General features: G+C 64.9%; 36 protein-coding genes and 1 tRNA gene (2 of these 37 cut by a window edge). 25 read left to right on the forward strand and 12 right to left on the reverse strand.

The genetic code is table 11. The annotated features are described in order from the left end of the window. The 8 genes from ACYVKQ_RS06425 to ACYVKQ_RS06460 all read left to right on the forward strand — a co-directional run. Nucleotides 1-270 carry the end of a head GIN domain-containing protein gene (locus ACYVKQ_RS06425; protein ID WP_460576814.1) on the forward strand. Its footprint begins 459 nt before the window's first position, so only the last 270 of its 729 coding nucleotides appear in the window; the start codon falls outside the window, past its left edge; it ends in the stop codon at nucleotides 268-270. A 252-nt stretch (nucleotides 271-522) separates the two neighbouring features. Beyond that, a complete protein-coding gene (locus tag ACYVKQ_RS06430; protein ID WP_460576816.1) occupies nucleotides 523-1,254 on the forward strand; it encodes a head GIN domain-containing protein in 732 nt (243 codons plus the stop codon). Between the two features lie 367 nt (nucleotides 1,255-1,621). Then, entirely contained in the window at nucleotides 1,622-2,356 is a 735-nt protein-coding gene (locus ACYVKQ_RS06435) for a head GIN domain-containing protein (protein ID WP_460576818.1), read from the forward strand. Nucleotides 2,357-2,578: 222 nt separating this feature from the next. After that, a complete protein-coding gene (locus tag ACYVKQ_RS06440; protein WP_460576820.1) occupies nucleotides 2,579-4,948 on the forward strand; it encodes a TonB-dependent receptor in 2,370 nt (789 codons plus the stop codon). Nucleotides 4,949-5,010: 62 nt separating this feature from the next. Next, complete coding sequence (locus ACYVKQ_RS06445; protein WP_460576822.1) at nucleotides 5,011-5,214, forward strand: hypothetical protein; 204 nt, start codon at nucleotides 5,011-5,013, stop codon at nucleotides 5,212-5,214. Then, nucleotides 5,211-6,035, forward strand: a complete 825-nt coding sequence (locus ACYVKQ_RS06450; protein WP_460576824.1) for a DUF4249 domain-containing protein — start codon at nucleotides 5,211-5,213, stop codon at nucleotides 6,033-6,035. Before ACYVKQ_RS06445 ends, ACYVKQ_RS06450 begins: the two co-directional genes overlap by 4 nt. Before the next feature lie 142 nt (nucleotides 6,036-6,177). Further along, nucleotides 6,178-7,257 (forward strand): FecR family protein, encoded by a 1,080-nt coding sequence (locus tag ACYVKQ_RS06455; protein WP_460576826.1) that lies wholly within the window; start codon nucleotides 6,178-6,180, stop codon nucleotides 7,255-7,257. 33 nt (nucleotides 7,258-7,290) lie between these two features. Next, nucleotides 7,291-9,291, forward strand: coding sequence for a DUF4974 domain-containing protein (locus tag ACYVKQ_RS06460; RefSeq protein WP_460576828.1), 2,001 nt, complete (start codon nucleotides 7,291-7,293; stop codon nucleotides 9,289-9,291). Between the two features lie 86 nt (nucleotides 9,292-9,377). Here the strand turns inward: ACYVKQ_RS06460 and ACYVKQ_RS06465 are convergent, their stop codons facing one another. Both ACYVKQ_RS06465 and ACYVKQ_RS06470 read right to left on the reverse strand, forming a co-directional pair. Continuing rightward, nucleotides 9,378-10,778, reverse strand: coding sequence for an alpha/beta hydrolase family protein (locus ACYVKQ_RS06465; RefSeq protein WP_460576830.1), 1,401 nt, complete (start codon nucleotides 10,776-10,778; stop codon nucleotides 9,378-9,380). 125 nt (nucleotides 10,779-10,903) lie between these two features. Beyond that, complete coding sequence (locus ACYVKQ_RS06470; protein WP_460576832.1) at nucleotides 10,904-12,403, reverse strand: alpha/beta hydrolase family protein; 1,500 nt, start codon at nucleotides 12,401-12,403, stop codon at nucleotides 10,904-10,906. Between the two features lie 501 nt (nucleotides 12,404-12,904). Here ACYVKQ_RS06470 and ACYVKQ_RS06475 point away from each other — a divergent pair. Together ACYVKQ_RS06475 and yiaK are read left to right on the forward strand one after the other, a co-directional pair. After that, the gene (locus ACYVKQ_RS06475; protein WP_460576834.1) at nucleotides 12,905-27,196 is read left to right on the forward strand and encodes a fibronectin type III domain-containing protein; all 14,292 of its coding nucleotides are present in this window, start codon (nucleotides 12,905-12,907) and stop codon (nucleotides 27,194-27,196) included. 199 nt (nucleotides 27,197-27,395) lie between these two features. Continuing rightward, entirely contained in the window at nucleotides 27,396-28,376 is a 981-nt protein-coding gene (gene yiaK, locus ACYVKQ_RS06480) for a 3-dehydro-L-gulonate 2-dehydrogenase (protein WP_460576836.1), read from the forward strand. Between the two features lie 241 nt (nucleotides 28,377-28,617). Here the strand turns inward: yiaK and ACYVKQ_RS06485 are convergent, their stop codons facing one another. After that, a complete protein-coding gene (locus ACYVKQ_RS06485) occupies nucleotides 28,618-29,847 on the reverse strand; it encodes a hypothetical protein (RefSeq protein WP_460576838.1) in 1,230 nt (409 codons plus the stop codon). Between the two features lie 2 nt (nucleotides 29,848-29,849). Then, on the reverse strand, nucleotides 29,850-30,245 hold the full coding sequence (locus ACYVKQ_RS06490) for a hypothetical protein (RefSeq protein WP_460576840.1): 396 nt from the start codon (nucleotides 30,243-30,245) through the stop codon (nucleotides 29,850-29,852). 230 nt (nucleotides 30,246-30,475) lie between these two features. Here ACYVKQ_RS06490 and uvrA point away from each other — a divergent pair, with 230 nt between their 5' ends. From uvrA to ACYVKQ_RS06540, 10 genes are all read left to right on the forward strand, one after another. Then, the gene (uvrA, locus tag ACYVKQ_RS06495; protein WP_460576842.1) at nucleotides 30,476-33,310 is read left to right on the forward strand and encodes an excinuclease ABC subunit UvrA; all 2,835 of its coding nucleotides are present in this window, start codon (nucleotides 30,476-30,478) and stop codon (nucleotides 33,308-33,310) included. Between the two features lie 66 nt (nucleotides 33,311-33,376). Next, on the forward strand, nucleotides 33,377-33,790 hold the full coding sequence (locus ACYVKQ_RS06500) for a DUF2251 domain-containing protein (protein WP_460576844.1): 414 nt from the start codon (nucleotides 33,377-33,379) through the stop codon (nucleotides 33,788-33,790). 54 nt (nucleotides 33,791-33,844) lie between these two features. Then, the gene (locus ACYVKQ_RS06505) at nucleotides 33,845-34,633 is read left to right on the forward strand and encodes a hypothetical protein (protein ID WP_460576846.1); all 789 of its coding nucleotides are present in this window, start codon (nucleotides 33,845-33,847) and stop codon (nucleotides 34,631-34,633) included. A gap of 56 nt (nucleotides 34,634-34,689) precedes the next feature. Then, nucleotides 34,690-35,454, forward strand: a complete 765-nt coding sequence (gene tpiA, locus ACYVKQ_RS06510; RefSeq protein ID WP_460576848.1) for a triose-phosphate isomerase family protein — start codon at nucleotides 34,690-34,692, stop codon at nucleotides 35,452-35,454. A 238-nt stretch (nucleotides 35,455-35,692) separates the two neighbouring features. Next, the gene (locus ACYVKQ_RS06515) at nucleotides 35,693-36,076 is read left to right on the forward strand and encodes a DUF6150 family protein (protein WP_460576850.1); all 384 of its coding nucleotides are present in this window, start codon (nucleotides 35,693-35,695) and stop codon (nucleotides 36,074-36,076) included. A gap of 158 nt (nucleotides 36,077-36,234) precedes the next feature. Further along, nucleotides 36,235-37,074, forward strand: a complete 840-nt coding sequence (gene prmA, locus ACYVKQ_RS06520) for a 50S ribosomal protein L11 methyltransferase (protein WP_460576852.1) — start codon at nucleotides 36,235-36,237, stop codon at nucleotides 37,072-37,074. Nucleotides 37,075-37,347: 273 nt separating this feature from the next. Beyond that, nucleotides 37,348-42,855 (forward strand): hypothetical protein, encoded by a 5,508-nt coding sequence (locus ACYVKQ_RS06525; protein WP_460576854.1) that lies wholly within the window; start codon nucleotides 37,348-37,350, stop codon nucleotides 42,853-42,855. Between the two features lie 128 nt (nucleotides 42,856-42,983). Continuing rightward, a complete protein-coding gene (plsY, locus tag ACYVKQ_RS06530; RefSeq protein ID WP_460576856.1) occupies nucleotides 42,984-43,625 on the forward strand; it encodes a glycerol-3-phosphate acyltransferase in 642 nt (213 codons plus the stop codon). Nucleotides 43,626-43,637: 12 nt separating this feature from the next. Further along, complete coding sequence (locus ACYVKQ_RS06535) at nucleotides 43,638-44,243, forward strand: hypothetical protein (RefSeq protein ID WP_460576858.1); 606 nt, start codon at nucleotides 43,638-43,640, stop codon at nucleotides 44,241-44,243. Nucleotides 44,244-44,337: 94 nt separating this feature from the next. Beyond that, entirely contained in the window at nucleotides 44,338-45,711 is a 1,374-nt protein-coding gene (locus tag ACYVKQ_RS06540; RefSeq protein WP_460576860.1) for a M20 family dipeptidase, read from the forward strand. An 80-nt stretch (nucleotides 45,712-45,791) separates the two neighbouring features. Here ACYVKQ_RS06540 and ACYVKQ_RS06545 read toward each other — a convergent pair whose 3' ends face one another. The 4 genes from ACYVKQ_RS06545 to ACYVKQ_RS06560 all read right to left on the reverse strand — a co-directional run bounded on the left by ACYVKQ_RS06545 (nucleotide 45,792) and on the right by ACYVKQ_RS06560 (nucleotide 48,919). After that, nucleotides 45,792-46,373 (reverse strand): porin family protein, encoded by a 582-nt coding sequence (locus ACYVKQ_RS06545; RefSeq protein WP_460576862.1) that lies wholly within the window; start codon nucleotides 46,371-46,373, stop codon nucleotides 45,792-45,794. A gap of 136 nt (nucleotides 46,374-46,509) precedes the next feature. After that, nucleotides 46,510-47,082, reverse strand: a complete 573-nt coding sequence (locus ACYVKQ_RS06550; RefSeq protein ID WP_460576864.1) for a porin family protein — start codon at nucleotides 47,080-47,082, stop codon at nucleotides 46,510-46,512. 89 nt (nucleotides 47,083-47,171) lie between these two features. After that, a complete protein-coding gene (locus ACYVKQ_RS06555; RefSeq protein WP_460576866.1) occupies nucleotides 47,172-47,843 on the reverse strand; it encodes a porin family protein in 672 nt (223 codons plus the stop codon). 326 nt (nucleotides 47,844-48,169) lie between these two features. After that, complete coding sequence (locus ACYVKQ_RS06560) at nucleotides 48,170-48,919, reverse strand: porin family protein (RefSeq protein ID WP_460576868.1); 750 nt, start codon at nucleotides 48,917-48,919, stop codon at nucleotides 48,170-48,172. Nucleotides 48,920-49,174: 255 nt separating this feature from the next. Here ACYVKQ_RS06560 and ACYVKQ_RS06565 point away from each other — a divergent pair, with 255 nt between their 5' ends. Beyond that, nucleotides 49,175-50,287 (forward strand): acyloxyacyl hydrolase, encoded by a 1,113-nt coding sequence (locus ACYVKQ_RS06565; protein WP_460576870.1) that lies wholly within the window; start codon nucleotides 49,175-49,177, stop codon nucleotides 50,285-50,287. Between the two features lie 522 nt (nucleotides 50,288-50,809). Here ACYVKQ_RS06565 and ACYVKQ_RS06570 read toward each other — a convergent pair. Genes ACYVKQ_RS06570 through ACYVKQ_RS06580 form a run of 3 tightly spaced genes read right to left on the reverse strand, consistent with a single transcriptional unit; the run spans nucleotide 50,810 to nucleotide 51,424 of the window. Continuing rightward, nucleotides 50,810-50,932, reverse strand: a complete 123-nt coding sequence (locus ACYVKQ_RS06570; RefSeq protein WP_460576873.1) for a 30S ribosomal protein THX — start codon at nucleotides 50,930-50,932, stop codon at nucleotides 50,810-50,812. 59 nt (nucleotides 50,933-50,991) lie between these two features. Next, complete coding sequence (locus tag ACYVKQ_RS06575; protein WP_460576876.1) at nucleotides 50,992-51,126, reverse strand: hypothetical protein; 135 nt, start codon at nucleotides 51,124-51,126, stop codon at nucleotides 50,992-50,994. Then, a complete protein-coding gene (locus ACYVKQ_RS06580) occupies nucleotides 51,071-51,424 on the reverse strand; it encodes a dihydroorotate dehydrogenase (RefSeq protein WP_460576878.1) in 354 nt (117 codons plus the stop codon). The genes ACYVKQ_RS06575 and ACYVKQ_RS06580 overlap by 56 nt, the downstream gene beginning before the upstream one ends. A gap of 237 nt (nucleotides 51,425-51,661) precedes the next feature. On the opposite strand from ACYVKQ_RS06580, the gene ACYVKQ_RS06585 reads away from it, so the two are divergent. Then, nucleotides 51,662-51,734 (forward strand) — tRNA-Lys (locus tag ACYVKQ_RS06585). A 283-nt stretch (nucleotides 51,735-52,017) separates the two neighbouring features. Here the strand turns inward: ACYVKQ_RS06585 and ACYVKQ_RS06590 are convergent. Beyond that, nucleotides 52,018-52,806: an MBL fold metallo-hydrolase gene (locus tag ACYVKQ_RS06590; protein ID WP_460576880.1), complete on the reverse strand. Its 789-nt coding sequence runs from the start codon at nucleotides 52,804-52,806 to the stop codon at nucleotides 52,018-52,020. A 446-nt stretch (nucleotides 52,807-53,252) separates the two neighbouring features. Between ACYVKQ_RS06590 and ACYVKQ_RS06595 the strand changes: the two genes are divergently transcribed. The 3 genes from ACYVKQ_RS06595 to ACYVKQ_RS06605 form a co-directional block, all read left to right on the forward strand. Beyond that, nucleotides 53,253-55,694, forward strand: a complete 2,442-nt coding sequence (locus ACYVKQ_RS06595) for a TonB-dependent siderophore receptor (RefSeq protein WP_460576881.1) — start codon at nucleotides 53,253-53,255, stop codon at nucleotides 55,692-55,694. Between the two features lie 12 nt (nucleotides 55,695-55,706). Beyond that, nucleotides 55,707-56,825 carry a PepSY-associated TM helix domain-containing protein gene (locus ACYVKQ_RS06600; protein ID WP_460576883.1) on the forward strand — a complete coding sequence of 373 codons (1,119 nt, stop codon included), beginning with the start codon at nucleotides 55,707-55,709 and terminating at the stop codon, nucleotides 56,823-56,825. 215 nt (nucleotides 56,826-57,040) lie between these two features. Beyond that, a protein-coding gene (locus ACYVKQ_RS06605) for a HelD family protein (protein ID WP_460576885.1) crosses the window boundary here: on the forward strand, nucleotides 57,041-57,671 show its start. Its footprint extends 1,424 nt past the window's final position; the window shows 631 of its 2,055 coding nt (coding positions 1-631); its start codon is at nucleotides 57,041-57,043; the stop codon falls past the right edge of the window.

Genomic DNA, 57,671 nt, shown 5'->3' on the forward strand with positions numbered 1-57,671 from the left:
CTGACCACCGTGAAGGACCACGCCAGCGCGAAGCTCAGCGGCACCGCCCAACGCCACGAGCTGAACGGCGGCGGCCACGCTTCGGTGCAGGCCTTCGATCTGAGCACCCAGACCGCGCAGGTGAGCGTCGATGACCACGCCTCGGCCAGCGTGCGGGTGAGCGGCCAGCTGCAGGCCGAAGCCCGGGACCACGGCCGCGTGGCCTACCGCGGCCAACCCGCCCTGACGGTGCGCACCTCGGGCCACGGCCGCGTCGGCGCGGCGGAGTAAGCGCCGCTTGCCGCATGCTTGGGGTGGGGCTGCGGCGCGGCGGCCACATGTACGTGTGATGCACCGCAACAACCCCTGAAATACCTTTGGTGCAGCTCTGGTGGCCCGGCGCCGACGAGCAATGGCCGGGTCCTCCGCCGGCGGTGCAGAGCCGGCTTGTTTCTCCCCGTTTTTTCTGGTGTTGTCTGCCCCGGTTTTAACCGGGCCTGGCCGCGCCTTGCCCTTTCCGATTTCAACCATTCTCAACCCGCTATGAAAACGAACTCCCTCCTGACCCTGCTGGCCCTGACCAGCCCCCTGCTGCTGGGCAGCTGCGGCAAAGACGGTCTGAACCCCACCGTGCGCGGCGAAGGCCCCAGCGTCAGTGAAACCCGCGCCGTGGCCAACTTCAGCCGCGTGGAAGTCGCCACCGATGCCGAATTGGTCATCACCCAGGGCGCGCAGCAGGAAGTGCGCGTGGAAGGCCAGCGCAACATCCTCGACGTGCTCGATACGGACGTGAGCGGCGGCAAGTTGCGCATCGAAACCGGCCGCTACAACCTGCGCAGCCACGAGCCCATCCGCGTGGTGGTGACCGTGCCCACGCTGACCGGCGCCCGCCTGAGCTCCAACGGCAGCATCCGCAGCACCGTCGCCTGGAACGCCTCGGACTTCGAGGTGGAGGACACCGGCTCGGGCAACGTGGACCTGGCCCTGGGCCAGGTGCAGGACCTGCGTACCAGCATCACCGGCTCGGGCTCGGTGACGCTGCACGGCAGCGCCGACCAGCACGACGCCCGCCTCACCGGCTCGGGCGAGCTGCAGGCCTACGACCTGAGCAGCCAGGAGCTGGACCTGACCGCCACCGGCTCGGGCCGCAGCTACGCCCGCGTGAGCAGCCGCCTCGACGCAAAGCTGACCGGCAGCGGCTCCTTGTACTACAAAGGCACCCCCCGCGTGACGGTGCGCACCACCGGCTCGGGCCGGGTGGTCGACGCCAACTAAACGGCGGCACTGCTTCTACTGTCCGTTAGTCAACAGCGCCTGCGCAGCTTGCTTTTTCCGCTGACCCGATGGTGTATTCGGCCCCGCCTGCTGCCTGGCAGCAGCCAGCCGCTCTACCACGAAACAGAAGAGGCTGAAATGCTCGGGCAGTTGGCACACCAGTGCTCCGCGTGCTGGCCGGAGGTTACCATATCTGCCGCCCGGCCTGCGTAGGTCGGGCGGTTTGTTTTAGCGCTGCTAACTAAATTTTGTGCTGATAGTCAGCGGGGTAAGCATCCAGTGAAAATATTTTTTGCCCGGGCGTAGGGGTAGGGCCGGGGCTGCGGGTCTTACCACCAGAAACCGATAACCCAACCACACAACTGCTATGAAAACCAACTGGCTTCCCGCATTGCTCTTTCCCGCCCTGCTGCTCACCGCCGGCTGCTCGCACGAGGGCGACTCCTTCGGCCCGCGGGTGCGCGGCACCGGCCCCACCCAAACCGAGAAGCGCGCCGTGGCCAACTTCAACCGCGTGGAGCTGAAAATCGACGCCGAAGTCATCCTGACCCAGGGCCCGCAGCGCGAGGTGCACATCGAAGCCCAGCGCAACATCCTCGACGTGCTCGAAACCGAGCTGAGCGGCGACGAGCTGCAGATCGAGTACGGCCACGCCCGCGTGGTGGGCCACGACCCCATCAAGGTGTACATCACCACGCCTTCGCTTTCCGAGGTGGAAGTGTCCGGCTCGGGGAAGATGCGCACGGCCACGCCCTGGTCGGCCGCTTCGTTCCGCGTAGCCGTGTCGGGCTCCGGCGAGGCCGACATAAACGTGACGGCCGTCGACGGGCTGCGCACCAACGTGTCGGGCTCGGGCGAAGTAAAGCTCGGCGGCACAGCCGCCAGCAACACCATCAACATCTCCGGCTCGGGCAAGGTGTCGGCCTACGACCTGAGCACCCAGGATACCTACGCCAGCATTTCGGGCTCGGGCAAAGCCTACGTGCGGGCCGCCCGCACGCTCTCGGCCGAAATCAGCGGCTCGGGCACGGTGTACTACCGCGGCACGCCCACGGTGACTACCCGCATCAGCGGCTCGGGCAAAGTGCTGACGGGCAACTAACAACAGGCTAAGAGTTCAGAAGGTCAGGTTGGCAACGATTTGATAACACCCCGCGGGCCAACCGTAGCGGGGCCTATGGCCCCTCCCTCCAGCCGGACGGCGTCTCTGCTGAACGCAAAAGCTGCTTAACGCACACACAGCCTCCGCTCCTTATTCCAACCACCGTCCGGGCGCGGCCGGCTTCTGCTCGTCGGCCGCGCCCGGACTGCTCTGAAAACAAACATGAAAAACCTGATTCACCGGACGCTGGCGGCGAGCCTGCTGCTGGCGGCCGGGCCGGCCTGGGCGCAGACTACCCCGGCTGGCCAGGCCACGCTCAGCGGCACCCTGCGCGACGCGACCACCGGCGAGGCCCTCATCGGGGCCAGCGTGTTCGTCAAGGCTCTGGGCCTGGGCACCAGCACCGACGAGAACGGCCACTACGCGCTGCCGCTGCCCAAGGGCACCCACACCGTCACGTACCAGATTCTCGGCTACGAGCCCCAGCAAGTGACGCTGACGCTGGAGGGGAATACGACCCGCGGCGTGACCCTCAAGGCGCAGACGCACCAGACCCAGGAGGTCGTCGTGTCGGGCCTGCGGGCCGAAGACAACGTGAAGAAGCCCGAAATGAGCGTCAACCGCCTCGACATGAAAACCGTGAAGCTGATGCCCGCCCTGCTGGGCGAGGTGGACGTGGTGCGCAGCATTCAGCTGCTGCCCGGCGTGACGACGGTGGGGGAGGGCGCCTCCGGCTTCAACGTGCGCGGCGGCGGCGTCGACCAGAACCTGGTGCTGATGGACGAGATGCCCGTCTACAACGTGTCGCACCTGTTCGGCTTCTTCTCGGCCTTCAACCCCGACGCGGTGCAGGACATGACGCTCTACAAGGGCGGCATCCCGGCCCGCTACGGCGGGCGCCTCGCCTCCTTGCTCGACGTGCGGATGCGCGACGGGCGCCAGGCCGAGCGGCTGCGCGTGAACGGCGGCGTGGGCCTAATTTCCTCGCGCCTCGCCGTGGAGGCCCCGCTGATCAAGGACCGTACTTCGGTGGCCCTGGCCGCGCGCCGCTCCTACGGCGACCTGTTTCTGAAGCTGGTGCCCGAGCAGCGCAAAAACCAGGCGTACTTCTACGACCTGAACCTGAAGCTCAGCCACCGCCTGAGCGCCCGCGACCAGCTCACCGTCACCGGCTACCGCGGCCGCGACGTGTTCAACTTCGCCGACGTGTTCAAGAACGACTGGGGCAACATGGGCGCCACCGCCCGCTGGACGCACCAGTTCTCGCCGCGGCTGTTCGGCTCCTTTGCCGGCGTGGTGGCCCAGTACGACTACGGCCTGGGCGTGCCCAACGGGACGCAGGCCTTCGAGTGGACGTCCAACATCCGTAACTACACCGGCAAGGCCGACTTCACCTACCAGCTCAACGAGCACAACACGCTCTCGGCCGGCCTCACCGGCACGCGCTACCGCTTTCGGCCCGGCACGGTGAAGCCGCTCAACCCCGAGTCCATCTTCGTGGACCTGAAGGTGGACGAGCAGCAGGCCGGCGAGTACGCCGCCTACCTCGACAACGAGCAGACCCTGGGCCCGCGCCTGCAGCTGCAGTACGGCCTGCGCGTGTCGGTCTTCGACTTCCTGGGCTCGGGCACGGCCATTTCCGATTACCAGGGCGCCGTGGGCCAACGCAAGCTGCCGGTCAACACCCGCGTGTATAAGGATGGGGAGTTGATCAAGCGCTACGCCAACCTGGAGCCGCGCGCCTCGCTGCGCTACACGCTGAACCTGAGCAGCTCGCTGAAAGCCAGCTACAACCGCACGGCCCAGTACGTGCACCTGATTTCAAACACGACCGCCGCCTCGCCGCTGGACGTGTGGACGCCCACCACCAATAACATCCGCCCCGAGCGCGGCGACCAGGTGGCCCTGGGCTACTTCCGCAACTTCCGCGACAACGCCTACGAGGCCTCGGTGGAAGTATTCGGCAAGACCATGGACAACCAGATTGACTACGTGAACGGGGCCAACACCCTGCTCAACAAGAACCTGGAGGGCGAGCTGCTCTACGGCAAGGGCCGGGCCTACGGCGCCGAGTTCTTCGTGAAGCGCAGCCAGGGCAAGCTCACCGGCTGGGTGAGCTACACGCTGAGCCGCTCGGAGCGGCAGATTGAGGGCATCAACCGGGACAAGTGGTACCCGAACAAGTACGACAAGACCCACAGCCTGAACCTGGTGGGCATGTACCAGCTGGGGCCCCGCCTCACTGCCTCGGCCAACTTCGCCTACGGCACCGGCGTGGCCACCACCTTCCCCAACGCCCGCTTCGTGTACGACGGGCTGGTGGTGCCCGTGGTGGGCGGCGACGCGCGCAACAACTACCGCGTGCCCGCCTACCACCGCCTCGATCTGGGCGCCACGCTCAAGAACCGCGTGAAGCCCGACCGCCGCTGGCAGAGCGAGTGGGTGTTCTCGGTGTACAACGTGTACAACCGCCGCAACCCCTACGGCATCTACTTCCGCCAGAACGAGGACAACCCGCGCCGGACCGAGGCCGTGCGCCTCTCCGTGTTCGGCTCGGTCATCCCTTCCGTCTCCTACAACTTCAACTTCTGATGGCCCGCTCTGCTGCCAGGCGCTCCGGGTGCGAAGCCAAACCGGCGCCCGTCCTGCGTCCGATGGAAACCTACTACCCCACGATTGAAACGCGGCTGCACGTTGCGGCCACGGAAGCCGGGTTGGCGCTTTTCTACGAGGCCGGGGGGCGCCTGCAGCCGGAGTCCCTGCGCTTTGCCTTTGCGCAGGCCCCCGCCCCCGGCCGCCGCGTGCTGACCATCGAAATCGAGTATTCCCAAGAACAGCCTTGCCCTTCTGCGCTATGAAACGACTTACTTACCTGCTGTCCGCGTTGTGGCTCGGCCTGCTGAGCAGCTGCACCGACGTGGTGCCCATCGACCTGCCCGAACCCGAGCCGCAGCTGGCCGTGGAAGGCACCATTACCGACCAGCCCGGCCCCTACACCATCCGGCTGACGCGCACCGGCGCCTACTTCACCGACCAGGAGCTGCCCGCCGTGCGCGGCGCCGAGCTGACCCTGGCCGACAACGAGGGCCACACCGAAACGCTGCGCGAAACCGCCCCCGGCGTGTACCAGACCAGCAGCCTGCAAGGAAAAATAGGCAACCACTACGTGCTGACCATCAAGGCCGAAGGGGAGGAGTACCGCGCCGAAACCGAAATCAAGCGCACTCCCCGCATCGACGGGCTAGTGCAGCAGCGCAAGACCGGCGAGCCGGGCTGGGACGACGGCTACTACGCCCTCTACAACGGCCCTGAGCTGTCCGGCGTGGGCGACTACTACCGCTTCAAGGTCTTCCTCAACGGCGAGCTGCAGAACAAGCCCGACGACCTGATCGTGCAGTCCGACGAGATGGTGGACGGCAAGTACATCGGCAACATCGAGCTGCACGGCGACCCGCTGCAGCCCGGCGACTCGGTGCGCGTGCAGCTGCTGGCCATTCCGCAGGATTACTACTACTTCCTCAGCGAGATGTACACCCAGATCAACAACGTAGGCCTGTTCTCCGCGCCCCCGGCCAACGTGCGCTCCAATGTGGTGAACCAGAACCCCACCGGCCGCAAAGCCGTCGGTTACTTCGCCGGCACGGCCGTGCGCTCGGCCCGCCTCACCATTCAGCCATAGGCCGGGGCCCGCCCGGCAGCCGCCCGAACACCAACGGAAGGACGGCTGCCGGGCGGGTCCCGGCCACGCTGCCACGAGATGTGCCGCGCCGCTGTGCGCTACATCCGTCGAAATTCCGCAATTTGAAGCCTCAACCACCGCCATGCTGCACCTCTCCTCCGAACCCGACGCCCCCTGGGACTTGCTGGCCAAGCACTTGGCGGGCGAAGCGTCGGCGGCGGAGCAGGCGGAGCTGCACCACTGGCTGATGGCCGCGCCCAGCCGGCTGCGCCTGCTGACCGACGCGACCCGGGCCTGGGAGCGGGGCGGCAACGTGGCCGACGTGTTTACCGAGGCCGATGTGGACCGGGCCTGGCAGCGCTTTAGCACTGCCGCCGGCCTGAAGACGACCACGGGCGGTACGCCGGCCGCGCCCCCCACGGCCGAACCCGGCGGCCGGGTGGTGCCTATGTGGAGCCAAAGCCAGACGTGGCTGCGCGTGGCCGCGGCCCTGCTGCTGCTGCTGGGCTTCTGGGCGGTGGCCCGCACCTTCCTGCGGCCCCGGGCCGTGGAGGCCGTCACCGTGGCAGCCGGGGCGCAGCGCCAGCTCACCACCCTGCCCGACGGCAGCCGCGTGTGGGTCAACCGCAACTCCACGCTTAGCTACGCCGCCGACTTCAACGGCGACAGTCGCGTGGTGCAGCTGCGGGGCGAGGCCTTCTTTGAGGTAAAGAAAGACCACGGCCGGCCCTTCACGGTGCTGGCCGGGGATACCCGGACGCGGGTGCTCGGCACCTCGTTCAACGTGCGCGCCTATGCCACCGAAGATTCGGTGGAGGTGGCGGTAGTGACGGGCCGCGTGGCCTTCAGCCCCGACCGGCACAAAGTGGCCGTGCAGGACTCGGTGCTGCTCACGCCCGGCCTGCGCGGGGTGATTCGCCGCGCCGCCCCCGCCGTGGCCGTGCAGCGCCGCATCACCGACCCGAACTTCCGCGCCTGGCAGCAGGGCGAGCTGGTGTTCGACAACCAGCCGCTGGGCCAGGTCGCCGCGACGCTCTCGCGCTACTACGGCACGCCCGTAGCTCTCAGCCGCCCCGAGCTAGGCAACTGCCGCTTCACCGGCACCTTCCACCAGGCCGAACTGCCCCAGGTGCTGCGCGTGGTGAGCCTCTCGGCCAACCTGTCGGTAACCCAGTCGACCGACGGCTATGCCCTTGACGGACCGGGCTGCCCCAGCCTGTAACTTCCTTCTTTTGCCTTTCTTTTCCTGACCGCTATGCGCAACCGCATATGCCTGGCCGCCGCCGTGCTCTGCGCATTGGCCGGTGAGCCCGCCGCCGCTCAGGTCCGCACCGGTTCGGTGCTAGACCGCAAAGTGACGGTGACCTTCAATCAGGCGCCGCTCGAATCGGTGCTGCGGACGCTGCGGCGCCAATACGGCGTGCGCATCTCCTACAGCAACACGGCCCTGAACCTGCGCCAGCCCGTGACGCTCAGCGTGCAGAACCAGCCGCTGCGCGCCGTGCTCGGCGAAGTGCTGGAAGGTAAGAACATTGGCTACGAGCTGGTGGGCGACCAGCTGGTGCTGCACCCGGCGGCGCCCAAAGCCGCCCCGAAGCTCGCCGGCCCTGCCCCGGCCGCCACCACGACCACGGTAAGCAAGGCGTCCATCGAAAAGCCCGCGGAGCCAGCGCCCGAGGCGCGTGCTACCCCGCCGGCCGAAGCCGACCGGCCCGCCGCCAAAGAAGTGCCAGCCAAGGCAAAACCCCAGCCGCCCGCTAAAAAGGCCCCGGCCAAGCCCGCGGCCACCGCGCCAGCCGGCAAGACGAGTTCGGCGGCCGGTAAGGCGTCCAAAGCCGGCGTAGTCACCACGGCAGCTACCCACAGCGCAAAAGCCAAGCCCGCTACAACCGGCGGAACCACGGCCGTCCTGGCAAACACCGCTACGCCTGCCCCGGCCGAGGATGCCGGCGCCACCGCCTCCACGACGCCGCCGATAGCTCCCCCGCCGGCGGCTGGCTCCGAAGCGGCGGCCGGCCCGGTGCCCGCGCTGCCCGGCGCAGCCGCAGTGCCAGCTGATTCGGCTCAGCAAGCGGCCACACCGCCTGCTGAGCCGGAGGAAGAACCGGCCCGGCCTACCTACACCAAGCCGGCGCAGATATCCTTCCTGGGTCCTTTAGGCTCCAACGGTTTGCGCAGCGGGCAGACGGTCAACAAGGTCTCCATCAACGTGCTGGGCGGCTACGCGGCTGGGGTGGAGGGCTTTGAGGCGGCCGGGTTGTTCAACATCGACCGCGACACGGTATCGGGGGTGCAGGTAGCCGGCCTGGCCAACATCGTGGGGCGCAACCTGGAAGGCTTTCAGGCGGCCGGGCTGGCCAACGTGCTCGGCGGCACCGGCACGGGTTGGCAGGCGGCCGGGCTGCTGAACGTGGCTACCCGCCCCGTGGCCGGCGCCCAGACGGCGGGCCTGTTCAACTTCGTGGGGCCGCGCAAGAAGAACGTAATGGCGGAGGCCACGGCCAGCACCGCCAGCGGCGGGCTCGCCGAAGCCCCGGCACCCGGCGGCAAGCCGGCCGTGCAGGCCGCAGGCCTGTTCAACGTGTCGCTGGCGGAGATGCGCGGCGGCCAGGCGGCGGGGCTGTTCAACGTGGCTAACGTCACCAACGGTGTGCAAGCTGCCGGCCTCTTCAACGTGGCGGGCACGGTGCGCGGCGTGCAGGTGGCCGGCTTGCTCAATATTGCCGATTCGGTGCAGGGCGTGAGCCTGGCTCCCCTGAACTTCGTGGTGCACGGCTACCACCGGCTCGAAGTAACCCATTCCGAAACCTGGCCCGTGTCGGCGACCCTGAAACTAGGCGGCTCGGCGGCGTTCTACACGTTCTTCACCGGCGCCTACGACGGCTTTGGCAGCGGCCCGCGGCGCTGGGGCGTGGGCTACGGCATCGGCACGGATATGTGGGCGCGGCGACGCCTGAGCCTGAGCCTCGACGCGGTGGGCATGCACGTGAACGAAGAGCAGCGGGGCATTACCCGCGCCCTGAATCTGCATAACCAGCTGCGCGTGCTGGCCGGCTTCGCCCCGTTCCGGCGCGACGGGCACCTGCGCTTGGTGGCCGGCCCCACGGTGAGCGTGCTGGTGACCCAGCGCTACGATACGGCCGAAGGGCGGGTGTACTCCAACCTGAGCCAGGGCCGCAAGCTGTGGCTGAACGAAGGCAACGCCGTAACGAAAGTGCTGGGCTGGTACGGCTACAGTGTGGGCCTGCGCTTCTGAACCAGGACCGGTAGCCCCCGCCACGCCAACCGGCGCCCCGGAGGAGGTCCAGGGCGCCGGTTGGCGTGGCGGGTTTGGGCAAGGCGTTACCGCCGGGTGTGGCGCGCCAGCCAGTCGCCGATGACGGCCAGCGCCGCCGGGGCGAAGGTTTCCTCGATGCGCCCGTATTCGTCGCTCAGGCCGGTTTGGGCGGTTTGGAACAGGTGATTAAGCCCGGGCAGCTCCTGGGTGGTTACGTCCTGATTGCCGCCGGCGCGCACGCCTTTTTCCCAGGCCGGCAGGTTCACGGCAGCGGCTACCTGCAGGTCTTTGGCCCCGTTCAGGGCCAGCACCGGGCACTGCACTTTCGCCAGCAGCGGCTGCGGATCGAAGGCGAGCAGCTGCCGGTACCACGCGGAGGTGAGGGACGCCGCCTGCTGCTGGGCCTGGGCGGCCGTCAGCCCGGCTTGCTGGAGCAGGCCCACCACGTGGGTACGGGCCTGCTGGTCGTCGGGCGTTTGGAGCACCGTCATGTACACCTGCTGGTTCAGCGCTTTGTTGGCCACTACCTGTGCGGTGGGCAGGCCGGCGGCGCGGGCCAGGTCCTCGTTCTGGCGAATCAGCACTTCCAGACCGCGCACGGCCGGCCCGGCCAGCGAAATCAGAAAGGCCGGCGGCTGCGGCTGCGTGGCGGCCAGCAGCCCGATCATGGCACCCTCGCTGTGGCCCAGCAGGCCCACCGGCCGGCCCTGCACCTCGGCGCGGCTGCGCAGGTACGCCAGGGCCGCCTGCGCATCGGTTAACCCGTCGGCGGTGGTGTAGGTGGCCGCGCTGCCGCCCGACTGGCCCACGCCGCGGTCGTCGTAGCGGAGCACCACGAAGCCGCGGCGGGTAAGAAAGTCGGCCAGCACGCGGAAAGGGTGATGCCCGAAGATGGTTTCGTCGCGGTCCTGGGGGCCCGAGCCGGTCACGAGCACTACGGCCGGAAACGGGCCCTTGCCGGGCGGCACCGTGACGGTGCCGGCCAGCCGGATGCCGGCGGCGCCGTTGGCGAAGGTTACGTCTTCGGCGCGGTAGGGCAGGGGCGGCTTGGGGTCCTGCGGGCGCCGCAGGGCCGGGGCCGCGCTGCCCGCGGCTTGGCGCACGAGGGTGAGCGGGGCCGACTGGCCGTTCTGCTGCCAGCTGCCGCTGAGCTGCTGGCCATCGGCGGAAAGGCGGGCCGCGAACCGGGCGGCCGGCTGGCTCAGGCGCAGCGTCACGCTGTCGGCGCGCACCGTCACGCCCGCCAGGGGCAAACCGAATGCCTGCTGCCGGGGGCTGTCGAGGGTGCCGGTGTAGCCGCCGTCCGGCTGCTGGCGCAGGTGAACAATCAGGGGAACCTCGGTGCCGCCGGCGCGTAGCGCGCCCTGCCAGTCGCCACTCAGGGACGGGGCCGCTGCCGCCGGCAACGCGAGCAGGCACAGAACCCACAGCAGCAGGCCGTGGAAACTCAAGCGGGGAATGGTCATCGGCAAATCAATCGGTATCTAAGCAGGGCCCGGCGGGGGCATTTGGTTCATTTCTGGCAGGAGCCCGGAAAGTACCGCCCGCGTTGCAGGCCCTGGCCGAAAAGGCCGTAAAAGAAAACGAGCCGCTAGCGGGCGGCTCGTTCTGCTTGGGAAACCACGCTCCCGGTTGCTTTGGCTTTCGGGGCGGGCTTGGTGGCGGGCTTGGCCAGCACCGGCGCCGTGGTCGGCGGGGCGCTGTGTCGCGCTACCCAACCGTGAATCAGGACCAGGGCGCGGGGCGAAAATGTGGGCTGAATCTGCCCGTTCACCAGCGGCCACTGCGCCTGTTCCGCCTGGAACCAGTGGTTGACGCCGGGCAGCTTGTAGGTTTCTATCTTTTTGTTGCCGCTGGCCTTCAGGCCTTTCTGCAGCATCGGCAGATTCTTGCTGGCCGGCACCAGCAGGTCGGCCGCGCCGTTCAGGGCCAGCACGGGGCACTTTACCTGGCCCAGCTTGTGCTGGGGGTTGAAGTCGATGAAGTAGCGGTACCAGGGCGAGATGAGCTGGTTGGCGCGGGCCTGCACCATGGAGAAGTCGATGTCGGCGTTGGACATGCGTAGCATGGCCGACACCTTGGCGCGGGCCAGGTCGTTGTTGGGCGTCTGGCGGATGATGTCGAGCATGCGCTCGTGCAGTTGCAGGGCCGAAGTCACCTGCTGGGTGTTGGCCCCGATCAGGCGCATGATTTCCACCTGCTGCCGCTTCAGCACCTCCGGGCCCGAGAGGCCGTAGCCGGCCAGGGAAATCAGGAAGCTGGGCGGGTTCTTGTCGGCGGCGGCCAGCAGGGCTACGTTGGCGCCTTCGCCGTGGCCCACCATGCCCACCTGGGTTTTGTTCACCTTGTAGTGCGCCCGCAGAAAGCCCATGGCGGCCTGCGCGTCCGATACCAGGTCGGCCGTGGTGGCCTGGTGGTAGTTGCCGGTGGACTTGCCCACGCCGCGGTCGTCGTAGCGGAGCACGGCCACACCGCGGCGGGTCAGGTAGTCGGCCAGGATGTTAAACATGCGGTAGTTGTCGACCACTGAGTTGCGGTCCTGCGGGCCAGAGTCGGAAATCAGCACCACGGCCGGGAAGGGGCCCTTGCCCTGGGGCATGGTGAGCGTGCCCGTCAGGCGCAGCTTGGCCACTTTGTTGGGAACCACCACTTCCTCCTCGCGGTACGGCAGCGACGGTTTGAACGTCGCCGCGTTGAGCAGCGACCCGGCGGAACGCTCCAGCACCAGCGCCGAAGTCAGGGCGGGCTGCGTCCAGGTGCCGTGCATCTTCTTGCCGTCGGCCGAAAGCTTCCCGTTAAAACGGCTCGCCGCTTCCTCGATGCGCATGGTCACGTCGACGCCCTTGACCGTGATTTTGATCGGCATGCGGCTGATTTTCTGCTTGGGCACGTCCAGCGTGGCGTAGAGCGTACCGTTGCTGAGCGGCACGATGGTAACGACCAGCTCCCAACTGCCGCCGGGCACCTTCAGGTCGCCGCGCCACTGGCCGCCCAGGGGCGAGTCGGCCGGGCCAACCTTGCTGGCAAGCACCAGCAAGGGCAGTAGCCAAAGCAACCCAATCAACGAGGTAACGGGTAAAAACTTCTTCATATAAGTCAAAAAAGAGCCAAGAGGAGAGCTTTCAACTACGAATTTTGGCGGCAGAATACCAAAAGTACGCAAAGCTGGTGAAGCCGCATACGGGACGGGGCAGAGCTGGTTGAAGAATCACGGGAAGCTTAGAAGTTTCTGAGAGCCTTGCTGCGTGCGTGGAGCAAAGCCCGAATCGGGAAGTGGCCCCCGCATAGGTATCTAAATAGCAGGCCGTAAGCGGCTGTGAAGGCCTTGAGCTCCGCGTGTAGCTTGGTAATCGAAAAATATGCGGCGTCATCTATACACAAACGGATTGGATTAGACAATACCCACTTTGTGGGATTGTCTTAAGGGGAGGAAGAATGTAATTTTGACGGTCTGAATCCAGGAAGAATTCCGAGAGTTCGAAGGATTCAGCATTGTTCGGTCCATTTCATCCGCAAGTCCCCACTGGCGGCGTCGCTGAATTTTTTTCAGCTGGCTCGCTGGGCCTTTGTCTACGAACCCAAACCCCGTTGTATGATAACAATCTTACCGCCTCTACTCAGGAGACTACGCCCGGTGGGCTGGTTCCTGCTGCTGTTTGCGTGGCTGGCCGCCCCGGTGGCCCGAGCCCAAACCACGGTCCTTAGCCACGACTTCGAGGGCGGGCTGGGGTCGTTTGTGAGCGTCAACAGCACGTACACCAACAAATGGCAGGTGGGCACCGCCGCCGCCAACGGCCCCTCGGCCGCGGGTAGCCGGGCCGCCTACGTCAGCAACGACAACGGCAACTCGCACGCCTACGCGCTGACCAGCAGCGCAGTGGTGCACCTGTACCGCGACGTGACGCTGCCTGCCGGCGAAACCACCATCAACCTGGGCTTCGACTGGCGCGCGGCCGGTACCGCGGGCCTCGATGAGCTGCTGGTGTACGTGGCCCCGACCACGTACACGCCCTCGGCGGGCTCCGTGCCCTCGGGCACCAATGTGGTGAAGCTGGCCCAGCTCAGCGGCCGCGCCGGTTTCGGGCGGCACTTCCTCACGTTGCCGGCCAGCCTGGCGGGCAGCAACCGCCGCCTGCTCTTCACGTGGCGCAACGACGGGGCGGGCGGCTCCCAGCCCCCGGCGGCCATCGACAACGTGGTGCTGACCACCGCTACCCCGGCCGCCACCGCGCTGTCCGGGGCGTATTCCATTAACAATACCCAGCCGACGGCAGCGAGCAACTTCGCCTCCTTCTCGGCGGCCGTGGCAGCCCTGAACAGCCGCGGCGTGAGCGGGCCGGTTACGCTGACCGCCGCCGCCGGCCAGACCTTCGACGAGCAGATTACGCTTGGCGCCATTACCGGCAGCAGCTCTACGAATACCGTCACCTTCGAGGGGAGCGGCAGCACCCTGCGCTACGCCGAAAACGACTACAACCTGCCGGCCGTCATCACCCTGAACGGGACCGATTATGTCACCTTCAACAACCTGAGCATCGACGCGGCCGGCGTCAACTACGGCTGGGGCGTGCACCTACTGGGCGGAGCCGATAACAACCAGATTACCAACTGCACTATTACGGCGCCTACCTCCGGCTCCACCTGCGGGGGCATCGTAGCGGCCAGCGCGGTAAACTCGCCCACCTCGGCGGGCAGCAACCCGGCCAACTTCCTGAACGTGCGCGGCTGTACCATCACGGGCGGTTACTATGGCATCTGCCTGAACGGCACCGGTAGCACGGCTTTGGCCGGCGGGCACCAGCTCAGCGGCAACCAGCTGCGCGACTTCTACCATCAGGGCATCTTCCTGCAGTACACCGACGGGGCCCAGATCATCGGCAACACCATCAGCCGCCCCACGCGCGTGAACCCGACCACGTTCTACGGCGTGCTCGTGCAGTACACCTCGCGCAACCTGGTCATCGAGCGCAACCGCATCCATTCGCCCTTCGGCAACGACCCCAGCAACAGCGGCAGCGCCTACGGCATCTACCTGAGCAGCGTGGATGGCACGGCGGCGGCGCCCAACTTCGTCGTCAACAACCTGATTTACCAGTTCAACGGGCGGGGTTCGCAACGCGGCATCAACAGCTCCTCGTCGAGCTACACCCGCTTCTACCACAACACCATCTCGCTGGATGATCAGGCGGCACTGACCACCAGCCAGACCATCGGCCTCTACGCGTACTCCAACCAGTACGAGGAAATCAAGAACAACCTGATTTCGGTAACCCGGAGCACCGACCCCAACGCCTCCACCGACCACTACGCGCTGTACTTATATGTGTACACCGGTCTGAGCAGCGACTACAACAACCTGCACATCGGCAGCGGCGCCAGCTACTACACCGGCTACAACGCCTACTCCGGCGGGCAGAAGAAAACCCTGGCTCAGTGGCAGACCAACCCCAGCCAGCCGACCGACCAGAACAGCCGGCAGGTAGCTCCGGGCTTCGCCAATCCGGGCGCGGGCAACTACGCCCCCACGGCGGCCCTGCTCAACAACCTGGCCACCCCGCTGGCCCGCGTGACGCAGGACATCACCGGCGCCGCCCGCAGCGCCACGCCAGACATGGGCGCCTACGAGTTCAGCCCCGCCGCCTTCGACGCGGAGCTGGTCAGCCTCGACGGCCCGGTGGCGCCCTTCGCGGCCGGTGCGCAAGGCGTGCCGGTGACGGTTCGCAACAACGGCACCAGCACCCTGACTTCGCTCACGCTGAGCTACGTGCTCAACGGCGGCAGCGCCGTCACCCAGACTTTTACCGGCCTGAGCGTGGCCCCGAACCAGACGGCCCAGCTGACGCTGACCGGCGTAACCTTCGTGGCCGGCAGCAATGCGCTGGCGGTAACGGCCAGCCAGCCCAACGGCCAGCCCGATGCCTTCGCCGGCAACGATACCCAGGCGGGCACCTTCCGACCCGGGCTGAGCGGCAGCTACACCATTAATAACGGAGTGGCCGCCAGCGCCACGAACTTCGTGAGCTTCACGGCCGCGGCCGCAGCCTTAAACGAAGGCGGCGTACTCAGCGCGGTGACGTTCGACGTGGCTGCCGGTTCGGGCCCTTACACCGAGCAGCTGACGCTGAATGCCATTGCCGGCAGCAGCGCCACCCACACGGTGACCTTCAACGGCAACGGCCGCACGATTCAGTTCAACGCCACCGACCAGTACGAGCGGCACGTCATCCGCCTCGACGGCGCCGACTACGTGCGGCTCAACAACCTGGTCATCACGGCCCAGAACAGCTCCTACTGCTGGGGCGTGCACCTGCTCGGCGGGGCCGACCACAACCAGATTACCAACTGCGTCATCAGCACGCACGCCACATCCAGCGCCGGGGCCGGCATCGTGGCCAGCAATTCCCGCACTTCGGAAACGACGACGGGCAACACGGCCTCGGACCTGCTGCTGCAGAACAACACCATCACCGGCGGCTACTACGGCATCATGCTGGCGGGGCAGAGCGGGGCTTCGGCCACCACCGGCTGGCAGGTGCTCGGCAACCAGGTGCGTGACTTTTACCAGCACGGCATCTACCTCTACCAGGGCAGCGGCGCGCAGGTAATCGGCAACGACGTGAGCCGCCCGACGCGCACTTCCGTGTCGACGTTCTACGGCATTTACCTCTCCAGCACCGGGGCGGGCTGCACCGTGGAGCGCAACCGCGTGCACAATCCGCTCGGCGGCGCGCCCACCAACGGCAGCACCGTGTACGGCATCTACCTGACCTCGGCCACCGGCACCGCCGCCCAGCCCACCGACGTGGTCAACAACCTCGTGTACGGCTACACCGGCACCGGCCAGCAGGATGGCATCCGCGGCGAGTACTCGGCCTACGCCCGCTATTACAACAACACGGTGTCGCTGGACCAGCCCGGTATCAATACCGGCTCGGCGACGTACGGCTTGTACCTGCTCTCGACCGCGACCGGCGTGGAGGTGAAAAACAACGTGCTGTCGGTGACGCGCAACGCCAGCGGCGGCGGCAACCGCTACGCCCTGTACCTGGGCAGCGTGTCGCCCAGCCCGGCGGTAAACCACAACGACCTGTATGTAGGCCCGGGCGGCAACGCCTTTACCGGCCACTACAACGGCACGAACTACGCGACCCTGGCCGACTGGAAAACCGCCAACGGCGGCGCTTACGACCAGAGCAGCACGGCGGCCAACCCGGCCTTCGTGAATGCGCCGAGCGACCTTACGCCCCGCGCCTCGCAGCTGAACAACAGCGGCACCCCGCTGGCCCGCGTGACGACCGACTTTGCCGGCACCGCCCGCAACAACCCGCCCGACATGGGCGCGCTGGAGTTCAGCCCCTCGGGCGACGACGCGGAAGTGGTGAGCATCGACGCGCCGGTAGTGCCCTTCGCGGCCGGCGCTCAGAACGCGCTGGTGACCGTGCGCAACAATGGCGCCACCACCATCGGCGCGCTCACGCTGAGCTACCAGCTCAACGGCGCGGCGGCCGTAAGCCAGAGCTACAGCGGCCTGGCCCTGGCCCCGAACACGAGCACCCAGCTCACGCTGACCGGCGTGCCCTTCGCCATCGGCGCTAATTCACTGATTGTGACCAGCAGCCTCCCCAACGGCGTGGCCGACGTGAATACGACCAACGACAGCCAGACCAAGGCCCTGCAAACGGCCCTGAGCGGCAGCTACATCATTAATAACGGCGCGGCGGCCAGCGCCACGAATTTCGTGAGCTTCACGGCCGCTACCACCGCCCTGAACAACGGGGGCGTGCTCGGCGCGGTGACGTTCGACGTGGCCGCCAGCTCGGGCCCTTACACCGAGCAGGTGTCGCTCAACGCCATTGTGGGCGGCAGCGCCACCCACACGGTCACCTTCAACGGCAACGGCCGCACCCTGCGCATGCCCACCACGATGGACAACGCGCAGTACGCCGCCTTCCAGCTCAACGGGGCCGACTACGTGACCCTGGACAACTTGGTCATCGACGCGACGCCGCCGACGAACAACACCTCGGCCTGGGGCGTGCACCTGACGGGCGGCGCCGACTACAACCGCATCACCAACTGCGTCATCAACGCCCACCCGACCTCGGGCGGCGGTGCGGGCATCGTGGCCAGCGGCTCGAACAGCGGTATCACCACGGCCGCCAACGCGGCCAACGACCTGCTGCTGCAGAACAACACCGTCAACGGCGGCTCCTACGGCATTGCCCTCAACGGGGCCTCTACCTCCACGCCGGCCACCGGCTGGCAGGTGCTGGGCAACCAGGTGCGCAACGTGTACCATCAGGGCATCTACCTGGGCCAGACCACCGGCGCGCAGGTAGTGGGCAACACCGTAAGCAACCCCACGCGCACCTCGGTGACGACGTTCTACGGCATTCACCTCTATAACTCGAACGGGGGCAACGCGCTGCGCAGCAACCGCGTGCACACGCCCTTCGCGGGCCGCACCAACGACGGCAACCAGGCCATGGGCATTCACCTGAGCTCGGCAACCGGCACGACCGCCCAGCCTAACCTGGTAGCCAACAACCTGGTGTACAACTTCAGCGGCACCGGTGCGCACTATGGCATTTATGGCTACTACTCAGCCTACGCCAGCTACTACCACAACACCATTGCCTTCACCAACGCGGCCGTAAACACCGGCTCGGAAACCTACGGCGTGCAGCTTTCGGGCACGACCACCGGCGCCGATGTGAAAAACAACGTGGTGGTGGTGACGCGCAACGCCAGCGGCGGCGGCAACAAGTACGCCCTGTACTACAGCCCCTCGGGCACCATTACCTCCAACCACAACGACCTGTACGTCGGCAGCGGCAACGGCTTCTTCACCGGCTACTACAACGGGGCCTTTGCCTCGCTGAACAACTGGAAAGCGGCCAACTCGGCGGCCTGGGACCAGGCCAGCGTATCGGCCGACCCGCTGTTTGCCGATGCGGCGGCCGGCAACTTCACGCCCACGGCGGCGGGCCCCGACAACGTGGGCACCCCGCTGGCCAGCGTGCCGACCGACATTTTGGGCGCGGCCCGCTCCGCTACCACGCCCGACATGGGCGCCTACGAGTTTGTGGGCCCGGGCTGCGGCTCGGTGAGCAACCTGGCGGCCATCAACCAGACCGGCACCGCGGTGGACATCAGCTTCACCGGCATTGCCACCGCCACGGACTACACCCTGACCTACACCCCGCAGGGCGGCACGGCTACCACGCGCACCGTCACGGCTTCGCCCGTGGCGCTGACCGGCCTGACGCCGGGCACCGCGTACACGGTAAGCATCATTACGAACTGCACCGGCGGGCAAACCTCGCCGGCTGCCACGTTCGGCTTCACCACCCCGCCGCTCAACGACGACTGTGCCGGGGCCATCAGCCTGACCGTGGGCCAGAGCTGCGTGCCGACGCTGGCCTCCAACGTGGGCGCCACCCTCTCGGCGGGCGTGGTCGCGCCCTGCTACGGCGGCGTGAACAACCCCGACGTGTGGTACAAGGCCACCGTACCCGGCAACGGCGTGCTGGAAGTGGCCGTGGCCACCATCAGCGGCAGCCCGGCCACGTCGGTGTACTTCGACGTGTTTGCCGGCAGCGGCTGCGGCAGCCTGAGCCGCATTGGCTGCGGCCACAGCAGCGCGGCGGTGCGCCTGACGGGCCGCACCCCGGGCGAAGTGCTCTACATCCGCCCCTACACCATCAGCGGCAACAACGCGCCCGGCGCGTTCAACATCTGCGCCAGCACCGACCCCTGCGTGGCGCCCACCAACCTGGGCATCAGCAGTGTGACGTATGAGTCGGCCACGCTGAGCTTCACGCCCGGCGCGCAGGTAACTGACTACACCGTGACCTACACGCCCAGCGGCGGCACGGCCGTAACGCTGACCCCGAACGCCACTGGCTCGCCGGTGCAGCTGACGGGCCTGCAGCCGAGCACGTCGTACACGGTGCGCGTGACCAGCAACTGCGGCGGGGGCCTGACCTCCACCACGGCCAGCACCTCGTTCACCACCAGCCAGCTGCCCTGCACGGCAGCCACCAACCTTGCGGCTACCAACGTGACGGCCTACGCGGCGGACATTACCTTCACGCCCGGCTCCGCGGCCGGCAGCTACACGGTGAGCTACGGCCCGCAGGGCGGCAGCACCCAGACCACCACGGTCAACGGCTCGCCGCTGAGCCTGAGCAACCTGATGCCGAGCACGACCTACAACGTGACGCTGATCAGCAACTGCTCGGGCGGCCGCACGGCTACTTCGGCCACGTACAGCTTCACCACCAGCGCCCCGCCCTGCAACGCCCCGACGGCCCTGGCCACCGGCAGCATCACGCAGACCAGCGTGGAAGTGAGCTTCACCGGCGGCACCGGCAATACCGGCTTCACGGCCACGGCTACGCCGGTGGGCGGCGGCGCAGCGGTGTCGGCTACCGGCGCGGCTTCCCCGCTGACCCTAAGCGGCCTGCAGCCGGGCACCCAGTACACGCTGAGCCTGGCCGCCACCTGCGGCGCGGGCCAGACGACGGTACCCGTCACCAGCTCCTTCAGCACCCTGCACCCGCCCTGCCTGGCCCCCACGGACCTGGCTGCTACCGGCGTAACCCACAACGCGGCCAGCATCACCTTCTCGGCCAGCGCCTCGGCCCTGAGCTACACCGTGACCTACACGGCGCAGGGCGGCTCGACGGCAACGGTAACGCCGAACCCTACGGCGGCCCCGGTGGCGCTCAGCGGCCTGCTGCCCAACACGCAGTACACGGTGAGCATCGTGAGCCACTGCGCCAACGGGCAGACCGCGGCCCCGGCCACGCTCACCTTCACGACCCAGCCCCTGCCGTGCGCGGCGCCCACCAACCTGGTGGTGTCGGCGGTGACCAGCGCTTCGGCGACGGTTTCGTTTAGCGCCGCCGCTTCGGCCACGGGCTACACGGTGAGCTACACCCCGCAGGGCGGCGCGGCCCAGACCGTGACGACCAGCACGACTTCGGTGACGCTGACCGGCCTGCTGGCCAACAAAGCCTACGCGCTGAACGTGACCAGCACCTGCGCCCCGGGCCAGACCTCGACGGCGCTGACCGGCTCCTTTACCACGCCCTGCGCGGCACCGGCCGTGACGTTGGCCCCGCTCGGGCCCGTATGCCAGGGCGCGGCCGCCTTCACCCTGACCGGCGGCGCGCCCGTGGGCGGCAGCTACAGCGGCCCCGGTGTGAGCGGCGGGCAGTTTAGCGCCACCGCGGCCGGCGTGGGCACGCACACCATCACCTACACCTACACCGACGGCAACGGCTGCACCAACGCCACTACCCGGACGCTGGAAGTGCTGGGCACGCCCGCCTTCGCCGCCAGCAGCAACCTGGTGTGCGCCGGCCAACCGGCCACGCTGACGGTAACGGGCGCCGGCAACGGCGCCAGCTACGCCTGGAGCACCGGCGCCACCACGGCCAGCATCACCGTCAACCCGACGGTGCAAACCACCTACTCGGTGACGGTGACCAACGCGGCCGGCTGCGACTATCCGTTCAGCCAGACCATCAACATCCGGCCGGGCTCGGCCACGCCGGGCGCCGTCAGCCAGATGCAGCCCCTGGACAACACCGGCGGGCTGAGCCTGCCGGTGGCCTTCTCGTGGGCCCCCGGCGCCAGCGCCGAGAGCTATGACCTGTACGTGTGGCCCGAAAACGGCACCCGTCCCGCCACGGCGACGGTAGCCGGCCTCACCAGCCTGGCCTACAGCTACGGCGGTGCGCTGCCCTACGGCGCGGGCTACCACTGGCAGGTGGTGAGCCGCACGCCCTGCGGCAGCACCCCCGGCCCGGTGTTCACCTTCCGTCTGCGCGAGCTGCCCGACGTGCGCGTGACGCACATCGTGGTGCCCGATACGGCCTACGCCGGCCAGCAGATCGAGCTGGAGTGGAACGTGACCAACGCTGGCCTGGGCAGCACCCTGGCCCAGCAATGGCAGGACGCGGTGTACATCTCGCAGGACTCGGTGTTCAGCGCTTCGGCTACCCTGGTGGGCCGCCGCGGCAACACCACCTTCCTGCAGCCCAACGGTACGTACATCACCACGGCCACCTTCCCGGTGCCGTACTCGCAGGCCGGCCGCTACTACGTGTTCGTGCGGGCCGACGACCAGAACCAGCTGCTGGAGGCCAACGACAACAACAACCGCCGCCGCGCCGCCGACCGGGTGCTCATCATCGTGCCCGAAACGCCCGACTTCGCCGTGGAGAACTTCGTGTCGCCGCCCGACAACTCGGTGGGCTACTCCGACGTGCAGCTGCGCTACCGGGTGTTCAACCGCGGCACGGTGCCCGTGACGCAGCCCCGCTACGACGAGTTCTTCATCTCGCCCGATACCATCCAGAACATTGCCCAGAACACCGGGCGCCTGGCCCTGGGCCCGAACGCCTTTTCGCTGGGCCGCCAGCGCGTGGTGGATACCCTGCTGCCCGGCGGCTTCTACCAGCGCATCGTAACGGTGCGCATTCCGCACACGCAGTTCGGTACGCGCTACTTCTACGCCTACACCGACACCGACAACCAGATCTTCGAGGTGGCCTCCACCAACAACGTGAACCGCCCCGTGCCGGTGAACGTGGTGCTGCGCCCCCCGGCCGACCTGGCCCCGCTGCGCCTGACGGCCCCGGCCGGCGCCCTGGCCGGCGCACCGATGAGCGTGACCTGGGACGTGCGCAACACCGGCCTGAACGCGCCGGTGGCCGAAGAGCGGTTCTGGGCCGACCAGTTCTGGCTCAGCCCCACCGCCGCGTTTAACCCCGCCACGGCCATTGCCGTGGGTACGCTGAACGTATTCGGCGGCGACACCCTGCAGCCCGGCCACCACTACCGCCGCACGGTGCAGCTCAACATCCCGAACGGGCTGTCGGGCCAGTACTACGTGTTCGGTAAGGCGGATTACGCTTCGGGCAACGCCAACGGCAACGTGTTCGAGTACACCTACGAGGGCAACAACCTCATCAGCTCGGGCGTGGTGAACGTGGGCCTGGCCTACGCCGACCTGGAGCCGGCTGCCTTCACGGCCCCAGCCACCATCGACGCCTTCCAGAGCGTGACGGTGAACTACACGGTGCGCAACAACAGCACGGCCGTTAGCGCGGCCGGTGGTACCTGGCACGACGTGGTGTACATCACCACGCCGGGCGGTACCGCCTACCTGAACAGCTGCGCCGAACTGGCCCGTGTGGCCCACACCGGCCCGCTGGCCCCCGGCCAGACCTACGCAGGCTCGATGACCTTCACCATCCCGCGCTGGGTGCGCCCCGGCGAGTACGACCTCGTGTTTGCCGCCGATGCCTCGGGGCAGGTGTACGAGTTCAACTTCGAGGGCAACAACTCGGCCCGCCAGCGCATTGAGTACCGCTACTCCGACGACCTGCGCGTGACAGCGCTCAGCAGCACCGGCACGGCCTACTCGGGCCAGACCATCGGGGTGAACTGGCAGGTGGACAACCAAGGCGCTTTCCGCACCCTGGCCACCCAGTGGACCGACGCGGTGTACCTCTCCACCGACAACGTGCTCGACAACGCGGACCTGCAGCTGACCAGCGTGGGCCGCAGCGGCGACCTGGCCGTGGGCGCCGGCTACGGGGCTTCGGCCACCGTGCGCCTGCCGCACGGCCTGCAGGGCAACTTCTTCCTGATTGCCCGCACTGGCCTGGAAATCGGCAGCAGCTGCAGCGCCCACGTGCTCAGCGACTTAAACCCGAGCAACAACGTGCGCGCGGTGGCGCTGCCCATCACGCTCACGCCGCCCGCCGACCTGGTGGTGCAGGCCGTGACCTTCCCCACCGACGTGGTGGCCGGCCAGCAGGTGCAGATTCCGTTTACCATCCGCAACCAGGGCACGGGTGCCACGCTGGAGGGCGAGTGGAACGACGGCATCTACCTGAATACCTCACCCACCGTCAACGGCGCCACCCGCATCGGCAACTTCCGCCGCAACGGCGTGCTGGGCGCGGGGCAGTCGTACGCCACGCTGCTGAACGTGACCATCCCGGCCTACATGTCGGGCAACTACTACATCTTCCTGGTCACCGACAACCCGTCCGGCAACGGCTACACGCCCTCGGGCATCTGGGGCGGCAACGTGCAGTACGGGCAGGTATACGAGCACCAGCAGGAGCTCAACAACACCGCCCAGGGCAACCTGCTGATCCGCGTGCCCGCCCCGGCCGACCTGGTGGTGACCACCGTGGCGGTGCCCGGCAACAAGAAGCTGGGCGAGACGATGACGGTGCACTACTCGGTGAAAAACCAGGGTAGCAACCCCGCCGTGGGCCTGCTCAAGGACGGCCTGTTCCTCTCGCAGGACCTGGTGCTCGACGGAAATGTGGACCGCCTGTTCGGCGCCTCGACCCGCAACATCACCATCCAGCCCAACCAGACGATTACCGGCGTGGTGAAAAGCCACGTGCAAGCGGTGAACCCCGGCACCTACAAGGGGCTGATGGCCACCAACCTCTACGACGACATCTTCGAGGGGCCGGCCAACCAGAACAACGTGACGCCGGCCGGCAACGACCTGCAGATCGGCGTGGATGAGCTGCCGCTGCGCACCACCCGCTCGTTTGCCCTCGATCTGGACTCAATGGTGTTCTACCGCGTGACGCCGGGCGCCGACAAGGACCTGGTGCTCCAGCTCGGCAGCAACCAGGCCTTCGGCCAGAACGAGGTGTACGTGGCCTACAACCGCGTGCCCACCGCCTCGGACTACGATTACATCTACGAAACGCAGGTCAGCCCCACGCAGGAGCTGCTCATCCCCAGCACCGGCCCCGCGCCGTACTACGTGCTGGTGAAGACGCCCTACGTGTACGCTGGTCTGCAGACGGCTACCCTGTACGCCGACACCCTCGGCTTTCAGGTGCGCTCCATCACTGCCAACCGGGTGGGGCAGGGCCGCGTGACGACCAAAGTCCAGGGTGCCAACTTCAATCGCAACACCCGCTTCTACCTGACCCGCGGCAACGACACGACCCGCCTGGCCGTGGCCGAGCTGATTCGCTTCCGCAGCAGCGTAGAAGTGACCTTGCGCTGGCACCTCGACTCGCTGGCCCTTGGCCAGTACAACGTGGTGGCCCAGAACGGGCTGCGCCGCGTGCAGCTCACCGATGGGCTGACCGTAGAGCCCAAGCGGGCCCTGTCGGTGGACTTTGCCACCATCACCCCGCAGACGGTGCGCGTGGGCACCAGCGCCAACTGGACCTACTTCCTGAAAAACACCTCCAACGTGGACGTGCCCTACTGGGAGTTCCAGTACAACGTGCCCGGCGGTTCCAACCCCGTGGTGACGCACACGCCCAACGTGCGCAAGAAGTCTGACTTCCACCCCGGCGCCGCCTCGGCCACCCCGCGCAACCGCCTGCTCGACGACACCAGCAACGATGTACTGCCCTTCGTGGCCCGCGACCTGGTGCCGGACGAAGTGATTCAGGTGAACCTGCGCCTGACCCCGACCCGCGTGGGCGAATACCCGGTGGTGTGGAACCAGGCCGCCCTGAACGAGGAGTGGTACTCGCGCCAGACGCTGGACCACATCGCGCGCTACCGCCAGGCCGTGCTGGCCAATCCCGGCCAGTTCCCGGCTGCCGTGGCTTCGCTGGCCGCTAACCAGGCCACCTGGCAGGACAGTCTACAGCGCTACTACCAGCGCCAGGGCCTGCTCGACGCCCGCTGGATTGGCCAGGCGGCCCGCACCGGCTACACGGCCGCTTCGGCTTCGGTGCAGCTGCCCGGCGGCATCTGCGGCACCTGGAACCTGAAAGAGTGCCCGACGCCGTTCCGCCCGGACCCCTTCAGCGGCCAGGATTACCCCGCGTCGCTGCTTGGCTGCGCCGATTCCATCGTCTTCACCTACAAGGGCCGCGGGGCCACCTGCACCAGCGTGGTGGGCTCCATGGACCCGAACCTGATTGTGGGCCCCGATGGCCTGGGCAAGCACAAGATGGTGGGCGTACAGCAGACGCTGAACTACCAGGTGCAGTTTGAGAACGACCCGCTGCTGGCCTCGGCCCCGGCCCAGAAGGTGCGCATCACCGTGCCGCTGAGCCAGGCTTTCGAGCCGCGCGCTTTCCGCCTCGGCGACTTCGGCTGGGGACCGTACCAGTTCACGGTGCCCGCCAACTCGGCCTCGCACACCCGCCTGATCGACATGCCCGACTCCCTGGGCTACGACGTGCGCGTACTCGGCACCGTCGACGTGGTGAACCGCCGCCTGCTGTGGCAGCTCGAAACCATCGACCCGGCTACCGGCCTGGCTCCGACGGACCCGAACAAGGGCTTCCTGCTCATCAACGACTCGACCGGGCGCGGACAGGGCTACGTGAACTTTACGATCGAAGGCTCGGCTTCGGCCTTCACCGGCGACACGCTGGCGGCCCGCGGCTCCATCGTGTTCGACGACAACCCGGCCATCGTGACCAACCGCTGGTGGAACATCCTCGACGCAGTAGCTCCCACCAGCCGGGTGGCGGCCCTGCCGGCTACCTCGGCCCAGCCCGAGGTGCAGCTCACCTGGACTGCCGGCGACGACCCGGCCGGCTCGGGCCTGCGCCGCTACGAGGTGTTTGCTTCGCAGGACAACGGCCCCTTCGTGAGCGTGGCCCGCGACCTGACCACCACGAGCTACACCTTCACCGGTCAGCCCAGCTCGCGCTACGACTTCTTCACCCTGGCCTCGGACAGCACCGACAACCAGGAGGCGCTGAAGACGGCCGGCGAAGCCTTCACGGTGATTGACGAGACGCTGGCTATCTACAACATCGTGCGCAACCAGTGCCTGGTGTCGGATACCCTCGTGAGCACCGGTTCGGGCCAGTGGCAGCACCTGCTGCTGAACGGCAAGGTGGTGGCGTCGATCAACGACCAGGGCAAGGCGCTCGGCAAGGTGGCTGTGCAGTTTACCATCCGCGAGGGCCAGCCGATGCGCTCGGATGCCCGCGGCACCGAGTACTTCGACCGCAACTGGAAGCTGTACGCCCAGAACCCCTTCGTGGGCAGCGCGGTGAAAGTGCGCTTCTACGGCCTGCAGACGGAGTTTAACAACTTCAAAGCAGCCAACGACGGCGACGCCAACGACGTGCAGGCCATTGCCGATCTGCGCCTGACCCAGTACAGCGGCCCGAACGAGGACTGCCTGCTCGACAACAACAACTTCGGGCCGGCCTCGCAGATCCGCTTGCTCACCCCGGCCACCACGGCCGGTCCGGCCACGACTTCGCCGGCCTACTTCGCCGCCGAAGTCACCGTGCCGGACCACTTCTCGGAGTTCTACCTGAACGGCGGCAGCGCGCCGCTGCCCGTCACGCTCACGCGCTTCTCCGCCGTGCGCCAGGGCCGCGACGTGCGCCTGAACTGGCAGACCGCCCAGGAGCGCAACAGCGCCTACTTCGCCGTGGAAGCCGCCGACGAGCCGCAGCTGGGCTTCCGCGAGGTGGCCCGCGCCACGGCCCGCGGCAACAGCAGCGTGGTGAGCAACTACGAGGCGCTAGACCGGCAGGTGCCCACCACCGGCGGCCTGCGCTACTACCGCCTGCGCCAGGTAGATCAGGATGGCACCGTTACGCTGAGCCCGGTGGTGGCCGTCGCCCTCGAAAAGGCTCCGCTGGCCGTACGTGCCCTGCCGAACCCCTTCCGCCACGACGAGCTGCAGCTGACGCTGGAGCTGCCCGAGGCTGGCCAAGCGGAGCTGCAGGTAACCGACATGGCCGGCCGCAGCCTGCTGCGCCGCACCCTGGAAGCGCCGGCCGGGGCCACCACGCTGGCCCTGCCTGAGCTGGCTCGCCAGCCCAAGGGCGTGTATGTGCTGACGGTGAAAGTCGGCCCGACCGTGCGGCAAGTGAAGCTGCTGAAAGAATAGGCTACGGCCTGCTCCCGATGGCAAAGCGCCCCGTCCGCTAGTTGCGGGCGGGGCGGTTGTGCTTTGGGGCCGGCCGGGTCGTAGCCAGAAGCGCTGCTTTGCGTATCGGTACACGGCAGCCCACCGGCCGCCGCATGGCGGGGCCGGCAACCTGGCTGGCATTTCGCTTATTGAATTCGCTTACCACGTCTTTATGCCCATGGAAACGCGCATCCCGTACCCGCAGCTGCAGCAGGAGTTTCGGCGCGTGCTGCTGACGCTCGGCTTTGCCGAAGCCACAGCGGAGCACTGCGCCACCATCTTCGCCCAGAACAGCCGCGACGGCGTCTACACCCACGGACTGAACCGCTTCCCCGCGTTTGTGCAGGCCGTGCGGCAGGGGCGCGTCAGCCCCACGGCCGAGCCCGAATGCCTGGAGCGCACCGGCGTGCTGGAACGCTGGGACGGCCACCTGGCGCCGGGCATGTACAGCGCCTGGCAGGCCATGGGCCGGGCCATTGAGCTGGCTCACGCGCACGGCATCGGCTGCGTGGCCCTGGGCAATACCAACCACTGGATGCGCGGCGGCACCTACGGCTGGCAGGCCGCCGACGCGGGCTGCATCGGCATTTGCTTCACCAACACCATTGCCAACGTCACGCCCTGGGGCGGCACCGAGGCGCGCCTGGGCAACAACCCGCTCATCATTGCCGTGCCCCGCGCCCCCGCGCCGCCCGTAGTGCTAGACATGGCCCTGTCGCAGTATTCCTACGGCAAGCTCAGTTCCTACGCGGCCCAGGGCGAAGCCCTGCCCGTGCCCGGCGGCTGCGACCAGCACGGCAACCTCACCACCGACCCCCAGCAGGTGCTGGACTCGCAGCGCGGCCTGCCCATCGGCTTCTGGAAGGGCTCGGGCCTGGCCCTGGTGCTCGACGCGCTGCTCACGGCCCTGACCGGCGGCCGCTCCACCGCTGCCATCAGCCAGAGCGGGGAGGAGTACGGCGTGTCGCAGTGCTTTATAGCCCTGCGCCAGCCGGAGATGCACGCCGGGCTGATCGACGAAATCATTCGCTACACCCAGAGCAGCGGCGACGGGCAGGTGTACTACCCAGGCGAGCAGTCCTGGGCCACGCGGCAGGAGAATCTGCAGCGCGGCATTCCGGTGCGGGCTGATATCTGGGAGCAGGTGCGGCAGATGTGACGAGGACTAAGCTGGATGGCCGTCAAGCCAACAAGACGTCATACTGAGTCCTGCGGAGCATCTTCACCGCTTCGGTGTTCGCGAGAGATGCTCCGACAAGCAGACGCCAGGTAAATCATGACAATCCTGGAAGCACGAAAACGCCATTTCTCAGTTGCTGTCCATGCAGCTTAGCATGGCCAAAGGGGCACAGGTGGAGGCGCAGTCGTTTCGTAACAGCATGAAATAGCCTTCAGCCAGCTCACCTCTTGTTACCAAACCCAGCCAGAAAGGTCAGAGCGGCTATCAAATTACCGTCTTTCGATACAGTACCGTCGAAGTTTCTACCGAAGGAGAACGTGAGCTTCTGGTTCTGGAAAATGGCATAGTCAGCATTCAGCACTAGGCGCCAGGAGGGGTCAATGGTATCGCTGGAGAGGACGCTGCGGTAGATGCCTTCCGCGCTACCGCTGAACTTGGATTGGGACTTAGAATATGCCAACCGCAGGCCACCATCCAGGGTGGAAATGTTATCAATACGCATACTCTGGTTATCAAGCGCAAATACTTTATCGGGGTTGTAGAGGTACCGAACCAGCCCCAGAAAGGCCATTCCGTTCTTGGTAGTGTAGCCGAAGTTGGTCCAAAGGCCTGCGTTGTACACCCGGGATTTATTGAACCTTTTGTCAATAAATTCCCCGCTGATTCCCCCGTTTACATCCCAGGAGAAGCCGACTCGATTGGTTTGAAAGTTTGCGGCTATTGTTTGAAGCTCGGCTGCTATGGCGTCCCGAGTTTTTTGTGTTTGCTCAGCGGTGACGTTTGCAAGTATTGTACTTAGCTCATTGGTAATGACTTTGAATTCCGGGCTCTCCTGGATTTGCTTAGGCGTTTTTGATTTATCTAAAAACAGTTCTGCTCTTTTGTTGACTAATTGAATATAATATGGGTCATTTTTAGTAATCCATTCCTGAGTTGCTACGGATAACTCATTGACCATTCTCTTTTGTAATCTGATTATCTTGTCGAGGTTAACGGTGGTTGCTTCGTCGTATTCGCCTCTGAGTATCGAGAATTTTACTCCTAATCCGGTATAAGTGTTATTCGCGCTAAAGTCACCCTCCGTTGCATCCGGATTACGAACGGCTGCTGAAATAATTAATGTTTGCTTGAATGTATCATTGAAAGACGGTGATTTAAGGCCTTGTGTGGTAAAATCGCCCCGTTCTTTTGGGAGCAAATAATATGGCGCAAGGTCAACAGCATAGTTGGAGGGTAATTTGGAAAAGGAGTTGCTGGCCGATTGCAGGGAAAGCATAAACGCTGAGACATCCGTCGGCTTGTCAATATCGGTAGTGGCTATGCCGAGCAGATTGGACGCGGGAGAGACGGGAGCACGGAGCACGTCCAGCTTTACTTCCTCTTCGTTTTGAGCAAGGGCAGCCAATGAACCGTAACAGAGAATTGTGGCGGTTAAAATTGTCTTTTTCATGACTATGGCTTGAAAAAACGTATGATGCAGACGTAGTTGACCATGTCGCCTTCGGCATCCACGGTAGCGAATAGGGGATATTCCATGAACATCATGCCTCCATTCAGCCGTATCCGCAGCTCGGTGTAGTTGGTGTCCCTGGATGTGTCAGCTATAATACAGGCAATTGACAGAATCTTGCCTGATAACTCTTTATTGGTTCCAATATTGGTTTGAGGTAAGGCGCCTTGTATGCCCCTGGCAATAACCTGCGTATTGAGTATTTCAACATTAATGGTGCTAGTTTGATTGAGTCCGCCGGTTATTAGCTCTAAGGCTAATACCTGATCGGTATCGTTGACTAAGTACAAAGTGTCTAGTGCGACTGTGCGCTTGGCGGCGTTGTCTTTTTTTGCCATGATATTTTGGTTTTCATAAACGACAGGCCACCCCGTGCATCAAATGGGTGGCCCTGCAATTGGCCTGCTCTTGCAAGGGTAATTCCGCACCTGCTACCCCACATCAGTACCACCACTGAATCCTGGCGCCACCCAACCTCACCCCGCCCCGTTGTACCTTCGCGCGCTGTTTCCGCGGCTAAAATCGTTAGCCGAAACCTTAGCGGTGGGAAACGCTGTTAGAGGAACCTATGGCCCAGGACAACCTGCAAGTCGCCGCCCCGGCGGCCGACCCGATTGATCAGCTCGATCCGCGCGAGTACATCATCATTAAGAACGCGCGGGTGCACAACCTCAAGAACTTGAGCGTGGCCTTCCCACGCAACAAGTTTATCGTCGTCACGGGCCTCTCGGGCTCGGGCAAGTCGTCGTTGGCGTTCGATACGCTCTACGCCGAGGGCCAGCGCATGTACGTGGAGAGCCTGAGCAGCTACGCCCGGCAGTTCCTCGGGCGCATGGACAAGCCCGACGTGGACTACATCCGCGGCATCTCGCCCGCCATTGCCATCGAGCAGAAGGTGACGGTGCGCAACAACCGCTCGACGGTGGGCACCAGCACCGAGATATACGATTACCTCAAGCTGTTCTTCGCCCGCGTGGGGCGCACCTACTCGCCCGTGTCGGGGCGGGAAGTGCGCAAGGACCAGGTGTCGGACGTGGTGGACTACCTCATGGGCCAGGCCGAGGGCACGCGCGTGATGGTGCTGGCCCCGCTGCAGCCCGGCGAGGAAGGCCGCCCGCTGCGCAAGGAGCTGGACCTGCTGCTGCAGAAAGGCTTCGCCCGCGTCATCATCAACGGCGAAATGGCCTTCATCGAGGACCTGCTGGCCGAGGGGCAGCCCGAGCCGGAAGGGGAGGTGCAGATCATGATTGACCGGGCCGTGATTCAGCCCGGCGACGAGGACCTGCAGTTTCGCCTCGGCGACTCGGTGCAGACGGCCTTTTTTGAGGGCCACGGCACCTGCCTGGTGCGCCTCACGGATGAAACCCGCACCTTTTCCGACCGCTTCGAGCTGGACGGCATCACCTTCGAAGAGCCCAACGTCAACTTCTTCACCTTCAACAACCCCTACGGCGCCTGCCAGCGCTGCGAGGGGTTCGGCTCGGTGCTCGGCATCGACGAGGACTTGGTCATTCCCGACAAGACCTTGACCGTGTTCGAGGGTGCCATTGCGCCCTGGCGCACCGAGAAGCAGAGCGAGTGGCTGAAGCCCCTGCTCAAAAACGGCATCCGCTTCGACTTCCCCATTCACCGGCCCTACAACGAGCTGACGGAGGCCGAGCAACGCCTGCTCTGGGACGGCAACAAGTACTTCCAGGGCCTGCACGACTACTTCGAGTGGGTCAACACGCAGACGCACAAGATTCAGTACCGCGTGCTGCTGAGCCGCTACCGCGGCCGTACCGTGTGCCCCGACTGCCGCGGCACCCGCCTGCGCAAGGACGCGCAGTACGTGCGGGTGGAAGGCCGCAGCATCAGCGACATCGTGCTCATGCCGATTTCCGACGCGCTGGCGTTTTTCGACAACCTCGCGCTGTCGGAGCACGACAAGGCCGTGTCGGACCGGCTGGTGACGGAGGTGCACAACCGCCTGAGCTACCTGGTGCGCGTGGGCCTGGGCTACCTGACGCTGAACCGCCTTTCCAACACGCTATCGGGCGGCGAGTCGCAGCGCATTCAGCTGGCTACCTCGCTGGGCTCGGCGCTGGTGGGCTCCATGTATGTCTTGGACGAGCCGAGCATCGGCCTGCACCCCAAGGACGCGGAGCAGCTCATCGGCGTGCTGCGCAACCTGCAGCAGCTGGGCAACACCGTGGTGGTGGTGGAGCACGAGGAAAAGATGATGGAGGAGGCCGACCAGATCATCGACATCGGACCGGATGCGGGCTCGGGCGGCGGCAATCTGGTGTTTCAGGGCACCTACCAGGAAATCCTGGAAGACGAAAAGACCTACACCGGGCAGTATCTGAGCGGCAAGCTGGAGGTGCCCGTGCCCAAGGTGCGCCGCCCCTGGCGCAACGCCCTGGAGGTGGTGGGCGCCCGCGAAAACAACCTGAAGAACCTCTCGGTGAAGTTTCCGCTGGGCGTGATGACCGTGGTGACGGGCGTCTCGGGCTCGGGCAAGTCGACCTTGGTCAAGCGCATCCTGTACCCGGCGCTGGCCCGGCACCTGGGCGGCACCTCGTCCGAGAGCATGGGCAAGTTCGACAAGCTCGGCGGTGACCTGTCGGCCGTGTCGCACGTCGAGTTCGTCGACCAGAACCCCATCGGCAAGAGCAGCCGCTCGAACCCGGTGACGTACGTGAAGGCTTACGACGCCATCCGCACGCTGTTTGCCGATCAGGCCCTGGCCAAAGCCCGCGGCCTGAAACCCTCGCATTTCTCCTTCAACATCGAGGGCGGCCGTTGCGAGGTGTGCCAGGGCGAAGGGCAGGTCAAGATCGAGATGCAGTTCATGGCCGACATCTACCTGACCTGCGAAGCCTGCGGCGGACGCAAGTTCAAGCAGGACATCCTCGACGTCAAGTACCAGGACAAGAGCATCGACGAGGTGCTGGAGCTGACCGTGGCCGACTCGCTGGACTTCTTCGCCGACCAGCCCAAAGTGGCCGAGCGCCTGAAGCCGCTCAACGACGTGGGCCTGGGCTACATCCGCCTGGGGCAGTCGGCCAACACCTTGTCGGGCGGCGAGGCCCAGCGCGTGAAGCTGGCTTCGTTCCTGACCAAGGGCAACACCCTGCAGTCGGACAAAATCCTGTTCGTGTTCGACGAGCCGAGCACCGGCCTGCACTTCCACGACATCAACAAGCTGCTCACGGCGCTGAACGCGCTGGTGGAGCAGGGCAACTCGGTGCTCATCATCGAGCACAACATGGACATCGTAAAAGCGGCCGACTGGCTGATTGACCTCGGGCCGGAGGGCGGCATCAACGGCGGGCACCTGCTGTTTGAGGGCACGCCGGAGGCGTTTGTCAAGCTCAAGGACCAGAACCACACGGCGCGCTTCCTGGCCGAGAAGCTGTAAGCATCCAGCGCCGAGCTTTGCCGTACACGAAAGGAGCCGCAACCCAGCGGCTCCTTTTTTGTGCCCATGCCCGCCGGAATCGAAGAACAACTGCTGATCGGGCAGCCCGCCCCGGGCGCCGACAACCGCTTGCTGAGCAGCGCCGCCACGCACGGCCGGTTCGAAGTCATGTTCGAGGACGACGGCGCGACCGGCTACTTCTACGCCATCAGCAACCAGCCCGAGACGGAAATGCTCGACGCGCTGCACGTGTACAACGTCGAGGATATTGCCGACCGTGATAAGCCCGTGACGGCCCAGATCATCTGGAACGAGCCCGAAGACGCGGCGGCCTTCATCCTCAACGGCTACTGCCACGCCCTCTACGACTTCCGGCAGCAGGCCGGCTTCTGCCGCAACGCCTTTCCGCCGCCGCGCCGCGCGCAGGCCGCGCCGCGCGAACTGACCGACGAGCTGGTGGATCAGTATTTCGCCGCTTAGCCCGACCCGCCGTCCGCCACCGGGACTAATCCACGGCCAACTTGTTCTGCTCCCATGGAAACCTCCTTTTCTCGCTCCGCTGCTCCCGCCCACCCCGCTTCCGTGGTTTGGCGCTGGCTCGCCGCCGCGGCCGTCTTCGGCTGCATCCTGCTGAATTACTGGTGGAACAGCAATCCGGCCAACGGCCAGAACATGGGTCAGGTGTCGGCGCAGTACCCCACGCTGCTCACGCCGGCCGGCTGGGCCTTCAGCATCTGGGGCGTGATATTTCTGGCCCTGGCCGTGTACGCGGTGTGGCAGCTGCTGCCGGCCCAGCGCCCCAACCCGCTGCCCGACGCGGTGGCCGCGCCGTTGTCCGTCGCCAGCGTAGCCGCCGCGCTCTGGGTGGTGTGCTTCAGCTACGAAGTCATCGGCACCTGCACGGTGCTGATGCTGCTCACGCTGGCCATGCTGATATTGGCCTACGGCCGCGCCCGGCGGCTGGTGCGGGCGGGATCGTCGCCGCGGCCCTCCAGCTGGCCCCTGTCACTGTTTATGGGGTGGATTTCGGTGGCCACGGTCATCAACGTAACCCTGGGCCTGCGCGACCTGGGCTGGACGGCCCCGGCCAACGTGAGCATCCTGCTGAGCGTGGTGCTGCTGGCGGTAGTGGTGGCGCTGGGCCTGCTGCTGAGCTACTTCTTCCGCGACGCGGTGTACCCCGTGGTGCTGGCCTGGGCGCTCATCGGCATCTGGGCCGTGCGCCGCGCCGACGTGCCGGAGCTTGGCTGGCTGGCCCTGGCCGGCGCGGCGCTGGTGGGCATCGTCGGGGTGCTGCTGGCCTGGCGCCGGCGCCGGGCGTAGGCGCGCCAAGCGCGGGGAATGGGTGCTAACTTGCTGCCCCAACCCAACCCCCCGCTATGCGCAAGAACATCGTTGCCGGCAACTGGAAGATGAACACCACGCTCCAGGATGCCCAGGCCCTCGTATCGGAAATCGTGAACATGGTGCAGGACGAGGCCACCGGCTCCGCCGTGGAAGTCGTCATTGCCCCGCCCTTCCCGCTGCTGCCCGTGGTGGGCCGGCTGCTGCCCGAGGGCGGCCGCCTGCACCTGGGCGCGCAAAACTGTCACCAGAAGGAAAGCGGCGCCTTCACCGGCGAGGTATCGGCTAAGCTGCTGGCCTCGGTGGGCACTGAGTACGTCATCCTGGGCCACTCCGAGCGGCGCCAGTACTTCCGCGAAGACGACGAGCTGCTGAGCCAGAAGCTGAAAGCGGCCCTGGCCGCCGGACTGAAGCCCATCTTCTGCGTGGGCGAGTCGCTGGAAACGCGCGAAGCCGACGAAACCTTCGCCTACATCGGCAAGCAGCTGAAGGACGGCCTGTTTCACCTTTCGAACGAGGAGTTCGACCAGGTGGTAGTGGCTTACGAGCCCATCTGGGCCATCGGCACGGGCAAGACGGCTACCAGTCAGCAGGCGCAGGAAGTGCACGCCTTCATCCGCGAGCAGATTGCCCGCGCCTACGACGCGGAGGCGGCCCTGAACACCACCATCCTCTACGGCGGTTCGGCCAACGCCCAGAACGCCCGCGAGCTGTTCGCGCAGCCCGACGTCGACGGCGGCCTGATCGGCGGCGCCTCGCTGAAGTCGCGCGACTTCGTGGAGATTATCAAGTCGTTTTAAGGGCCGGGGGCTTGACTGGCAACGGTCAGGCCCCTTAGCTTGCGGTCCTGCAGCGCCCATTCTACCCCCTTATTCAGAAGGTAGTAAGCAGGTTTCCTATTTCAAAAGGGATTTTGGACTTTCCCGTTGGCTTGGTAAACTAACATACCAATTGCCAGGCTAGTCACGCGCTGACGCCGGCCCGAACAAAACCGGCGCGGTCCTTGTCTCGGCGGTAAGTCCTTTTCCGCTCCCGATTATGCTCCTGACTACCCTGGTATCGGCCCTGCTCTGGTGGCAGCCCGCCGCGGCCGCCACCGCGCCGCGGCCGCCGGCCGTGCGCCAGAGCGGCGGCTACGCCGACCCCTGCAAGCTCTACGGCACCATTTACCTGGAGCGCGACCCGCGCCGCCGCGGCTTCTGCTCGGCCACGGTGTATGTGGAGCAGCAGGAGGCTTTTGCCAACCTGGTGGTGTACGAGGAAGCCAACAAGCTCTTTGCCGACAAACCCGGCCTGTGGTACATCACCGAGGCCCGCGACTTTGCCGACTACACGGTGCTTGTCACCGATAACCGCTCCTTCGCCGATTTCGGCATTTACTACACCAAGGTGCGCTCCTTCGCCGGCTGCCGCAAAGACTAAGGCCGCCCGAGTTCCGCCGCGAGCCGCCCCGTGCCACCTGGCCGGGGCGGCTTTTTTGCGCGCCGCCCCGAAAAACCGCCGCATCTTTGCACCCCCGAATGCGCTCGGCGGTGTGCACGAGCACGTCAGCCCATTCCTTCCTTCGCCCAATTACAGACATGGACTTCATCGAACTGCGCGTTACTGCCCCGGCCGATCTGGCCGATATCCTCATTGCCGAGCTGGGCCAGCTCAGCTTCGACACCTTCGAAGAAAACGAGCAGGGCTTCTACGCCTACACCACCGAAGACGCCTTCGATGCGGAAGCCACCCAGGCCATCATCGACAAGTACGCCGACTGGCCCGAGGGCACGCCCACGGCCGAAAGCCGCGTCATTACGCGCCAGAACTGGAACACGGAGTGGGAAAAGAACTTCGAGCCGCTGGTCATCGGCGAGCAGGTGTCGGTGCGGGCGCCCTTCCACGCGGCCCGGCCCGATCTGCCCTACGACATCGTGATTATGCCGCGCATGTCGTTTGGCACCGGCCACCACAACACCACGGCGCTGATGATTGAAAACCAGCTCACCGTGGACCACCAGGGCAAGCGTGTGCTCGACATGGGCTGCGGTACCGGCATCCTGGCCATCATGGCCGTGCACCTCGGGGCTACGCACGTGCTGGCCGTGGACGTGGAGCCCTGGACGGCCGAAAACGCGGCCGACAACGCCCTGGAAAACAACGTGCAGGACAAGGTGGAAGCCCGCCTCGGCGACATTTCGGCGCTGGAAGGGGAGGAGCCCTTCGACCTGATCCTGGCCAACATCAACCGCAACGTGCTGCTCGACGACATGGACGCCTACTACCGTTACCTGCAGCCCGGCGGCCCCATCATCTTCTCGGGCTTCTACGAGGAGGACCTGCACCTGATCCGCGAAGCGGCCGAGCGCGCCGGCTTCCGCTACGCGTCGCACCGCGTGCGCAACCACTGGGTATCAGCCATCTTCACGAAAGCTTAGGGCCGGAGCGGGAAAGCCGCCTGCCGCGCCATTGGGGCCCGGTCGACGCAGGTCGGCCGGGCCTTTTTCGTGGCCCCGGCCCGGCACTTTGGCAAAGTTGTAGCGGGGCAGCACCGTACCGCCGCGGTAGGGCGTTCGGGGGCCGTCCACGGCATCCTGACCAGCCACAATGGGATGCAACCAAGGCGGCAAACCATTGACAATCATGGGGGCGGGAAGTCCGCCAACTTTTTCGGAAATTGTAGGCGGATAATTCCGCCTTAAGGCATCTGTATGAAGCAATTCGCTGCGTGGGGGCTTTGCGCGTTACTGGCCTGGGGGTCGGCGGCTACGGGCCGCGCTCAGACGGCCAAGCCGCAAACCTCGCCCGCCACTACTCCACCCGCACCTACCGCCGCTGCTCGCCCAGGCAGCGGCCCGTTCAGTACCGACCCCACCACCTTCATCGGGGAAGTGGTGGCCGTGATGACGGCTACCAAGAACCCCGGCGCCATTGCGCAGGCCGAGCAGCTGCGCCAGCTGTGGGGCTCCAACAAGCTCACCGCCTCGCAGCAGGCCAAGGTCATCGAGCTGGCCCGCAAGATGCAGGAGCGCCGCCTCAAGCCGCGCCCGCACCTGGAGGCCTTCTGGGGCCTGCTGCTGGCCGCCAAGCAGGGCCAGCAGCCGCTGTCGGATCAGCAGACCGACCAGCTGCTGGACGTAACCGGCAAGGCCCTGGTGCCCCAGGACCTGAAGGAGCTGGAGATGTTTGTCACCAGCACCACGCAGTTTCTCAAGACGCGGCAGCTCTACAGCTCCCGCTACAACCGCCTGCGCCTGGCCAACAGCTCGGCCGTCACCTTCGCCTACAACGACAACGACTACCCCGGCGGCGCGCCGGCCACCGGCTCGGGCTGGGGAGCCCCCAAGCCCGAGCCCAAACCCGAACCCGTGAAAGCGCCGGAGCCGGCCAAAGCCGCGCCGGCCAAGGCCGCTCCCAAGCCCGCCGCGAAGCCTAAGCCCAAGCCTGCGCCCAAGAAAAAGAGCAGCGGCTGGGACGACTGGGACTCCGGCAGCTGGGACACCGGCGGCTGGGGCTCCAGCTCCGACGACGGCTGGGGCGCACCCGCGAAGAAGAAAGCCCCCGCGCCGGCCAAGAAAACCACCGCCGCCAAGCCCGCGGCCACGCCCAAGACGCCGGAGCCCATCAAGCCGGCCGAGGAGTGGAAGGACGAGCCGGCTACCCCGCAGGCCGGCACCGGCTACGTGGATACATACATGGCCCCGAGCACCCGCGGGCCGGTTATCGTGGTGAAGGATGCCGACATCGTGCTGGCCACGGCCTACGACTCGGTGGTGATTCAGAAAACCAGCGGCACGCTGGTGACGGGTACCAACAAATTTGTGGGGCAGGGCGGCACCTTCGGCTGGCAGATCAACAACAACCCGCTCACGGCCGAGCTGGGCGCCTACGATTTCGACGTTAACAGGCCCGAGTTCAAGGCGGAGCCCGTGACGCTGACCTACCCGGCCGTGCTGGAGGCCCCCGTGAAAGGCGCCCTGGCCTACAAAGCCGTGCAGAAAAAAGGGGGCGGCGACACCGGCTACCCGCGCTTCGTGTCGCTGACCAACGACGCGCGCGTCAAAAACATCGGCGACAACATCACCTACCAGGGCGGCTTCTCGCTGAACGGCAGCAAGATGTACTCGGCTACGCTCGACGGCTCCCTGTCGCGCATCACGGTGAGCTACGAGGGCAAGCCGCGCTTCCGGGCCGCTTCGCGCAGCTACCAGCTCGGCGACACGCTGATTTCGGCCAGCCGCGCCGCCATTACCATCTTCGAGGACAAAGCCGACTCCATTACCCACCCCGGCGCCAAGCTCAAGTACTCCAAGCCCCGGCAGGTGCTGCTGCTGGCCCGCGAGGAGGGCCTCTACAAAACCACGCCCTACTACGACTCCTACCACCAGATGGAGTTATCGGCTGAGCAGCTGACGTGGAACGTGCGCACACCTAGCATCAACTTTCAGACGCTGACGGCCAAAAACCAGGTGACGGCGGGCTTTGAGTCCAAGGAGTTCTACACCAACACGCGCTTTCAGCAGATCCACTCCATCAACCGCCTGCACCCCTTGCAGATGGTGGTGGGCTACAGCCAGACGCACAACAACGTGAAGAAATTCATGGTGCAGGACCTGGTAGACGCCCTCAAACTCAAGGAGCCCAACGTGCGCTCGGCCGTGGCCGGCCTGGCCCGCGACGGCTACGTGAGCATTGACCCCATCACGGGCGAAATCACGCTGCTGCCCAAGGCCCTGCACTACGTCAACTCGGCCCGCGGCAAAAAGGACTACGACCACATTGCCATCAAGTCGCTGGCCGCCAACGGGCAGAACGCCTCGCTGAACCTGAACAGCAACACCCTGCTGGTGCGCGGCGTGGACCGCTTCAACTTCTCCGACGACTCCATCACGGTGTTTGTGAAGCCGGACTCGAGCATCGTGCGCATCCAGAAAAACCGCAACATCGACTTCAACGGCACGGTGGTGGCCTCGGCCTTCATCTTCAAGGGCAAGGAGTTCAAGTTTGACTACGATGGCTTTTACATCGACATGTTCAAAATTGACTCCATCATCGTGAAGGGCAAGGGCTCCAAGGGCTCGGCCCTGCGCGCCCGCAAGGAGCACGACTTCTCGCTGACCAACAAGGGCAACAAAGCCACCGGCCGCCTCTACATCAACGCGCCGAACAACAAATCGGGCCGCAAGAAGCTGGGTGCCTTCCCGGCCTTCGACGCCACCACGGGCGCCTACGTGTTCTTCAACAAGCCCGAAGTACTCGGCGGCGCCTACGACACGACCGTCTACTTCGACATTCCGCCCTTCAAGCTGGATTCCCTGAACAACGCCAACCGCTCGGCGGTGGGCTTCAAGGGCACGTTCGTGTCGGGCGGCATCCTGCCAAACTTCAAGACCAAGCTCACCATGCAGGACGACGGCTCCCTGGGCTTCGTCTACGCCGTGCCCAAGGAGGGTTTCCCGGTGTACGGGGGCAAAGCGCGCCTCTACAACCAGGTGAGGATGAGCAACCGCGGCATCCAGGGCGACGGAAAGCTGGATTACCTCTCGGCCACGCTCAACAGCGACCAGTTCATCTTCTACAAGGACTCGGTGGTGACCCTGGGCAAGAACGCCGCCATCAAGGAAGGCACGCTGAACGGGGCCGAGTACCCGAAGGTGGCCCTGCTGCCCGGCTACCAGATGAAGTGGGTGGTGAAGGCCGACTCCATGTACCTCTCCACCGCGCCCGGCGGCGAGGCCATGCGCTTCTACGACGCCACGTACCTCTACAAAGGCACCGCCGTGCTCACGCCCAAGGGCCTGGGCGGCCTGGGCCGCATGGAAAACGCGCAGTCGGTGATTCGCTCCAAGTCTTTCACCTTCCTGCCCACCCAGTACAAGGGCGAGAACGGCACGGTGAGCGTAAAGTCGGCCGAGCCGAACAAGCCGGCCCTGACCGCGCCCGACGTGGCCTTTACCTACGACATCAAGCGCGGCTACGCCGACTTTGCCCGCGCCGAGGGCGTGACCAAGTCGGTTATCGAGCTGCCCTACTCGCAGTACCGCACCTCGCTCAGCGGTGGCCGCTGGGACTTTAAGAAAAAGACCGTGCAGCTGCGCGTGGCCGCCGGCCAGGACTCGACGCGCGCCTACTTCTACTCGCTCAAGCCCGAGCAGAAGGGCCTGAAGTTCCGCGCCGCCACCGGCAAGTACGACCTGAACAAGTACCGCCTCGTGGCCGACGGCGTGCCCTACATTGCCTCGGCCGACGCCTGGATCGAGCCCGACTCGAACCGCGTGTACGTGCTGCCCAACGCCGAAATGCGCGCCTTCCAGAACGCGGGCATCGTGATGGACACGCTGGGTAAGTTTCACAGCCTGTACAAGGGCGAAATCAAGGTGCTGAGCCGCGCGGCTTTCACCGGCAACGCCCTCTACAACTACAAGACGCCCACCGACTCCTTCGCCATCAAGTTTGCCAACTTCACCGTCGACTCCGCCGCGGTGGGACTCGGGGTAAAAGGGGAAGGCAAGAAGAAGTCGTCGCTGATCAAGAAGAACAAGGACGACGACACGCCGCCTGCCCCGCCCACCCTGGCCGTGGCCGACATCAAGGCCACCGACAAGTTCCGCATCGCGCCGCGCATTCAGTACCGCGGGGGCGTAACCATGAACTCGCAGGCCAAGGGCTTCGCCTTTGATGGGCAGGCGCGCTTGGAATTCACCAAGACGCCGACGGCCGCCGACTGGTTTCCGGTGCAGGACAGCATCGACCCGCAGTTCGTGAAGATCCGGATGAAGGAGCTGAAGGCGGAGGACGGCACCCCCATGGTGACGGGCCTCTACCAGAACGAGGGCACCGGCCGGCCGTACCCGCTGTTTGTGGCGCCCAAGGGCAACGTGACCGACGGCAACCTCTTCGAGGTGGACGGCACGCTGACCTACGACCCGAAGAAGCGCATCTACACCATCAGCCGCCACGACGCGCTCGACCAGGACGTGTTTGAGGGTTCGGTGCTCACGGTGGACGACTCGACGGGCGTGCTCGGCTTCCGCGGCAAGCTGAACCTGATCGGCACCAACAAGGACTACACGCTGGCCACGTCGGGCGTAGGCCGGGCCAACGTAGACTCCAGCCGCTACCAGATCGACGCCATGTTGGCTTTCGACCTGAACTTCCCCGATAAGGCCTTCGAAGCCATGGCCGAGGACATGGCTAAGTACGCCAAGGGCCTGCCCGAGGCGCTGTCCGGCTCGCAGAACGAGCTGTACAAGCTGGGCGAGTTTGCTGGCTCCAAGACCATCAGCGACTACGCCAACCGCAAGTCGGGCAACTACGTGCCGCTGCAGAAGGTCTCGTCGAAGTTCCTCCACGACATCGTGCTCAGCCAGGTGAACCTGAAGTGGTCAAACAAGCACAACGCCTGGTACTCGGTGGGCAAGATCGGTTTGGTGAGCATCGGCAAGAAAGACATCAACGCCCTGATCGACGGCTACATCGAAATCAAGAAGGAAAGCACCGGCGACGCCGTGGAACTGTACCTGGAGGCCGACCCCGAAACCTGGTATTACTTCAAGTTTGCCGAAAACAAGCTGCTGGCCAAGGCCCAGCACGGCGAGTTCGACGAAATCCTGGGCCGCGCCGCCAAGGGCGACTACAACACGGCCACCGACTACGGTTTCTTCCTCGGCGACGAGCAGGAAAAGGTGCTCTACGTGAATCACTTCCGCAAGGACTACCTCGGCGAGGCCAAGCCGCAGAAGCAGGTGCTCAGCGGCCGTCCGCAGCCGTCCGGCAACTTCGACAACATGGAGTCCGATTCGAAGAAAAAGAAGAAGAAGGCCGACACGCAGGACGAGCAGTTCGGTACCGATCCGGCAGCTGATGCCGCCGCTGACCCGGCGGCCGAGCCCAGCAAGAAGGAGAAGAAAAAGAAGAAGGAAGCCGCGGCCGACGCCAACGACCCCTTCGCCACCGATTCGACCCCGACGGCCGAGCCCGAGCCCAGCAAGAAGGAGAAGAAGAAAAAGGAGAAGGAGGTAGCCGCCGACACCCCAGCCGAACCGGCGCCGGCCGAGCCCGCCGCGGCCGAGCCGAGCAAAAAGGAGAAAAAGAAGAAAGAGGAAGCCGCTCCGGCCCCGACCGAGGAGAAAGCCGCCGAGCCGGCCAAGGAACCGAAGAAGGAAAAGGAGAAGAAGTCCAAGAAGAAGGACGAAAACGACCCCTTCGGCGACGAGTAAGCTCCGGCCCGCGCCCTGGCAAGCAGCCACGACCACCCGGTCGTGGCTGCTTTTTTATGCCCGACGCCCGTATTACCCCCGCGGCGCTACCTCGTCCGCTATCTTTGGCTGCACTCCCTTTTCCCGCTATGACGTACGCTTACCTTGCGCTGGCCCTTGTGCTGGCTTACCTGCTCGGCTCCATTCCCACGGCCCTCTGGGTGGGCCGCCGCTTCTACGGCCTCGACGTGCGGGAGCACGGCTCCGGCAACGCGGGCGCCACCAACACCTTCCGGGTACTGGGCAAGAAGCCCGGCTCCTTCGTGCTGCTGGTGGACGCGCTGAAGGGCTTCGTGGCCGCGTACTTTTTGCCCATGTGGCTGGTGAGCGTGGGCGCCATCGAGCCCGAGCACGAAGTGTACTACCGCCTGGCCTGCGGGGTGCTGGCGGTTATCGGCCACATCTACCCGGTTTTTGCGCAGTTCCGGGGCGGCAAGGGCGTGGCCACCATCTTGGGCATGATGCTGGGCGTGGCCCCGGCCACCGTGGGCGTGTGCCTGCTGGTGTTCGTGGTAGTGCTGCTCATTTCGCGCTACGTGTCGCTGAGCAGCATGACGGCCGGCGTGACGTTCGCCCTGCTGCAGCTCACGCCCTGGTTTGCCCCACCGCAAGACTTCCTGATTTACGTGGGCTTCGTGCTGGCTGCCCTGCTGATTTACACCCACCGCGCCAACATCGGGCGCCTGCGGGCCGGCACGGAAAGCCGGGTGCCGCTGCCTTGGGCGAAGTAAACCAAGGCGGACATGCGAACCATTGGTGGAATGGTGGCCATCGGCCTCGGGGTAGCATTGAGCGCGGTAGGTACCCTGTTTCATATGATGCGCTGGCCCGACGTTTTCCAGGGTCGGTATATCGGACCGCTGCTCATCGTTGCCGGGACACTGTGGGTAGCGGTGGCCAAAATACGCGCCGCTTCGCCAGCCGATTCTTCCCGTATCCGGCTGCACTCCGTTACGACGTACTGGCCAAAGTACTTCGTCCCCGTCCTCTTCACTGGCGCTCTAGTAGCCGTGGCCGCTTGGACACGAGCGGGAGGCATGCCGATGGAGGCCGGCGTGCCTGCTATGGCCTTCCTTGTTTTTCTACTGGCACTTTCGGGGCTGATCAGCTACTTCATTCACTTCGGGTATTGCACCGACGACCATGTGTATTTCCGACGCTACGGAGCCGAAAAGGCTTACCGGTTTGCGGACGTTGTATCCATAACGCAACTGCTCGTGGGCATTTACCTGATTCAGACCAATGATAAAGTCAGGCGGTTGTTGCTGCCTGATGTTGACTTGCTGCATCCATTCGAGGAACCGGCCAGCATTCAGAAAATGCGCAACGATACCCGCAATCCTTTGTAGCTGCCCGCGGCGAATGAGTTAGCGGCTAGGGGCTGTTACGGCCCATCCGCTACCTTTACGGCCCTAGTCAACCCGACCACCTTTTCCCAACCCGATGACCTCTTTCCTGACCCAGAACCAGGACCGTTTCCTGAGCGAGCTGCTGGAGTGGCTGCGCATCCCGTCGGTTTCGGCCGACCCCAAGTTCCACGGCGACGTGCTCAAGGCCGCCGAGTACCTGAAAATGCGCCTGGAAGAAGTCGGCCTCGACAAGGTGGAGCTGTGCCCGACGGCCGGCAACCCCATCGTCTACGGCGAGAAGCTCATCGACCCGGCGCTGCCCACCGTGCTCGTGTACGGCCACTACGACGTGCAGCCCGCCGACCCCTACGAGCTGTGGACCTCGGGCCCCTTCGACCCGGTCATCAAGGACGGCAAGATCTACGCCCGCGGCGCCTGCGACGACAAAGGCCAGGTGTACATGCACGTCAAGGCCTTTGAGGTGCTCAACCAGCAGGGCGGCGTTCCCTGCAACGTGAAGGTGATGATTGAGGGCGAGGAGGAAGTCGGGTCCAACAACCTGGGCATCTTCGTCAACGCCAACCGCGAAAAGCTGCGCGCCGACGTGGTGCTGCTCTCCGACACGGGCATCATCGCCAACGACACGCCCAGCATCGAGGTGGGCCTGCGCGGGCTGAGCTACCACGAGGTGGAGGTGACCGGCCCCAACCGCGACCTGCACTCCGGCCTCTACGGTGGGGCCGTGCACAACCCCATCAACGCGCTGTGCAAGATGATTGCCTCCCTGCACGACGAGAACCGCCACATCACCATCCCCGGCTTCTACGACAAGGTGGATGAGCTGACGACGGAAGAGCGCGCCGAGCTGAACAAGGCGCCCTACAACGAGGAGGAATACAAGCAAAGCATTGGTCTGCCCGCCACCTACGGTGAAAAGGGCTATACCACGATTGAGCGCACCAGCATCCGCCCCACCCTGGACGTGAACGGCATCTGGGGCGGCTACACCGGCGAAGGCGCCAAGACGGTTATTGCCTCCAAGGCCTACGCCAAAATCTCCATGCGCCTGGTGCCGCACCAGACCTCGGAGGAAATCAGCGAGCTGTTTCAGAAGCACTTCCAGAGCATTGCCCCCGAAGGCGTGACGGTGGTGGTGAAGCCCCACCACGGCGGCGAGCCGGTGGTGACGCCCACCGACTCGGTGGCCTACAAAGCCGCCGCCCAGGCCCTGGAAGACACTTTCGGCAAGAAGCCCATTCCCACGCGCGGCGGCGGTTCTATCCCCATCGTGGCCATGTTCAAATCGGAGCTGGGCGTGGATTCGGTGCTGCTCGGCTTCGGCCTGGACTCGGACGCCATCCACTCGCCCAACGAGCACTACGGCGTGTTCAACTTCATGAAGGGCATCGAGACGATTCCGCTGTTCTACCAGCACTACACCCGGTTGATGCAGGAGCAGCAGGCCTAAGCCGCTGCCCCGCCAACGCACAACGCCCGGCTTCCAGTTGCAGGAGGCCGGGCGTTGTGCGTTGGCGGGAGGCGAAGCCGTTATTTCGCGCCGAAAAAATAGCCCAGGTACAGCTGAAACACCGAGTTGCGGCCGGAGCCGGGCGAAGTCAGGCCGCCGTTGTAGCGCAGGCCCACCACAGGCCCGGCGGTTTGGTAGCCCACGCCGGCCACGTAGCCAAAGTCGAGGCGCTCCAGTCCATCGGTACCGGTAAACTTCGTTTTCGTGCCGGGTCCGGTGGGCTGCTCCCGGCTGGCCGCTACCAGATACCCCGCCTGCGGCCCGGCCTCGAAGATGAAGCCATCGGCATTGATGCGCGCCAGTACCGGCAGGTCGAGGTAGTGAAAGCGGGTTCTGAGGGCAGGGGTATTGGTGTAGCTTTCCTCAAAGCCTTTTTGCGAGTACAGCAGTTCGGGCTGCACGGCCAGGAATCCATCCGACGTAAGCGCGATGTTGGCCATCAGCCCGCCGTGGGTCGTCACGATGCTTTTGGCGCCGGCCGCGAGTTGCGTACCGCTAATGTTGGCCAAGCCTGCCCCGATTTTTATGCCCAGGCGCGTTTGTGCCTGCGCGACGCCATTCGCGCCGAGGCAGAGGGTGAGCAGCAGTAATGTTTTTCTCATGCGAAGGGTAATAGGAAGAATTAAGCAGCCGGCCGGCAATGTATTGCTGCGCGAGTTACCCAGAGCCACCACGCACTGCGCCCGGTCTTGCAAAGACCGGGCGCAGCGGTGAAAAGGGTAAGAACCAAGGCGGCGCTTATTCGAAGCGGTAGCCCACTTGCAGCATGATGGCCGAGTTGTACACTTTGTTTTCGGGCCCTTTGGGCAGCTGCGTCAGGGCGCCGTTGTAGCGCAGGCCCACGCTGGGGCCGCTCTCGGCCTGGTAGCCAATGCCCACCACGTAGCCGGCATCAAACTCGTTGTAGTCGCCGCGCTCGAAGCTGGAGCCGCCATCCGGCGACTGCGTCGCCTTGAGCAGGTAGCCCACCTGCGGACCGAGCTCGAAAAAGGGGCCGTCGGCGTCGATGCGCAGCAGCAGCGGGACATCAATGTAGTGCAGCCGAATGTCACCTTTCGTGCTGGTGTAGTCGTAGCGGTTGCCCTTCATCGAATACAGCAGCTCGGGCTGAAAGGAGAGCATGTCGGTGAGCCCGAGGTTGAGGAAGCCGCCGGCGGTCAGGCCCACCAGGTAGCGGGCATCGCCCTTGTCCTTGCCGGTAAAGGTGGAGAAAGTCGGACCGGCCTTGAGGCCCACCCGGAAGCTTTGCGCGAAAGCGCCGCTGGTGCCCAAGCCAAGGCAAAGGACCAGCATCAGAAACATCTTTTTCATCGAAAGTTTGGAGTAAGGATGCACCGCGCCGCGTAGGCCGAAGCGCTGCAAGAGCGACAACCTGAGCCGGCAGCAGGCAAAAGCGCGGGTTACTTGCCGCCGAACAGGTAGCCGAGGTAGAGCTGGAACACCGAGTTGCGGGCGTTGCTGAACTCGTTGCTGCTGTAATCACCCTTGCCCCACTTTGTAAAGTTGCCGTTGTAGCGCAGCCCGATCATCGGACCGCTCTCGGCCTGGAAGCCAAAGCCAGCCGCGTAGCCCACCTCGAAACGGTTGATGTTGTCGAGGTTTTGGTAATCGGTGGAATTGCCTTGGGTCTGGCCATTAACGGATGTCTTGACGTCGTCGCTCACGCTGAGTAGGTAGCCAAACTGTGGGCCCAGCTCGAAGAACGGCCCGTCGGCGTTGATCTTCAGCAACACGGGCAGGTCCAAGTAGTTGTAGTTGACCTTGCCAGTGTACTTGTACTTATTGCCCAAAATGGTAAACTCCGTATCGGCGTATTTGAAGCCCTTCTGCGAGTATAAGAGTTCCGGTTGCAGCGAGAGGAAGCCGTCGTCAAGCAGGCCAATGTTGACCATCAAGCCGCCGTGCGGGCCTATTTTGCTTTGGTAGCGGTCTTCGTCGGTCAGGTCACCAGCCAGGTTGGAGTAGTTGGCACCGGCCTTAATGCCCAGGCGCACACCTTGGGCGTGGGCTGCGGGCGCGGCAGCAAAGGAGGCTCCTGCGAGGAGAGCGGCGGCCAGGAAAGCGTGTTTCATTGCCGTAAAGGAAAATGGGTGAGAGAAAAAAAACGGTGCGACAGTGCCCGATTTTGGTCCTACAACGCGGATTGCCGCTGCAGGTTGGATTCAGCCAGGGGGCTTGAGGCAGCAAAGCCGGCGCATTCGTTTGCTTGCTGCCGCAGTGGCCGCCGACCGGGCGGAAGTAATCCGGTCGGCGGCCAAGTCACCATAAACGTGCCAGGCTGATTGAATATTTCCGCGGTTGCCGGGGGCTGCGGTGTATCACGCAGAGTCAGTGGGAAAAAGAAAAAAAGGCCACCCGGATGCCCGGGTGGCCTTTACTAGGAGCGAAGGACGCTCCGTTATCGGCTGCCAACGGGCAGCATGTAGCCCAGTTGCAGCGTAAAGGCGTTGTTGAAAGCTTTCGGCTCGTTGTCGGCGTCCTTGGTGTCGATGAGCGAGTTGAAGCCCCGGGCGTAGCGCAGCCCCACCGACAGGCCGCTTTCGGCCTGGTAGCCCAGCCCGGCCACGCCGCTGATGTCAAACTGCGCCAGGTCCGACTTGTACGCCTCGTCGCGCGAAACGCCGGTGTAATCGAGGAATTCACTCCGCGACTCGTCTTTCACCTTGGTGCCGTCGGCGCGCTTTTCCGTGTACTGCGACTTGGCGCGCGAGCCGAACAGGTAGCTTACCTGCGGACCGGCTTCGAAGAACAGGCCGCCGGCATTGATGCGGGCCAGCACCGGCACATCGACGTAGTGCAGTACGCGCTGCTGCTCCTGCTCGATCTTGGCGACGCCCTGGGGCAGGCCCGTGGTGGTCTGCGTCTGAATTTCGTAGCCCTTGCGGTTATACAGGACTTCCGGGGCAATGGCAAAGAAACCGTCGGAGCTGACGGGGAGCTGGAAGGCCACGCCGACGTTGTAGCCGAGCTTGTAGCTGCCTAGCTCCGAGCTGTAGTTCGCGCCGGTGATGCTCTGCACGTTGTCGCCGGAGATGTTCGAATACGTGGCGCCGGCTTTCAGGCCGATGCGAAATCCGCCCGGATCCTGGGCGTGAGCGAGGGAGGCGGTAGCCAGTGAAGTGAGGGCAAAAAGTGCGAGCTTTTTCATGGGGAAGTTCGGAATAGGGGGTGGTAAGGGACGCGCGCCGGCAACAACTCTACTGGGCTTGAACGGTACTAAAGGCCGCGCGATTTGCCCCTGTTACGGCAAAAGTGGCCGCCAATGTTGCGCCCCAGCAGGTATTATCTTGGATGAGGACCGGTACTGGCCCGCACGGCGGCGCCTTTTCCGCCGCTCGCCCCGCCGCCACTGCGGCCACTGCGGCCACCGTGCCTACTTTTGTGGCAGCCTGCTTTGTTCTCTATGTCGCTCAGTGCCCGTTTGTTTCTGTTGCTGTTTCTGCTGGTGGCCGGGTTCGGGCTACGCGCTCAGCCCACCGCGCCTGCTGCCCCGGCCGAGCCGCTGGTACTGGGGCTGTACGCGCAGGGCGGGTTCATCATTGCGCACTCGCCGCGGGTCAAGCACCTCGTCACGGCCCACCCCACCGGAATAGAGCTGAACGCGCAGCGGCAGCTCACCGGGCGCGCGCCCTGGCACGCCTGGTACCGTTATCCTAAGGTGGGCTTGGCACTGGTGTATTACGATTACCACAACCCGGCGCTGCGCCATTCCTTCGCGGCCACGGCTTACCTGAGCAAGGCTTTTTGGCGCACCGAGCGGCAGGAACTTAGCTTCCGCCTGGGCACCGGCGTGGGCTACTTCCCGTTTCCCTTCGACCGGGCCACGAATCACAAGAACACGTTTGTCAGTTCGCGGCTGAACGCCACCATTCAGGCCCGCGCCGACTACGACGTGGCCCTGACGCCCCGGTTGGGGCTGCTGCTGGGAGTGGCGTTGCACCACTATTCCAACGGCGCCACCGCCAAGCCGAACCTGGGCATTAACGTGCCGACGCTGGTAGTGGGGCTGAACTACCACCAGCGGCGCCGCTTCACCCCGCTGCCCCTGCTGCCCGACGATCTGCCGGCTGATGTAGGGCGCAACTTCTTGAACATGAGCGCCAGCGTGGGTGTGAAGCAGCGCAACGAGTCCGACCGGCAGCTCTACTGGGTCAATTCTGTAACCGTAGCCGGTGGGCGGCGCGTCAACCGCAAAAGCAACCTGCTGGTGGGCCTGGAAGGGTTCTACGACCGCTCCTTGCGGGCAGAGCAGCGCGACACGGCCCGCGCCGCCAGCAGCCTGCCCGATGTGAAGAAAGCCGGCGCCTTTGTGGGGCACGAGCTGCTGTTCGGGCGCCTTGCTGTCGTCACGCACCTGGGCTTTTACCTCTACAATCCCTACAAGTCGAACAAGTTCTACTACGAGCGCATCGGCCTGAAATACCACTTCACCGAGCGTCTGTTCGGCGCCGTGGACCTGAAGGTGCACCGCGGGGCCGCTGACGTGCTGGAGTGGAAACTGGGTGTCAGGCTCTGATCAGGTGGAAGCGTAGCGCCCCTGCTACAGCCCGCGCTGCTTGAATGGTACGCTTGCACGGCGGCAGTCCAATACTCGCGGCCATGGGAAGCTTAGCCCTCAGGGTTCGGGCCCGTGAGGCGGCGCTTCGGCGGCCTTCTGATGCAACCAGTGGCGCCGGCCGGACAGCGCTGGCACAACTGCTTCAGGTCATCTTCGGGCAATTCACTCACTGCCCGCAGGTCGGTGACTTTCCTCGAATTCGTGCTGCTGACGGGCCTGTTCCTGCTGTATTGGACGTGCCTCGGCTACCGGGCGCTGGAAGAAACGCTGGTCCGTCGGCCCGGGGTAGCTGTCCTGCCAATGCCGGGCCAGTGGCGGTTCAAACCCGAGTATGTCTCTGACCGCGGGCTGCTGGCACGGCCTCTCCCTTGGTTGCCACGTCGGCTGGACGGCACCGCTGCCGCAGCAAGGCAGCCAAAAACCAACCGACCACTGCCCGGGGTGGGGCAGTGGCCGGTTGGCTGGTGTGACCGAATGCGACTACTCCGTCGCGGGTTTGGCAGTCGAGGGGGTTGGCTTTTTGGCCACTTTGTGCGGCCGGCGCTTGCCGAAGGTGCCCTTTCTGAGCTTTCCGCGGCGCGACTTTTTGTCTCCTTTGCCCATGCTGCAAATCGTTTGGTGTGAGTGAAAAACAAAACAACGGAGGCCAGGCCCAGGTGGGATTAGCGTCCGGCTGTTTGTACGGGTGCGCCCGCCACAAGTTGACGGCACATAGGCCGCACTACGGCCGGGCCTTCGTAGCTAAAGCCCGTGTAGGGCTGCACCAGCGACGCGCCTGCGGTCAGCTTTTCCACCACGTCTTCTGGCGTAAAGATGCCGCCCACCCCCGATGATGGGAAAAGCGCCACCCAACTCTTGGTGCAGGTACCGAATGGCTTCGGTGGCGCGGGCGCGTAGTAGGGCGCCGCTTGGGCCGCCGGCCCCGCGCTGTTCTACCCCGGGCGTGCGCAGTCCGCTGCGGTCGATGGGGGTATTGGTGGCTACCACTCCGCTGAGGCCTGCTTCCTGCTCAATGCCGATGAGGTCATCGAACTGCTCGTAGTTCAGGGCGGGCGCAATCTGGAGCAGTAGCGGTCTAAGTAAAACTTGAGACATGGCGCGCCGCAAGAAATCCGTGCCGCAAAGCTCCAAATCTATTCCGGAAGTACCTGCGGAGGGGCCCTAAAGCTTCGTTGATTATTTGTTGATTTTATAATGCTGATAATAAGCTTGCTAATAAATCCGAACGCGCAGTTTGAGCACATAATCGTAACCAGGTGTTGGGATATACCGTCTCGGTTACTACTTTTGCCGTCCCTTTAAACGAAAGCGGTGCTTTCCCCGAAGGAGCCTGATTCTGTAGCTCAGCTGGTAGAGCAATACACTTTTAATGTATGGGTCCTGGGTTCGAATCCCAGCGGAATCACTGAAAACCCCGTCTGCAAACCGCAGACGGGGTTTTTTGCTTGCCGAAGTAGGTGTCTGCGTCAGGCAGACCAGACACGTACGGCTGATTTGAGCTGCTGTGGCGGTTGCTGGGCGCTCCGCTTCAGTGGTTTACAAAAAGCAGTGAAGCGGAGCCAGAGCCCATACACTGCTCAGGAACGGATTCTATCTGCCAGCCGGGCGAGTTGCGCGCCCTGTAACTTTACCGTCGGTTAGCGAAGCAGATCAACGGGCATGGTCTACAAAAAGCCCCATGCTCTGCCTCAAGGGGCCGCAGGATACCAATTACGCAGCCGCACGTCGATGTTCTTGTTGGCCGCTTGCACCGTTTTTTGGAAAGAAGCCACGTCGCTTAGGCCGTTCTGCCCCCGGTAGTGGTACGGATACACGATGCCCGGTTTGAAAGCCAGCACGCCCTGCGCCGCCTGCTGCTCGTCCATGGTATAGGGCAGGTTCATGCACACGAAGGCCACGTCGATGCCCCGCAGGGCGCGCATTTCGGCAATGTCTTCGGTGTCGCCGGACACGTACACGTTTTTGCCGCCCAGGTTGAGCACGTAGCCGTTGCCCCGACCCTTGGGGTGGCGCGCATCGGCCGTAGCGGGCAGATTGTACATCGGTATGGCCGACACGTGCAGCCCCAGTGTGTCGAGGTGCTGGCCATTGCGCAGAATGCGTGCCTGCGCTCGGTACGCCGCTGGCAGTTGCTCTGCTACTGCTGGCGGCACCACCAGTAGGGCTTTCCCAAGGGAGAGGCCTGCCAGCGTCTTGGGGTCCAGGTGGTCGCCGTGGATGTCGGTAATGAGAACCACGTCGGGAGCGGCCAACCCCGCATAGGCCTGCGCCCCGCCGTAGGGGTCCACATAGATGGTTTTGCCGTTCCAGGTAAATACCACGCTGCCGTGCGTGATAGGCTGCACCGTGAGCGGGCCTTGTTTGGTGGCAATTTGATCGGCAGCCGCGCGCGATGTGGCCACGGGGGAAACGGTTTGAGCCGGTGCCGAAGCTGTCAACGCAGCCAACGCGGCCGTAAGCACATAGGGGAGTTTCATCAGTTACTGCCTGTCTGGTGAATGCAAGGCTGACGCTGCGCGAGAAGAGCGGCGCCAAAGCCGTTACTACGGATAATCGAGGCAATAAACCGGGCTGCTCCGCGCAAGTTTACTCGCTGACCACTCGCTCGCCGTCTGACGACCACTATGGAGCAGCAAGCCGGTTATCAGGATGATAAGATTCTTTGGTGTAGGGTTATTGACTATCCTGGCGGAAACCGCGAAACGGGCTTTTGAGGCGGTGAGTACATCTATATGCGCATAGCGGAAAGCCGATTATGTAGGGCACTCTGCAGCTGACGGCGTGATTAAATCCAATTAATACGCTGCGTAACATTCAACTTGGGCTTGGAGGAAGGACGTTCGGCCACTACTTTTGCCGTTGTTTAGAAAGATTCCAAAATAGCAGCCTTGAACACCTGCTCGGCTGTTACACCTCTTAGCTCATGCCTTCCACTCTTCTGCTTGCCCTGCTAACGACGGGATTGCCGCTCTCGTCTTTGGCTGCTCCTGGTTTCTCTTCTCCCCGCATCAGCGCCATAGCCGGCGGCACGCTCGAGGGCGTCGTTCGTACCGCCGACGGCCAACCTGCTCCGTTTGCTAGCGTTGCCCTGAAGGGCACGACTTACGGGGCCACCACCGATGCCCAAGGCCGGTTTACGCTGGCGGGCGTACCCGCGGGGCGGTACACCCTGGTGGCCACGGCGGTGGGCTTTGCCCCGGTGGAGCAGGCGGTGGACGTGCCGGAAGCGGGCACCCTGCGCCTGCCTGCCCTGCAGCTGGCTCCCAGCACCCAGGAACTGAGCGAGGTGACCGTGACGGGCCGCAGCTACACGGCCTACAAGCGCGACGCCACCAACCTAGCCACCCGCTCCGAAACGCCGCTGCGCGACATTCCGCAGAGCGTGCAGGTGTTGCCCGAGGCCGTGCTGCGCGACCAGCAGGTGCAGCTGCTGCAGGAGAGCATCCGCAACTTCGCCGGCATCACCCAGTTTGGCGGGTACAACGACTTTAACCTGCGCGGGTTTCGCTCCACCACCGGCAACTTTGCCCTGAACGGACAGCGCCTGGGCGGCTCCTCGTACACGCCCCAGCCCACCTACAACCTGGAAAGCGTGGAGGCCGTGAAAGGCCCCGCCTCGGTGCTCTACGGCTTTGCCGCGCCCGGCGGCATCATCAATCAGACCACCAAGCTCCCTGAGGCCAAGGCCCGCCGCGAGGTGCGCCTGACTTACGGCAGCTTTAACCAGTTTCGCGGCGTAGCCGACGCCACGGGCCCGTTGAGCGCCAATGGCAAGTGGCTCTACCGCGTGGTGGCCGGCGCCGAGCGCACCGACCACCAAATGCGCGACTGGAAAACGCGCAACGTATTCGTCAATCCATCGCTGACGTTCCGGCCTTCTGAGCGTACCGATCTGACCCTAACCACCTCTTACTTCCACCAGAACGAGGACGGCGGCACTTGGTACAACCGCGGTATCATGGCCGTGGAGGAAAACTTGGGCGTACTGCCGCGCGACTGGAGCCACCACGACGCCAACGACCGGGGCTCGGACCGAATTGCCAACGCTCAATTCCTGGGGCAGCACCGCCTATCGGAAAACCTGAGCGTGAATTTGCTGGCTCGTTATACCTATTACAATTCTCGGCAACAGTATCACCACGTCACCCGCGGCCGAGTTGTTAATGGGGTGCGGAGGCCCACTATTGACCCCGTTACCGGCAACATTAACCGCCATTTCCGCGACTTCGACGACGTAAGCCAAGACGCTTTCGTCAACGGTTTCCTGACCTGGAAAACCACCACCGGCCCGGTGCAGCACACCATCTTGGCAGGCGTAGATTACGGCAACAGCCAGCGGGGCTATGATTACGCCCAGAGCTACGCGGGCGTGCCGGGCCTGAACGTCTTCAACCCGCAGTACGGCCAGACCGACCGCGGCACCTACCGCGGCGAAGGCTACAACGCCCGCTACGACAATCCCACGCGCTTCGTCGGCGCCTACGTACAGGATCAGCTTACGCTGACTTCGCAGCTCAAGGCCGTGCTGGGCCTGCGCTACGATACCTACCGCAGCACCAGCTTCGACTTGGACCGCACCGACCAGGTGAGCGACCCCACTGCGGCCGTGGTAGCTACCCGCGACACCTCATCGGCTTCGGCCTTGGTGCCCCGCGCCGGGCTGGTGTACCAGCCGCTGCCCGCGCTGAGTCTGTATGCCTCCTACAGCCAAAGCTTCGAGCCGCAGTACTCCAACCTGCCCCGTAGCGGCGGCCCCTTCGACCCTGAAACCGGCAAGCAGTGGGAAGTGGGCGCCCGCACCGAGCTGCTGAACCGCCGCTTGGTTGGCTCGCTGGCCTTCTACCGCATCCGTAAGGTGAACATCCTCACCACCGACCCCAACGACCCGAATGGGCAGCGGCAGATTGCCGGCAACGAGGCCACCAGCAAGGGGGTGGAAGCCTCGCTCACGGGCCGCGTGCTGCCCGGCTTGAACCTGATTGCCAATTACGCCTACAACGAGGCGCGCATCACTAAGAACGGCAACCCCGCCCAGCCCTACGGCTCGCCGTGGTTTGAAAACGCACCCAACCACTCGGGCAACGTGTGGGCCGTGTACACCGTGCCTAAGGGCCAACTAGGGGGCCTGGGCTTCGGCGGGGGCACGTACTACGTTGGCAAGCGCTACAGCTTCGATTCGGGCTTCTCAGTGCCGGGCTATAAAACCTTCGACGCGGTGGTAAACTACGAGTTCAAGGGTGTTTCGCTGGCGCTGAACCTGTACAACCTGGCTGATACGCGCTACTATTCCGGCGTGTTCTTCCGCGACATCGTGTGGGTGGGTAACGGCCGCTCCTTCCGCCTCACCGCGGGCTACACCTTCTAAATTCGCCGGTGCATGTCCCGCTCCCGCCTTACCCGGCGTCTGTTTAAGCTGCACAGCTGGTTGGGGCTGGCCACTGGCCTGCTGTTGCTAGTTGTGAGCTTGAGCGGTGTCGTCCTGCTTTTCGAGCCCGAGCTGGACCACGCCCTGAACCCGCGCCTGCTCACCGTGGCCGTGCCCGCCGCCCCGCGCCCCTCCCTCGACGGGGTACTGGCGGCGGCCCGGCAGCGGTTTCCCCACCCAGCCTACCTGCGCCTACGCCGCCTGCCCGAAACGCCCGATCAGGCCGTGGAAGTCAGCGTCGACCGGCCCGACCATACCTGGACGCTGGCCTACTTCGACCCCTACACGTCGCGCTACCTGGGGCAGCGCGACGCCCGGGCACATTTCTTTGGCTGGTTGCTCGGGCTGCATTACAGCCTGCTGGCAGGCAAAGCCGGCGAGACGGTGGTGGCTTTGCTGGGGTTGGCCCTGCTGCTGAGCGTGGGCACGGGCGCGGTGGTGTACCGCAAGCACCTGCTGCCCGTGCTGCTATTTCGGCAGGGCATCAACTGGAAAAACGCCCGCACGGCGGCTTCGGGCATGCATCGGGTAGTGGGCGTGTGGGCACTGCTCTTCAACTTAGTGCTGGCCGGCAGCGGGGCGTGGATGCTGCGGGCTTCGCTGCTGCCGGGCGCCGACAGCGCCGAGGCCGGGCCGAAGCTGCAGGCGCAGCCCGCCGTGCGGGCTTCGCTCGACACGCTGGCCCAGCGGGCGGCGGCGGCCGTACCCGGCTTGCAGGTGCAAGGCCTGCTGCTGCCCCGTACTGCCACCGATACCCTGGTCACCGTCATGGGACGCTTGGCCAACCGGCCGTTGTACGGCGACTTTAGCCAGACCGTGAAACTGTCCGCCCGCACCGGGCGCCTCGTCCGGGCCGACGATGTGCGGAACGCGGGGCTGGGCGAGCGGGCAGAGCTGGTGGCCCTGACGCTGCACTTCGGGCAGTTTGGCGGCTGGCTGGTGAAGGCACTCTGGGTAGTGGGCGGGCTTTCGCCGGCCCTGCTCAGCCTCACCGGCTACCTGCTGTGGCGCCGGCGCACGGCGCCCCGCGCGGCCTTGTGTCAGCGTCAGCCGACGGCGCATGCTTCCTGACCAGCATACGTTATTCCTGTTTGGCTGAGCCCGCTCCGGCACCGATGGCTCCGCGTCCGTGGACTGCTCTGCCTACCAGGAAATATCCCGCAGTTGGTGCGGTTCTGGGAATTCCGCCCGTCCTGTGACGAGCCGGCCAAGCGCGCAGTAGTGAGGTTGCTGCCGACTAGTTGCAATTTTACGGCTCCTTTGAGGCCAACTTTTAAGCGCTGCCCGTGCAACACGCGACCGAACAAGAAGAACGAGAACACCTGGAAGAAATAAAGGAGCGGCTGACCCTGGCCATCAAGCGGGTGGACGACGCCGTCCGGCAGTTTTCCGACGAGCTTCGGCAGAAAAAGCAGTACATCCACGAGCACCAGTCCGGCATGGACGACGCGGACATGGTCGCCGCCGGCCAGTCGATCAACCGCATGGCCTTCACGGGCGAAGCCGCGGTAGCCCGCAAGCGCAGGCTGCTCAAGCTCGTGCAGTCCCCGTACTTCGGTCGCATTGATTTCGTCACTCCGAACCAGGGGACAACGCCGGTGTACATCGGGGTGCATTCCTTCCTGGACGAGGGCCAGCGCCAGAACCTGATTTACGATTGGCGCGCGCCCATTTCCTCGCTGTTCTACGATTTCGAGCTGGGCGAGGCCTCGTACACCACCCCGTCGGGCGCCATTCAGGGCCGCATCGAGCTCAAGCGCCAGTACAAGATCCGCGACGGGCGCCTGGAGTTCCTGCTCGACAGCGACGTGAACATTCACGACGACGTGCTGCAGCGCGAGCTGGCCAAGTCCTCGGACGACAAGATGAAGACCATCGTCGCGACCATCCAGCGCGACCAGAACGCGGTCATCCGCA

The organism is Hymenobacter coalescens, assembly GCF_054783195.1.

What these genes read in the sequence shown, in the direction of transcription:
- ACYVKQ_RS06430 (WP_460576816.1), top strand. Translation starts at nt 523, where the DNA reads ATGAAAACGAACTCCCTCCTGACCCTGCTGGCCCTGACCAGCCCCCTG.
- ACYVKQ_RS06435 (WP_460576818.1), top strand. Translation starts at nt 1,622, where the DNA reads ATGAAAACCAACTGGCTTCCCGCATTGCTCTTTCCCGCCCTGCTGCTC.
- ACYVKQ_RS06440 (WP_460576820.1), top strand. Translation starts at nt 2,579, where the DNA reads ATGAAAAACCTGATTCACCGGACGCTGGCGGCGAGCCTGCTGCTGGCG.
- ACYVKQ_RS06445 (WP_460576822.1), top strand. Translation starts at nt 5,011, where the DNA reads ATGGAAACCTACTACCCCACGATTGAAACGCGGCTGCACGTTGCGGCC.
- ACYVKQ_RS06450 (WP_460576824.1), top strand. Translation starts at nt 5,211, where the DNA reads ATGAAACGACTTACTTACCTGCTGTCCGCGTTGTGGCTCGGCCTGCTG.
- ACYVKQ_RS06455 (WP_460576826.1), top strand. Translation starts at nt 6,178, where the DNA reads ATGCTGCACCTCTCCTCCGAACCCGACGCCCCCTGGGACTTGCTGGCC.
- ACYVKQ_RS06460 (WP_460576828.1), top strand. Translation starts at nt 7,291, where the DNA reads ATGCGCAACCGCATATGCCTGGCCGCCGCCGTGCTCTGCGCATTGGCC.
- ACYVKQ_RS06465 (WP_460576830.1), bottom strand. Translation starts at nt 10,778, where the DNA reads ATGACCATTCCCCGCTTGAGTTTCCACGGCCTGCTGCTGTGGGTTCTG.
- ACYVKQ_RS06470 (WP_460576832.1), bottom strand. Translation starts at nt 12,403, where the DNA reads ATGAAGAAGTTTTTACCCGTTACCTCGTTGATTGGGTTGCTTTGGCTA.
- ACYVKQ_RS06475 (WP_460576834.1), top strand. Translation starts at nt 12,905, where the DNA reads ATGATAACAATCTTACCGCCTCTACTCAGGAGACTACGCCCGGTGGGC.
- yiaK (WP_460576836.1), top strand. Translation starts at nt 27,396, where the DNA reads ATGGAAACGCGCATCCCGTACCCGCAGCTGCAGCAGGAGTTTCGGCGC.
- ACYVKQ_RS06485 (WP_460576838.1), bottom strand. Translation starts at nt 29,847, where the DNA reads ATGAAAAAGACAATTTTAACCGCCACAATTCTCTGTTACGGTTCATTG.
- ACYVKQ_RS06490 (WP_460576840.1), bottom strand. Translation starts at nt 30,245, where the DNA reads ATGGCAAAAAAAGACAACGCCGCCAAGCGCACAGTCGCACTAGACACT.
- uvrA (WP_460576842.1), top strand. Translation starts at nt 30,476, where the DNA reads ATGGCCCAGGACAACCTGCAAGTCGCCGCCCCGGCGGCCGACCCGATT.
- ACYVKQ_RS06500 (WP_460576844.1), top strand. Translation starts at nt 33,377, where the DNA reads ATGCCCGCCGGAATCGAAGAACAACTGCTGATCGGGCAGCCCGCCCCG.
- ACYVKQ_RS06505 (WP_460576846.1), top strand. Translation starts at nt 33,845, where the DNA reads ATGGAAACCTCCTTTTCTCGCTCCGCTGCTCCCGCCCACCCCGCTTCC.
- tpiA (WP_460576848.1), top strand. Translation starts at nt 34,690, where the DNA reads ATGCGCAAGAACATCGTTGCCGGCAACTGGAAGATGAACACCACGCTC.
- ACYVKQ_RS06515 (WP_460576850.1), top strand. Translation starts at nt 35,693, where the DNA reads ATGCTCCTGACTACCCTGGTATCGGCCCTGCTCTGGTGGCAGCCCGCC.
- prmA (WP_460576852.1), top strand. Translation starts at nt 36,235, where the DNA reads ATGGACTTCATCGAACTGCGCGTTACTGCCCCGGCCGATCTGGCCGAT.
- ACYVKQ_RS06525 (WP_460576854.1), top strand. Translation starts at nt 37,348, where the DNA reads ATGAAGCAATTCGCTGCGTGGGGGCTTTGCGCGTTACTGGCCTGGGGG.
- plsY (WP_460576856.1), top strand. Translation starts at nt 42,984, where the DNA reads ATGACGTACGCTTACCTTGCGCTGGCCCTTGTGCTGGCTTACCTGCTC.
- ACYVKQ_RS06535 (WP_460576858.1), top strand. Translation starts at nt 43,638, where the DNA reads ATGCGAACCATTGGTGGAATGGTGGCCATCGGCCTCGGGGTAGCATTG.
- ACYVKQ_RS06540 (WP_460576860.1), top strand. Translation starts at nt 44,338, where the DNA reads ATGACCTCTTTCCTGACCCAGAACCAGGACCGTTTCCTGAGCGAGCTG.
- ACYVKQ_RS06545 (WP_460576862.1), bottom strand. Translation starts at nt 46,373, where the DNA reads ATGAGAAAAACATTACTGCTGCTCACCCTCTGCCTCGGCGCGAATGGC.
- ACYVKQ_RS06550 (WP_460576864.1), bottom strand. Translation starts at nt 47,082, where the DNA reads ATGAAAAAGATGTTTCTGATGCTGGTCCTTTGCCTTGGCTTGGGCACC.
- ACYVKQ_RS06555 (WP_460576866.1), bottom strand. Translation starts at nt 47,843, where the DNA reads ATGAAACACGCTTTCCTGGCCGCCGCTCTCCTCGCAGGAGCCTCCTTT.
- ACYVKQ_RS06560 (WP_460576868.1), bottom strand. Translation starts at nt 48,919, where the DNA reads ATGAAAAAGCTCGCACTTTTTGCCCTCACTTCACTGGCTACCGCCTCC.
- ACYVKQ_RS06565 (WP_460576870.1), top strand. Translation starts at nt 49,175, where the DNA reads ATGTCGCTCAGTGCCCGTTTGTTTCTGTTGCTGTTTCTGCTGGTGGCC.
- ACYVKQ_RS06570 (WP_460576873.1), bottom strand. Translation starts at nt 50,932, where the DNA reads ATGGGCAAAGGAGACAAAAAGTCGCGCCGCGGAAAGCTCAGAAAGGGC.
- ACYVKQ_RS06580 (WP_460576878.1), bottom strand. Translation starts at nt 51,424, where the DNA reads ATGTCTCAAGTTTTACTTAGACCGCTACTGCTCCAGATTGCGCCCGCC.
- ACYVKQ_RS06590 (WP_460576880.1), bottom strand. Translation starts at nt 52,806, where the DNA reads ATGAAACTCCCCTATGTGCTTACGGCCGCGTTGGCTGCGTTGACAGCT.
- ACYVKQ_RS06595 (WP_460576881.1), top strand. Translation starts at nt 53,253, where the DNA reads ATGCCTTCCACTCTTCTGCTTGCCCTGCTAACGACGGGATTGCCGCTC.
- ACYVKQ_RS06600 (WP_460576883.1), top strand. Translation starts at nt 55,707, where the DNA reads ATGTCCCGCTCCCGCCTTACCCGGCGTCTGTTTAAGCTGCACAGCTGG.